Genomic DNA, 57671 nt, shown 5'->3' on the forward strand with positions numbered 1-57671 from the left:
AAAAATTCCAAAAATTCCAAAAATTCCAAAAATTCCAAAAATTCCAAAAATTCCATTCCTCTCAATTCTGCAAGTAAAATTTCAAATCCTTGGCAAAATTTTACCCATAACAAAGCTCGCAAAATCATACTTTAAACTAGCTTTTGTTACAATCGCAAGTTTTTAAATCCAAGGACAATTATGAAAAAGCTTATATTTTTTATCTCCGCCCTACTTTGCTCTTTGAGCCTTTACTCCGCAGATATCAACCCGGATGCACCGCTTAAGCTCGATCCTAGTGTAGTGCACGGCAAGCTGGCAAATGGCGTGAAATTTTATATCCTCAAAAACGATGTGCCGAAAAATAGCGCGCTTTTTTACCTCAACGTAGCCGCAGGTAGTGTTGATGAAAATGATGACGAACAGGGTCTTGCGCATTTCGTCGAGCATATGGCATTCAACGGCAGCGAACATTTTGATAAAAACGAGCTCGTTCATACCTTACAGCGTCTGGGAGTAAAATTCGGCGCCGATCTCAATGCGCAGACTGGCTTTGAAAACACCACATACAACATCCAAGCCCAAGTAAGCGATGAGACGCTAAAGGACATATTTTTGGTGCTGCGCGATTATGCAGGCGGCGTGAAATTTGACGAGAACGAAACGCAAAAGGAAAAAGGCGTCATCTTAGAGGAAGCAAAAAAAGGCTTTGAGAGGCGCTTTTACGAAAAGCGCGCCACATATTTATACCCTAATTCCATATTTTCCAGACGCTTTCCGATCGGACAAAATGAAATCATCAAAGGCGCCACCAGCGAGCAACTAAAAAAATTCTATGCGCGTAACTACCTTCCTAGCGCCATTAGCATCATAGTCGTAGGCGACGTAAACATTGAGCAGATTAAAAACCTAATCAAGCAAAATTTTAGCTCTCTTTCTGCGCACGGCGAAAAAATCCCGCGCGATCTTAGCCTACGCCCATTTGAAGGCGGGCTAGCAAGCACCGTAGAGCCCGAGCTCGGCACTAATGTCGCTAGCGTGCTTTACGCAGGCAAATATGAGCCGTTAAGAAGCTACGGTGCGCTTAAAAATGAGTGGCTGCAAGCCTACGTATCGAGGCTGATGGAGCTTGGATACGACGCGATGAATGTGAATGCTAAAATTCCGCTTAAAGCCTATTTCGGCTCGGACGATCTGTTTAAAAACCGCAGACTATACAGCATAAGCGCAAATATTTTTAATTTCGACGCCAATACCACGCTAAGCAGTCTTTTTAGCGCGATCAAAGGAGTGCGCGAACACGGATTTAACAATGACGATTTTGATAGCGTTAAAGCAGAATTTAAACATCAAGTGCAAGCCGATCTGCTTAAAAACGATACGCAAAGTGCGCAAATAGGAGCACTACTTGATTTCGTACAAAATGGCAATGTAAAGCTTAGTAAGCAAGACGAGCACGATCTAAGCCTCAAGGCCTTAGAAGAAATAACGCTAGCAGATGTTAATAAATTTTTCTCAAAGATAACGGATGGAGCGAGATTTACGGAGATTATCTCGGCAAAGGATTTGGGCATTAGCCAAAAAGATGCGGAGCTGCTCTACGAAAAGGCAGTGCCATTTAATTTCGCTGCTTCGAAGCTTGCTTCCAAGCAACTTGCGGGAGCAAATTTAAAAGAGGCGGAATTTAAAGCGCAAAAAGGCGCTAGCGGCATTGAAATTTTGGAGTTTAAAAACGGCGCGAAGGTAATTTTAAAGCCCCTTAAAAGCGAGAAAAATAAAATCGCCCTCGCAGCCGTTAAAAAAGGCGGCTACGCACATTTTGGCAAGGCTCGTGGCGAAATTTTAACTGCGCTGCTCAACTCGGGCACCATAGGCGAGCTAAACGAATACGAGGCGGGACGTTTGACTTCAAAATTTGATTATAAGCTAAGATTTAGGATGGATGACTCAGACTGCGGTTTTAGAGGCGCAGGGGCGGATCTGGAGGCGATGGCACACGAGCTTTACGCAAGATTTAGCGAGCCGCTAATTCATGCAAGCTCACTTACAAAATACAAAACCGACGCGCTTTCGGCGATTGCGCTACGAGACGAGACGGTGGAATTTAAATTCGGCGAGCAAATTTTAAAATCGCTATATTCAGGAGATACGGCTCGCAAGCAGCCACTTAGTGCAGATGACGTAAAGAGCGCAAATCTTGCCGATTTACAGCGCGATGCGGATGAAATTTTTTCAGGTGTTGGAGATTTTATCTTTGTACTTAGCGGCGATTTTGAGCCTGCGCGCGCAAAACAAATTCTAGCCAAATATATCGGCAATCTAAAGCCCGGCACAAGCAGCGCTACGCCTAAAACTTTGATGCTAAATACTTCTAGCGGCGAGATTGTGCAAGATTACGGTGATAGTGATAAAAGCGAAGTTCGGATGATTTTTTCAAACTATGAGCTGCAAAATTTTGACTTTTCAGACACTTATAAATTTCAAGCGTTAAAAAGTGTGCTAAGCAATCGCATCGTCGAGCAGATCCGCGAGGCGCGCGGACAAATTTACTCGGCGATGGTGCATAGCGCCTATGTGCGTGAGCCACAAATCGCAGCGAGCTTGAATGTATCGTTTTCTACCGAGCCGAAAGACGCCAGTGCGGTTGCAGCAAGCGTGAGTGAAATTTTAAAACAGATCGAAAGCTCCGGCGCAAAAGATAGCGAGCTGGCAAATTTCAAAAAAGCACAAATTCTATCAACCAAAAGAGCTGCGCAGACGAATGATTTTTGGCTTGCTAATATCACTGCGCACGAGCTTTACGGTTATCCGCTCTACGACGAAAAGAGCTACGCGGCAAGCATAAATGCAGTAAAAAGCGCGGATGTGCAAAAAGCCGCACAAATGCTAAGCGATAGGCTATTTACGGCGATTTTAAATCCAAAAAGCTCCGAGAAACGCTAATGTTCGTTTCATTTTTTAAAAGCAAAAAATGGGCGCTTTTAGCATATACAGGGCTAGTATTTTTGATCGCTATCAATTGGTACCAAACTACGCTGAGCGTGCGTTTCAACGAATGGTATCGCGTATTTTATGATTTGTGTCAAAACGTAGATCGTCATACGTTAAACGATTTTTACGCGCAGATGAGGGTCTTTTTATGGATAGCGATGCCTGCCGTAGTAGCTGCTATTTCGGAGCGATACGTGGCGCGAATTTGGGCGTTTAAATGGCGAGAGGCGATGACATTTTCGTATTTTTCATACTGGAAAAAAGTAAGTAAAGATATCGAAGGAAGCTCGCAGCGTATCCAAGAAGACATCTACCGCTTCTCAAAAATCATTGAAGATATCGGCACGCGCGTACTTTCGGCGGCGATGACTCTTTTTGCGTTTATCCCTGTTTTGTGGAGCCTTAGCGAGAAAGTACCTTTTGAGGCGCTCAAAAAAATTCCCGGCTCTCTCGTATGGATCGCACTTGCAGTAAGCATCGGCGGACTGATAATTTCTTGGCTAGTAGGTTGGTTTCTGCCTAGGCTTGAATACAACAATCAAAAGGCGGAAGCTGCGTTTCGCAAAGAGCTGGTTTATGCCGAGGAGAATAAGGCGGAATATGCGAGCGAAGAGACCACAAAGACTCTGTTTGGCAAACTAAAGCACAACTATTACAGGCTATTTTTGCACTACTGCTACTTTGATTTATGGCTAAATTCTTTCTCGCAAATCCTAGTCATCGTGCCCTATCTCATAATGGGACCAGGGCTTTTTACTAAGGCGATTACGCTTGGAGTGATGATTCAAGTGGGTAATGCTTTTAACCAAGTACGCGGCAGCTTTAGCGTTTTTATCAATAACTGGACGACGATCACGGAGCTTCGCTCAATCCATATGCGACTTAAAGAATTCGAAAAAAATATCGACTACAAGGGCTAGATAAAATTTCGCCCGCATCTTGTGGCCCTAGATTTCGCTTTCTAAATTTAAAACAAAATCCCGGGTCGCTAACTTTTAAAATTTCTACCCTTTTACTGCTCGCTTTTTTCGTGATGAGCGATGTTTAGCTTTATAAATTTATAACTTCCTACGAGCAAGATCATCCAAATCGCGATGAAAACTAAAGATTTGATCATTTTTAATCCTTAAAATTTTTTATAAATGCGGCGCATAAAAAGCGCCGCCGGTATGAAATTTAACCAAGCGCAAAAGCACGCAGTGCCGCGCACGCGAGCAGCTTCTCGCCGCCACACGGCGCGCGGAAGCCGTGCTAGAGCAGGGCGCGCCTAATAATGCTCGTTTGAAAGCCCCTCTTTATCGAGCTTTTTAGCATCCATCGCGCGCCAAACATAGCTGATATAACCCAGCACGAAAGGCACTAGAAACGACACATAAAACATCGTCTTAAGCGTATAGAGGCTCGAGCTTGCGCTGCTTATCGAAAGCGAGCTTTGTAGGTCAAAATTTGACGGATAAAACGCCGTGTGATTTAGACCCAGGATCAAAAATACGCTCGTTACCGCGCATACGACGCCCACGCCATAGAAAAATACTCCACGCACGCTGCTTGTAAATGCGCCTTTGAATATCCCCACCAGCACCAGCACTACGCCCAGCAGTAGCAAGATTAGCGCCGCAGGCAGGCTTAGGTAATTGTGCAGATACTTAAAACTCTCGAGACTTACAACGCCGCCGGCGCCTACTGCATAGCCCTGCTTTAGCAAGACCCACGCCAAAAACGCGATGAAAAATACCAAAAACGCGCTAGCGTTAAATTTAAGCGAAGCTTTGAGCTTAGCGATCATTTCGGACTCGGCGATATTATTCATCAAATATAAGCTCGCTCCCGTCCTAGCGCAGAAAAATAGCGCAACTCCCAAGATGTAATTAAACGGATTTGCTAGCGCCTCAAGCCCGCGAGCGGGGTTTTTCCACTGTACGAAATTATTATCGCCCAGCGCAAACTCGCTGCCGCTAAAAAGCGTAGAGACGATGATACCAAGCAGGATCGTACCCAGCGAGCCGTTTATGAAAAGAAAGGTTTCATAGGTCTTAGCGCCCAAGAAATTATCGGGCTTTTTTCTGTATTCGTAAGCGACGGCTTGGATTATGAAGCAAAAAAGCAGAGCCATCCACGCCCAATACGCACCGCCGAAGCTGGTCGCATAAAATAGCGGAAACGCCGCAAAGCACGCTCCGCCGAACATAACGAGCGTAGTAAACGTAAGCTCCCATTTCTTGCCGATGGAATTTATTATAAAATCCTTCTCGGTCTCATTTTTCGCCAGCGTAAAAAGCAGCGTCTGACCGCCCTGCACGAAGAGCATAAAAACCAAAATTCCGCCCAGAAGCGAAACCACGCACCACCAATAAATTTGAAAAATTTCGTGCATCTTAAAATCCTATCTTTATCTGTTTTAGCATGATCTTTATCTCGGCTATGAATAAAACCGTAAATAAAACCGCAAAGAGCGCAAACGAGATCATTATGTTCGTCCCCGCTAGGCTCGTAGCTGCGACGCCCACCGGCATAAGATCTTGTATCGCCCACGGCTGGCGCCCTACTTCGGCCACGATCCAGCCCGCCTCGCACGCGACGTATCCCAAAGGAATGCTAAATACGCAAAGCCATAGAATTTTCTTGTATTCGGCAAGGTTTTTTCGCATCACCAAAAATAGCGTAACGAAAAATAGCAAGATAAAATAGCTTCCCAGAGCCACCATCACGTGGAAGCTATAAAAGGTAAGCGCCACGGGAGGAACGATCTGCTTCGCATCGTCAAGGTAGCCGTAGCCTAGGTTTTGCATATTTTGGTTGCCGAATAAAATTTCGCGCGCTTGCTGCATCGCCGCGGTGTCATTCGCGTCTTTGGCGAGCTTGTAATCCTTTAGCGCTTGCAGGGCGATTTTGCCTTTTTCGATCTTTTTATCCGCGCCTTCGATGCCGAATTTTTCGTTTCCAAATACCAAATCATCGATGCCCGGAATGAAATTATCAAGCCCCCTCGTAGCCATTAGCCCCAGCGCGTAAGGCGCCTTGATCTCAAACAAAAACGGCTCCTTATCGTCTCCGGGAAGTTTGCTCGGATTTAAAACTCCCGCCGCGACGATGCCTGCATTTACTTCGCCCTTATACAGACCCTCCATCGCCGCAAGCTTCATAGGCTGCTTTTGCGCGACCTGATAGGCGCTCTCGTCGCCGCTAAATAGCACGAAAAGCGAGCTTAGCATACCGAAGCTTGCCGCTACGATGAAGCTTTTTTTAGCAAGCGCGAAGTCTTTGTTTTTTAGCATATAAAACGCCGAAATTCCAAGCACGAAAAGCGCCGCGGTAATATAGCCGCCGCCGACGGTATGTAAAAATTTAGCCACTCCGAAGTGAGATAGCGCGATATCTAAAAAATTACTCATCTCATTGCGCATCGTATCGGGATTAAAGCTCGTACCGACGGGATTTTGCATCCAACCGTTCGCGATTAAAATCCAGTACGCGCTTAAATTTGATCCGATCGCCACGAGCCAGGTCGAGAGAAGGTGAAATTTCTTGCTTACGCGCTCCCAGCCGAAGAACATTACGGCAAAAAAGGTAGCCTCCAAGAAAAACGCGAGCAAGCCCTCGATCGCAAGCGGCGCGCCGAAGATGTCGCCCACGAACCAGCTGTAATTCGCCCAGTTGGTGCCGAACTCGAACTCCATTATGATGCCCGTCGCGACGCCGATGGCGAAATTTATACCGAAAAGGCGCAGCCAAAATTTAGTGATCTTGAGCCACTCCTGCTTGCCCGTCGCGACATATAGGCTCTCCATAAACGCCACGATAAAGCTAAGCCCCAGCGTTAGGGGCACGAAAAGAAAGTGATAAAGCGCCGTGAGCGCAAACTGCGCCCTCGACCAATCCACGCTAGCAAGCTCTTGCATTCCTACTCCTTAGTCAAATTTTTATAGATGAAATCGATTTTTTCTTGATCGGTTTTAAATTTAGAATCCAGATTTTCGTCGAAAATGAAAAATTTAAGTAGCACGAAAATTATAAATAGCTTGATCAAAATCACTGCCCATAGCGTTTTGCCAAGCTTCATCGAAGCAAATCCGTGCGCGTAAAATTTTAAAATTTTGCCGAAAAACATCGAATTTTAACCTTTAGCAATTATTAGTTTATATTTTTTATTGTATAATAATTAATTAAAATTTAGCTTTAAATTTTGAAATTTTGGTAGCAATTTTATCTTTTTTAATAAACTGAGTTTTGCGCCGCCACACTTAAATAAAGTTTCTACTGCATAATTCGCAACCGATCACATTTTACTTAAACTGCACAAAATTTTAATTTAGATTTGTCATAAAATTTTAAAATAAAACATATCAAGAAGCAAGTAGAAAAATATGCGAGGTTTTGCCAAGCATCTTTGTGCTTAATTCGTAGCGATTTTTAATAGAATTTTTTACAGGCAAATTAACACGGCTCGGCTGAAAGCAAACGTAAGAATTTTAAAATCAAACGCCCAAAGCTACACGATACGAAATTTAAGAACGTATAATTAACTCGGCGCAAAATTTAAAGCATTTCATTAGACTGGGCGGATAATTGAAAAGCCTAAGAGTCGATTTAGCGTAAATTTGCAGCATGGCTCATCAGCGATACAATCTCTGCTAAGTCGAATTTGCCGCTGAAAAAGAGATTGAAAGCAAGTGCGCCCTGATTTATAAGCATCTCCTTACCGTCTTTTACGGGCAGATTTTTTGCGCGCGCGGTTTGTAAAAACGGAGTCTGTTTGCCGTAGATCGCATCAAAAGCAAATTTTGCGCGGGATAAAATTTCATCTATTACCCCCTCGGGCGCAGGCAGCGCGTTATCTTTGAGCCCCGCGCCAGTGGCATTGACGATCAGATCGTAGTCTTTGGATCTAAAATTTTCATAAGTAAAAAATTCCTCGCAGCCGAAGTCAAAATCCTTTGCACTGCGGTTTAGAATGTCGAATTTCACTCCGTTTTTGCTTAGCGCGTAGCCGATCGCTCGCGTAGTGCCGCCTGCGCCTAAAATAAGCGCATTGCGAATCTTGCCAAAACCCAAGATCGCGCAGAAAAACCCCTGGGCGTCGGTATTGAAACCGTGCAGCGCGCCGCTCTTTAGCACTATCGTATTTACCGAGCCAATCTCCTGCGCCGCTTCGCTTAGAATGTCGCATACTCTAAATGCGTCGAGCTTAAAAGGCACGGTCACGTTCGCGCCCGTAAGCCCTAAAGTTTCAAATTTAGCTCGCAGCTCCTCGCCGCGCTGCAGCAAAACCCGCCCATAGTAGGCGTCCAGCTCCAAAAATTTTATAGCGTAATTATGAAGTAGCGGCGAGAGTGAGTGGGCGATCGGGTTGCCGAAAACCGCGAATCTGTCCACTATTTCACTCGGTAGATATACGCTCCGCTATTGATGCTGCGCATATCGCTAAGTGCCTTTTGTAGCGCCTCTCCCTCAAAAGGTCCAACTAAAATTTTAGTCACGCTCTTGCTTCCGACGTGAGTTTGCAGCGCAATTGGGCTGTAGCCTTTTTTGGTGATTTTTTTGGTGTCAGACCCGTTTGGATCGTAGGCATTGGATGCGAAAACCTGCACATAACTGCCATTTGCCACGCTGGTGCTGGTGCTTTTCGCCGCAACACCAGCTTTTATGCTCTCGCTTTTAGACTCTGGCTTGCTAGCTTCTTTTTTAGGCTCAGGTTTTGCTGGCTCTTTCTTGGTCTCTGCTTTAGCATGTTCCTTTTTAACTTCCGTTTTTGAAGGCTCTTTTTTAACTTCTGTTTTTGCTTGTTTTTCAGGTTCTTTTTTAGGCTCTACTTTCTGCTCGACTTTTCTAATTTCGGTTTTAGAAGGTTCTTTTTTGATCTCGTCTTTTGCAGACTCTTTTTTAGGCTCGGACTTTTTTACATCCGTTTTTTCAGGTTTTTTAGCTTCGTCTTTAGGCTCAATCTTTTTACTTTCTATTTTAACTTCGGATTTTTTTGGCTCTTCTTTGATTTCGGGCTTTTGGATTTCTACTTTCTGTGCTTCAGGCTGAGCGCTTGCAACAACCTTACTTTCGGAATTAGGCTCTTGGGTTTTTATCTCTACTTTGGTTGGAGCTGCAGATGCTGTATTGGGTTCTGATTTCACTTCTACAGGCTCAGGCTGCGAAGGCTCAGGTTTTTGAACTTGCACGGCAGGCTTTTGCTCCGCTTTGGCAAGCTCTTCTTCACTAGGCATAGTAAGACCTGCATTAGTATCAATATCGTCTTTATTAATAGCCTTCATTATGATTAAAATGATTAAGAATAAAACTACGACGCCGGCTGCGACGGTAAGACCCTTTTTTAAATTCGCGTTCTTATCGACATTGCCGCTATTGATCACTATGTCGTCTATGCTGCTCATATCGAAATTTTTGTCGTTCATACTCTCTCCTAAGATTATTATTTACTTTGTAAATTCTACCACGCAAAATTTACGAAATAAATAATTCGGGTAAGCTTACCCGAATTTATTAAATTTAATACATCGCGCGGTCGTAGATGATAAAGCGGTGCGCCAAATCTCGCACCTCCTCTTTGACCTGGGCCTGAAGCTTGGAATTTGAGATGTCGCTTAGCACGTCGGCGATTTTATTTCCGACAAACTCAAATTCTTTCTCTTTCATCCCACGCGCGGTAAGCGCGGGACTGCCGACGCGGATGCCGCTGGTGACGAATGGGCTGCGCGTCTCGCCCGGCACGGTATTTTTATTCGTCGTAATGCCTGCGTTTTCAAGCGCGGCACTAGCGTCCTTGCCGCTAAAATCTCTATTTAAAAAGCTCATTAAAATCAGATGATTATCGGTACCGCCGCTAACGAGATCAAAGCCGCGCCCAACCAGCGTCTCGCCCAAAACTCTAGCGTTTGCCTTGACCTGCTTGGCATAGACCTTCCACTCGGGGCTTAGATTGTGTTTAAAGCCCACCGCCTTTGCGGCGATGACGTGCATTAGCGGGCCACCTTGGATACCCGGAAAGATCGCTGAGTTGATCTTTTTAGCAAATTCCTCGTCGTTGGTCATTATAATGCCACCGCGCGGACCGCGAAGCGTTTTATGCGTTGTCGAGCTTACGACGTGGCAGTGCGGAAACGGATTAGTATGTTCGCCTGCAACGACGAGCCCAGCGACATGCGCTACGTCGGCGAAAAGAAACGCGCCCACGCTATCTGCGATCTGTCTAAATTTAGCAAAATCTATCTCGCGCGTATAGGCGCTCGCACCGCAAACGATCATCTTCGGCTTTACGATCTGAGCGATCTCAAGCACCTTATCGTAGTTTATGCGACCGTCAAGCTCCACGCCGTACTCGAAGCTCTCATACATCTTTCCGCTGCTTGAAACCTTTGCGCCGTGCGTCAAATGCCCGCCGTGGCTAAGTGCCATGCCTAAAATTTTATCGCCAGGTTTCAAAAATGCGGCATAGACGCCTTGGTTGGCTTGGCTGCCGCTGTTTGGCTGGACGTTTGCAAACTCACAGCCGAAGAGCTTTTTGCAGCGATCGATCGCGATCTGCTCGATCTCGTCCACGAACTCGCAGCCGCCGTAGTAGCGCTTGCCGGGATAACCCTCGGCGTATTTGTTCGTTAGCACCGAGCCCATCGCCTCCATTACCTCGGGATAGGTGAAATTTTCGCTCGCGATCATCTCCAAATAATCGCACTGGCGAGCAAGCTCTTTGTTGGTTAAACTAAAAATTTCATTATCGAATTTTTCTAAATTTGACACGTTCACTCCTTCTCTAAATTTAGCGGCCTCATCGCTGGGAACAAAATCACGTCGCGGATCGACTTTTTATTCAGCAGAATCATCGCCAAGCGGTCGATGCCGAGCCCCCAGCCGGTAGTCGGCGGCATCGCATAGCTAAGCGCGCGAACGTAATCCTCGTCCATCTCGTGAGCTTCGTCGTCGCCCGCGTTTTTGGCGTCGATTTGAGCCTTAAATCTAGCGTATTGATCGAGCGGATCGTTCAGCTCGTTAAAGGCGTTGGCTAGCTCCTTGCCCGCGATGTAGAGCTCAAATCTCTCGGCTATCTGCGGATTTTCGTCGCTTCTGCGCGAAAGCGGGCTGATCGAGATCGGAAAATCCACGATGAAGGTCGGATTTATGAGCTTAGCTTCTACATAATTATCAAAAAGTTCGCTCTGCAAGTGGCCTAGATCGAGCTTTTCATTGACTTCAAATTTATCGGCTTTGAGCTTTGTGATGATCTTGTCGCGATCATTTACGATTTGCGGCTCAATGCCGCCTATCTGCGTAAGCGCGTCGAGATACTTTATGCGCGCAAAAGGTTTTGAAAAATCGATCTCGCGCTCATCGTAGGTTAAAATTTCGCCCAGTCCGAGCCTCTTAAATAGCGCTTTAAACAGCTCCTCGGTTAGGTTCATCGCGTCGTTATAATCATGCCACGCCCAGTAAAATTCTATGCTTGTAAATTCCGGATTGTGCGTCAGATCCATACCTTCGTTGCGGAAATTTCGGTTGATCTCAAAGACCGCCTCCATGCCGCCTACGACGAGGCGCTTTAGATACAGCTCCGGCGCGATACGCAGGTAGCGATCGACGTCAAGGGCATTATGATGCGTGATGAAAGGCTTAGCGTTCGCGCCGCCCGCGATAGGGTGCATCATCGGCGTTTCGACTTCCAAAAATCCGTGCTTTTCAAAAAAGCTGCGGATCTCGCTAACGATGATCGAGCGCTTGATAAAATCCGCGCGGATCTCGGGGTTCATTATCATATCGAGGTATCTTTGGCGGTAGCGCATCTCGATATCGACAAGGCCGTGAAATTTCTCCGGAAGCGGGCAGATCGCTTTGGATGCGAGCGTTATTTTGCTGGCATGGATCGAAAACTCGCCCGTTTGGGTGACGAAAGCGTATCCGCGCACTAAAATTATATCGCCCACTTCGAGATTTTTCTTAAATTTAGCGTAATCCTCCTCGCCGATGCTGTCGCGAGAGTAATAAATTTGAATATTGCCGCTTTGATCTTCTATGTTTGCGAAGGTGGATTTGCCCGCAACGCGCTTTAGCTTTAACCTTCCGGCAAGGCTTACCTCCTCGCTCGCTTTTTTATCCTCGGTATCTTTTATGTAGCCGAATTTCTCTTTAAACTCGGCTATGTTCATATCTTTTTTTAGAAAGTGCGGATAGGGATTAGCCCCCAAATTCCGAAGTTCCGACGCCTTGTCTATCCTTTGGATTTCTAACTGGCTATCAAACAATCTACTTCCTTTTTGCCGCGCATTCAGGGCAAATTCCATACAGCTGCATCATGTGCCCCGTAAGCGTAAAACCGTGCTCTTTGGCGACGGCAAGCTGCTTGCGTTCGATAGTAGCATCTTGAAATTCTATGATCTTGTTGCAGCTTTTGCAGATTAGATGGTCGTGGTGAGGCTTGTTGGCAAGCTCAAATTTCTTGCCCTGTGCGCCAAATGAGATCGATGTCGCCATCCCCGAATCCTCTAATAAATTTAAGGTGCGATACACCGTCGCTATGCCTACGTTTAGCTCCGGAAATTTCGCTTTGATCTCGTTATGAAGCGCCTCGGGCGTGAAGTGCTTGTTATTGTTATAAAGCGTGCGGAGCAAAACCTCGCGCTGCTTGGTATATTTTAGACCGCTAGCGGCAAGTGCCTTTTTAAACTCAACAATTAGAGCGTCAAACTCTAAATTTTCGATTTTTGCATTCATAATTTTGTCCTTTCTGTAGAATTTACTTCTGAACTGGCGTTAAAATCGCTAGGTTCAGTGCTTTGATTTTGATCCGAGTTCATACGGGCGGTAGAATTTTGATCTTTTAAGAGTTTATCATCCATCTTAGAACCGATAGAATCCAAGCTTTGTTTGATCTTCGGATCGTCTTTGAGATTTAAAATCCAGTTTCCTATTTTTAAAAAAATCGGCGCAGTTTTGCTGCTTTCAAAATACTTTTTAGTCTGTTCGTTCATCGACATAGGACCGCTTGCAAGCGTAACGATAACGGCAAAAATCAAGAAAATTTTACTTACGCTAAACACAAAGCCGCCGATCTTATCAACAAATCCGAGTCCGCTCCATTTAAAGAATTTTGAAATGATTTCGCCTATAATCAGACATGAGATCCATACGCCAAAAAGCACAGCGATAAAGCCGATGAGAACCTGCGTCGTATCGCCCGAAAGCACGCCGTTTGCATTCTGCAAAGCTGGAATTTTGGCTGCAATCCACTCGCCCGCTATAGTTTTATAGCGCATCGCGGCAAAAAGACCGCCGATGAGACCCAAAATTCCAAAAATTTCTTTAACGATGCCATTAGTGATACCGCGTAGTCCGAAGAGCACTACGAGTACCAAACAGCCGACGTCGAACCAATTAATACCTTCCATCAAGCACCCACCACGCCTATTAGCTCTTGTAGGTTAGTCGAATACCTAAATGCCGTGTCTTTTGAAATTTGATTTGCACGGATCGCTTTAACCATCGCTTGAGTTTGAGTTATCATACCGGTAGATTGCTGATTTAGCTGCATTTGAGAGTAAATTTGATGCACCTTGTTTTCGCGGATTAGATTCGCTACGGCATTGTTATTGAGCAAAATTTCATGGATCGCGATACGTCCGCCGCCAAGCTTTGGCAAAAGTGATTGCGAAATGACCGCGGTAAGTGACACGGAGAGCATATTTCGCACTTGGAGCTGCTCGCCGCCGTCAAAGCTATCAATAATACGGTTGATCGTCTGCATCGCGGAGTTGGTGTGTAGCGTACCAAATACCAAGTGACCGGTCTCTGCAGCGGTAATGGCGATCGAGATAGTCTCTCTATCACGCATCTCGCCCACGAGGATAATGTCCGGGTCCTCACGCAAGGCAAATTTTAACGCATTAGCGTAGGAATGGGTATCGGTGCCGATATTTCTGTGAGAGAAAAGCGCTTTTTTATTGGTATGGACGAACTCGACCGGATCTTCAACGGTGATAATGTGCTTGCGCTCTTTTTCGTTGATCTCGTTTAGCATCGCGGCAAGAGTAGTTGATTTACCACTACCGGTAGGTCCGGTAACCAAAATCATGCCTTTTTCGTGCTTGACTACCTCTTTAAAAATCGTAGGGGCTTTTAAATCGTCCAGGCTAGGAATATCGATAGGAATAATACGAAATGCGGCAGCCAAATCACCGTTCATAGTGTAGTAGTAGTTACCACGGAAGCGTCCAATATTAGGAAGCTCGATCGCAAAGTCAAGCTCTTTATTTTCCTCGAGTGCACTTTTTTGAGCATCGGTAATGAGCGCGTAGCAGATATACTCGATATCCGTGCCCTTAAGCGGATCCATGGCGAGTGGGCGCAATGTTCCGTCGATACGTATTTGAGGCGCCGAGCGCGAAACTAAGTGAAGGTCGCTCGCTTTGTTAAAAACGACGGTTTTTAGTAGGGTTTCGATATCTACTAAATTTCTTTGAACTTCTTCCATAAAATTCCTTTCAATCGATGATTTTCGGTACTACGAAGTAGCCGCCTTCGGACTGTGGAGCATGCTTTAAGACGCTTTCTGCGACATCGCTTTTGCGTGGGATATCTTTGCGAAACGGAGTACCGCCTTTTAGCGTAGTGATAGCCGCCTCGCCGCTTTGTAAATCCAGCTCATTTAGAATTTCCACAAAATCTACAATATTATTTAATTGACCTTTAAATTCTTCTCGCTTAGCATCTGGAATTTTAAGAGCAGATAGCCTCTCCAGCTTACTTAGCAAGGCGTCGTCTATTATCATAACTTTCCTTTTTCTGATAAATGCGACATTATATCATAAAAATTCTTTATCTTAGGCGGTATTTAAAATTTTTTATGCTACAATTACGCCGATTTTCTCAAATAAAGGACTGAATTTTGGCTTTAAAAGACGACATCGAAGGCGTTAAAAAAGAGATTGGTACAGAAGAGCAGTTTCTAGAAAGCGTCATAAAAAGTGAAATTTTCGTAAAAAAATACAAAAAGCCGCTGATATTTTTGGCTGCGGTTTTGATCGTAGCATTTATCGGATATTACGCAAATGAATTTCTAAGCGATCGCCGCATAGCAAGTGCTAATGCGATCTATGACGAGCTGCTTAACAAGCGCGATGACGCTAAGCTAGCCGAGCTTAAGCAAGAAGATATAAATCTATACGCTCTTTATATTTTGCAAAACGGCTCCGCAGACGAGCGAGTGGCGCTAGAAAATACCCAAGGCATCGATGTTGTGCTAAAAGAGATAATAAATCTACAAAACGGAAAGCAAGGCGGAGTGCTACTCGCCGATTACGATTCTTTGCTCAAAGGCTACGACCTACTAAAAGAGGGCAAAATCGAGCAAGCTCACGCAGAGCTAGATAAAATTCCGCTCAACTCGCCAGTTCGTCAAATCGCACTTGCTTTGAAACACTATGGAGGCAATAAATAATGAAAAAAACGCTGATATTTACGCTTTTACTATCGTTTTTATTTTTAGGCTGCTCGACGAAGCGCCAGTATTTTGAACCCAGCGACGAAAACATCACAGGTGATATGAAATTTAACGGCTCACTGCCATCAGAAATCGTAGCGATTAGTAAAGATGGTGCTACGCTAAAAGACGGCGAAGTCATCTCTAAAAACGGCTTTGTGAAAAATTTCAAAGTCTTAAAAAGTGAGAAATTTTTAGGTGAATATGACGGAAATTTCGTCGTAACCGACATCAATGGCACGCTTAAAGTAGTTGGTAGCACAGGTGCCGTAAAATTTGAAAAAGCCCTCGGCAGACAAGCGCTAAGTGCAAATATACGCGGCGATGATTTGGCTTTAGTGATGAGCGATGATTCGATTATGCTTATCAAGCTAAGCTCGGGCGCAGTGGTACTCGATCATAAAGTAGGCGATGCATTCGCAATCGATTCGCGCGTGGCGTCACCGCTATTTATCAACCAACTTATCGCTTATCCTGCGTTAGACGGACTAGTTAGCATCGCAGAAAACGTAGGAGGGCGCTCGGCACGCGATTTCGTCGTGAGCAACCAGCCGTTTTTTAACAACATTATCGCCTTAGAAAACAAGGGCGATAACCTTTATGCCGTAACTGCCACTAGGCTAATGCTGGTAAGTCCTGCGGGCAATAAAAATCATAACGTAGACATCAAAGACGTGATTTTTAGCGGCGATAGAATTTATCTTTTCTTAAAAGACGGCAGAGTCGAGCTACTAGATCGCGGGCTAAATTTGATCAAATCGCGCAAATTCACCTTCGCACAGTTTAGCGGCGCGCTGCTTAGCGGCGGTTATCTGTATATCATCGAGCGTAACGGCTACGTCATCCGCGTGGACGAAAATTTAGAAGGTCAAGCGATCTACGAGTTAAATGGCGAGTTCGAGGATAAGTCTTTTATCGCAGGCAGCTCGTTTTACTATGACGATAAAATTTTAAATTTTGATGCTAGATAAAATTTCAAAACTTTGCGTTCGCGAAGGGCTCTTGCTTCGGAAATTCCAAACGCTAGATATCGCTAGCTTCACGCGCTCGCGCTCATACGGCGCGTATTTCGGCGTGGATCTAAAAAACTACAATGTCCTTTTGTTTATGCGCGACGCAAAATCTCGCTTTGTAATGCGCGACGCGGAATTTCTGCTCTCGCTCGCAAGCGACATTAGCGCAAGCCTAGGTAAGGTCGTGAAAAAGCGCGTGCTGTTTTACAACTCGCAAATGTGCTCTAAAAGCGCGAAATTTTTAAAAGAAAACGGATTTAGCCTCTATGCTTTTGTGTGATGTGGGAAATTCCAGGGTTAAATTTTATAAAGGCGGCGTAACGCAAAGTATGCCCGTAGCGGAGTTTATGCGGTACGAGCCGAGGGAGCAAATTTTTTTCATTAGCGTCAATGATAGCGTGAAAAAAAAGCTGAAAAACCCTCTGTTTGTCGATCTGGCGCCGCACTTTGAACTAAAAACCGCCTACCGCGGGCTCGGGATCGACCGCATAGCGGCATGCTCGGCGGTGGCGACGGGTATCGTCGTCGATGCGGGCAGCGCGATCACCGTGGATTTGATGTTTAGAAGCTCGCACCTAGGCGGATTTATAATGCCCGGCATTAGCACGCTTTTAAAGTCGTTCGCGAGCATCGCGCCGGTGCTAGACGTGACGCTTTCAACCAATATCGATCTGGATCCGCTGCCGCAAAAGACCGTAAGTGCCGTAAACTACGGGATTTTAAAACCGATAGTGCTTACGATCGAAAACATCGCGGGCAATAATAAAATTTACTTCACGGGCGGCGACGGAGCCTATCTGATGCGGTATTTTCGCAACTCGATCTACGAAAAGGATCTGATCTTTAAATCGATGGTAAGCTTGATCGCAAAAAAGGGGCTAGCATGATAACCATAGCGCTACCGAAAGGCCGCATAGCCGACGACACGCTTAAAATTTTCAAAACCATCTTCGGGCTTGATTTCGCCTTTGAGGATCGCAAACTCATAATGCAAGAGGGGGATTTTAAATTCCTCTACGTCCGCAACCAAGATATCCCTACTTACGTTATGGGCGGTGCGGCGGATATCGGCGTAGTGGGGCTTGACGTGCTTGAGGAGCACCGCCCAGACGTACTTACGCTGCTCGATCTTAAAATCGGAAAATGCCGCGTCTGCGTGGGCGTACATGCGGGCACTCAGCTAAACTACGGCGCTCCGAGCCTAAAAATCGCTACGAAAATGCCCAACATCACTCGCGAATACTTCGCTTCCAAGGCCGTCGCCGTAAATATCATCAAACTCTACGGCTCGATCGAGCTAGCCCCGCTCATAGGGCTTGCCGACGCTATCGTCGATGTCGTGGAGACCGGCGCTACGATGAAGCAAAACGGGCTGCAGCCCGCAGAAACCATAATGCAAAGCTCCGCGCACCTCATCGCCAACAAAAACAGCTTCGTGCTAAAACGCGATGAAATTTTAAACCTACGAGATAAACTAGCCCGCGCGATCGCGTAATGCCCGCTTGCCCGCCGCACGGTATTTACGACCGGCTTAGCGTACTTCCGTAAATCATCATTGCTTGCCTTGCCACTGTCGTTTAAAAATCGCTGTTGCAGATAGAATTTTTTGGCAGCAAACGCACCACTTAATTTAGAAATCCTGCGAATTTGATTTATCAAGAGGTGGATGCGCTTTGCCGAGCCGCGCAGCGTAAAATTTTAAAATTTATCGCTACAAAATTCTAAATTTAGCCCTAAATTTACAGCTCGCGAAATTTCAAAGCACAAACCTCCGCGGCGCAGAATTTCAAAATTCTAAAATCCCACTTCACAATTTCACGTCGTAAAATTTAAAATTCTCGCGAACTCTAAATTTGAGCTCAAATTCCAGCGGCTTGGAAACGGCAGAATTTCTGAATTTCAACTCGCTAAATTTCGCCGCTCAAAATCGTGCAAAATTTAATCGGCGCTACTCTTTAAGCATAGGAAGCAGCTTGCGCAAAAATTAAGATGCTAGCCGTCCGCATCGCAGCGACGTAGAACTCCACAAGCCCCGCGTGCAAGACGATCCCTGGCTGCAGCGACATTTGAAAAACTGCTTCATAAGGCTTACAAAGCCCGCACAAGCAGCATTATCACCTATATTTTCGGGCAGGACAAACACGCTTAGCGCGAGCAATATATACAGCGCGAAAAATTTCAAATACAGCCGTTTAACAATTTTGATAAATTTTGGATTTAAGACAGGTTGCGTCCCGACGCCCGGCTCGAGCCCAGTCCGCGCTAGCTTGATTTTTTCGGGCACCGTTTGCTTGGGTCAGCTTTGTTTCGGATTTTTTCTGCACGTCTTAAGTCCGTTTTTGCGTACTTTACTAAATTTGCTCAGCGAAATTTTACTGCGATAAAATTTTACGTAGTAAAGCTATACCTAAAATTTCAAATCCGCTAAAGTTTAAAATTTTAAAGCTGCGCGGGGATTCGCCAAAGTAAGGCTTCGTTCGCAAAAATTTAGCTCGAAATTTAAACGCTCATGCCGTTTGTCGTGCCGCAGGTAGGCTAGTGCGACAATATAATTCAACTCTGTCGAGGTACGGCGAGCTGTTATTGCGGCAACTCAAACGGCATGCTACCAAGCCTCACCGACGCAATAAAGCAGGAAGCGGTCTATGTGCCTGTAAAAATTTGTGGCAGATAAATTTCCGCCGCAATAAACGCAATAAATTTAGATATCGAGAGCGATCCGTGCGGTTTTGGTTTCTGCGCGTAACACAGCAAATTTTGTGCGCGGCAAGCTTTGAGCCAATATTGTCGTCTCTTATCGCAACCGCGCCAAAGTCTAGGCTCTCTGCGCGCTCAAATATCGCTTGCGTGCGGCACAACAAGCAAGAATAAATTTTAACCGACCTAGCGTGGCGATAGAGCGGCTACCCCGCCTACGCCGCGATGATTTCGCGCACCTTTTCGGTGAAATTATCGCTCACGATGTATTCGGTCGGATAAACGAGCACCTCGCTGCCGTTGCGGATCCGTAGAATCAGCCGCTTGGTGTTTTTTAGCGCCGTGTCGCAAAAGGCGAGGTGGTAAATTTTATAAATTTTCTCGCGACTAAGCTCGCCCAAGCTTAGCTCAAACTCGAAATCCTGCGCGTTTTTGCGCTGTGCCTCGCGCTCTTTGCGCGCCTTAAAGGCGGGATCCTCCGCAGTAAACCCGCCCCTTCGCTCCGCAAAATTCCCGCTGCCGTAGCCGCCGCCTCGTTCGCCTCCGAAGTTTCCGCCGAAGCCGGAATTACCGCCGTTAAAGCCTCCGCGCTCCCTACCGCCAAAGCCTCGCACCTTGCTAGGTGCGTAGCCGTCGATATTTTGCGCGGCATCTAGAGTTAAAATTTCATCCAGATAAATTTGAAATTTCCCGCCGTAAGGGGATGTATTTTTGCTAAGCCGCGCCCAAAACGCCATCGGGCGCTCCAGCTGCGCATCCGTTAGCGCAGTGACCGCATCACAAATATCGCCGAATGCGCTCATCTCGAAGCTGCCCGCAAGATCAAGCACCGTAAGATTTGCCATCTGCTTACCCGATTTGGTCGTGCGGGTGTGGACGTTTTCGATCTTGCCGACGCATAAAATTTTAACGCTCGCATCCTCGTCGCCCACCAGTTCGTCGAATTCGTTAGATTTGGTATGTGCAATCGCTCCAAGCTGCGCGGCGTAGGCTTTGAGTGGATTCTCGCTCAAAAATACTCCCGCGCGTGGACGAAAGCTCGCATCGCGGGCGTTTTGCAGGCTCATCATCGAAAGAAACGACAGCTGATACGCCGCGCCGCCGACCGCGCTTTTTGAAATTTTAATCATAAAAGCATACGGACGCTCCCGCTCCTGCGGGCTTAAATTTTCGATCGCCTTTAGCGCGTTATCGAACACCGCGAGCTCGAAGCTGCCGTGCAGATCAAGCACGTTTAAAATCCCCATTTTTTTGCCCGTTTTCGTCATGCGCGTGGATAGATCCTCGATCCGCCCCACGCTAAGCACCTCGGCGCTATCGCCCTCGATCTCGCTAAACGCCGAGGATAGAGCGTAATCGATCCCGTCCATCTCCTCTTTGTAATCATCCAGCGGATGCCCCGAGAGATACACGCCCACGGTCTGCTGCTCAAATTTTAAAATTTCGCCCTGCGGAAATTCCTTGTCGGTATCGACGAAGCTTACGCTCATGCCGCTCGTCATATCCTCATCCTCGCCAAAAAGCGAGCTTGCGGCGTCCTTTTTAATCTCGGTGATCTTCTTCATCACGTCTAGGATATTTTCCATGTTTTGAATCATCGCCAAGCGACTCTTACCCAGACAATCCATCGCGCCCGCATAGATCAACGACTCGATGACCTTTTTATTGACGCGGAAATTATCCACGCGCGCAGCAAAATCGTCGATGCTTTGAAATTTAGCCTCGCTTTGAAGCTCTAAGATATTCTCGATCGCGGCACCGCCTACCCCCTTGATCGCGCCAAGACCGTAGATGATCGAGGTGCCAGATTTGGAATTTTCGTCGTCCACGACGCTAAAGCCTCTTAAGCTTTGATTGATCGACGGCGGCAAAAGCCCGATGCCTAGGCGGCTAGCCTCGTCGATATATTTTGAAATTTTATCGGTGTTGCCCTCTTCTGAAGTAAGCAGCGCCGCCATAAACTCCGCCGGATAGTAGGTCTTAAGATAGGCTGTTTGAAAGGTAATCATCGAATACGCCGCAGCGTGGGATTTGTTAAAGCCGTAGGAGGCAAATTTCATAATCAGATCAAATAGCTCATCCGCCTTAGCTACGTCAAAGCCCAGCTCTTTAGCGCCGTTTAGATACTGCTCGCGCATGTGGGCAAGCTTCTTTTCATCCTTCTTACCCATCGCGCGGCGCACCAGATCGGCATCGCCCAAGCTAAAGCCGCCCACCTTCTGCACGATCTGCATGACCTGCTCTTGATAGACGATGATGCCATATGTTGGCTCTAAAATTTCTTTTATCTCGGGGAAGATATAGCTAGCGCTCAGCTCGCCGTGTTTGATCCTGATAAAATCAGGGATTAGATCCATAGGCCCCGGGCGGTATAGCGAGATCATCGCGATGATATCCTCGAAGCGGTCGGGGCGCAGGTTCATCGCCAGATCCTGCATGCCCGCGCCCTCGATTTGGAAAATCCCCAGCGTGTTGCCGCTTTGAATCGTTTTGTAAGTGCGTGGATCGTTAAAGTCTATCTCCTCCCAAACTATGTCGCGATTATAGCGGCGCTTGACGAGCTTGATGGCATTATCGATCACATCGAGGTTTTTTAGACCCAGGAAGTCAAATTTTATCAGATCGACGTCCTCGAGATAGTTTTTGGTGTATTGCGTTACTAGGCGCGCATCCTCGCCCTTATCCTGCTTAAATAGCGGTGCTTTGTTCCACAGTGGCTCGTTTGAAATCACCACTCCCGCGGCGTGCATACCTGCATTGCGATTTAGCCCTTCAAGGCCCAGCGCAAACTCCCAAACCTGCTGTGCGATCGGATCTGCATCGATAAATTCTTTCAGCTTCGGCTCGGCGTCGTAAGCCTGCGTAAGCGTGATGCCTAGCTTATCGGGGATCAGCTTCGCCATCTTATCGGCTTGCGAAAGCGGCATATCGCAGACGCGAGCCACGTCGCGAATAACGCCGCGCGCGAGCAGCTTACCGAAGGTCGCAACCTGCGCGACATTGTATTTGCCGTACTGATCGATGACGTAGTCGATCACTTCGCCTCTGCGCGCCTGGCAAAAATCCACGTCAATATCGGGCATCGAGATACGCGACGGGTTTAAAAATCGCTCGAAAAGCAGATTATACGGGATCGGATCGAGGTCGGTAATGCGAAGCGCGTACGCGCAAATGCTGCCCGCCGCAGAGCCGCGACCTGGGCCAACCGGAATGTCGTGATCCTTCGCCCAGTTGATGAAATCCTGCACGATGACCATATAGCCCGAAAAATGCATGTTTTTGATGATGGCAAGCTCCTTTTCCAGGCGCTCGCGATAAATTTCATGCTTAGTAGGATCAATAAATTTAAGGCGCTCTTTAAGCCCTTCGCGGCACAGATGATCGAATAAAAAATCGTCGTTTACAAAGCTATAGCGCTCCGAGGGCTGGGGCAGCGAAAGCCCGAGCCTGGCGGCGTATTCGATCGTAAATTTAAAATTCGGCGGCGTCGGCGCATAGTCCTTCTCGTCGAAAGCAAATTTCAGATTGCACTTTTGCACGATCTCGGCGGTATTTTCGATCACTTCGGGGATGTCGGCAAAAAGCCGCCTCATCTCCTCGTCGCTTTTTACGTAAAATTCCGAAACGACGTGTTTTAGGCGGTCGCCGTCGTTGATCGTCTTGCCCATCGAGATGCACTGATAGACGTCATGGGCCTTGGCGCGATCCTTGCGCGAGTAGTGAGCGTCGTTGGTAGCGATGATCTTGACGCCGATTTCGCGTGAGAGGCGGATGAGGTCTTTATCGACGTTTAATTGCTCGCCGATGCCGTGGCGCATGATCTCTAGATAAAAATCCTCGCCGAAAATTTCCTTATATTCAAGCGCCGCTTTTTTCGCCGCTTCGTAGCCGCCCGCGCCACGTTTTAAATTTCGCTCGCTTCTATTTAGATGAAATTCCACCTCGCCCGCTAGGCATGCCGAGGAGCAGATGAGCCCCTCGCTGTGCTCTTTTAAAATTTTTTTGTTGATCCTCGGATAGTAGTAGAAGCCGTCCAAAAATGCGCGCGAGCTAAGATACATTAAATTTTTGTAGCCCGTCTCGTTTTTGGCGAGCAGTATCAAGTGATAGCGCTGGCGGTCGCTTTTATCGCCAATGTCGTCATGGTTGTGCAGGTAGGTCTCGATGCCGATGATCGGCTTGATGCCGTGCTTTTTCATCGTCTGATAGAAGTCTATCGCGCCGAACATATTGCCGTGGTCGGTGATCGCACACGCCTTGGTGCCGCGGCTCTGCAAAAGCTCGGCGAGCTCGCTTACTTTATTCGCGCCGTCTAGCAGCGAATACTCGGTATGAAGGTGCAGGTGGGTGTAGTCGCTCATTTTGATCCTTTTTCTGTTGGAGCGATTATATTAAATTCGGGCTTTAGAAACGGTCAAATTTAATGAAATTTTAGCTTAAATTTCAGCGCGAAATTTTACGATTAAATTTTGTTACGGAATTTTATTTCGGAGGTTTTACATTCTGGGTTTTGCGGATTAAATTTTGACAAAATTTTAAGCTTAAAATGCTGTGATGAAATTCCACTATCATAAAATTTCACCTCGATGGAATTTTGAGCCAACGCAATTCCGCAAAATTCTACGACTTAGATCATCGTAAAATTTTGCGGTTTAAAATTCCGCTTGCAAAGCCTTACGGCTCTACGATCTTGAGAATTCCACGATCGCTTTGGCAAGCTCTCTAGTAGGATCGACGAAAATTTTATCGCTTTTGATTAACGGCAAAAATAGCGGCAGCTCGGTGCAGGCAACGACGTAAATATCAGCATCGATTTTACCTAGCAAATTCTCAAAAGCCCCCACGTATTCGGCAGTCTTGCCCGCCTTAACGCCTTTGTAGATACAATCCATCAAAATCGCTTGATTTTCTTCGCCGAGATCCACGCTGATTAGCCCCGCTTCTTTGAGCGGATCGTCGTAAATTTTAGCTTTTTTTGTACCGATAGTGGCTAGCACAGCGATTTTATGAGCGTTTGGATAATTTTTACGGATCGCTTTTACGGTGATCTCGGCGATATGAATTAGCGGGATTTCCGCCGCAGCTTCTACATCGTCTGCGAAAAAATGCGCCGTGTTGCACGCCATCGCAAACGCCTTGCAGCCTGCATTTTTGAGCCTAACAGCGCTCTCACTTAGGCGCGGAAGCGGATTTTCACCTTTGCCTAAGATAAACGCCGTGCGATCTTCGATCTGCGGATAGCTATCAATTACAAGCGGAATATTTTCTTGATCGCTGCTCGCCGCAGTCTCTTCTATGATCTTCATATACAGATCCGCACTCGCTAAAGGTCCCATTCCACCGATAATCCCAACTCTTTTCATAGCTCGTCCTTTCTAAATTTTACTTGGGTTAATTCTCCCACTTACTCATATCCATTTCGTTTTCGCTCTTTGCGACGTAGATCGACGCGACAACATCGCCCGTTACGTTCATCGAGGTTCGCCCCATATCCAAAATCGCGTCAATGCCCAAAATCATTCCGTAAGCGATCGCTACATTACCGCTTACCTTGACGCCGATAGATTCGAGCACTAAAAGCAGCATCAGCGCACCAGCTCCCGGAACTCCGGCAGTTCCGATCGCAGCAAGCATCGAAGTGATGATGATCGTGAGATAGTGGCTGCTGTTTAGATCGATACCGCAAGCATTAGCGATAAAGAGCGTGCACACGCCCAAATACACGGTCGTGCCGTTCATATTCACCGTAGCGCCCACAGGCAAAACAAAGCCGTAGATCGCCTTTGGAATTCCCATATCTTCGGCGGTTTGCATCGTAATCGGAAGCGTGCCGTTGGAGCTGCGGGTAACAAAAGCCGTAAGCATCGGCGGGCGCACTTTTTTAAGGAATTTAATCGGGCTAACTCCGATAAGCATACAAATAACGCAATAAACCACAAATACTTGAATAGCAAGTCCCACGTATAGGGTAATCGTGACGTTTAGTAGCGAGCTAAAAGCCTCGATACCGCTTTTATTAAACACTACAAACATTAGCGCAAAAACGCCAATTGGTGCGTATTGCATCACCCAATGCACGACCTTAAACATAATTTCGCTCATTCCATCGAAAAAATTATAAACCGTATCAGCGGAATTTTTAATACGAGCATCACTACTGTCGCGGCAAAACGCAAGCCCTACGCCAAGAAATAAGCAAAACGCGATGATCGGCAAAATTTCGCCCTTGGCTATGGAATCAAAAGGATTCGTAGGAATTATATTAAGCAAAATTTTACTCATACTAGGCGCGTTCGCTGCCTTTTCGACAGCCTTGGACGCATCGCTTAGATCAAGCCCGCTACCTGGAGAAAATACAAACGCACACGCTAGGCCGATGACGATCGCAAAAAGCGTAGTTATAGCGTAAAATATGATCGCCTTAACGCCTACTTTGCCCAGGTGCGCGGGCGAGATACTGCTAGTGCCCACGATGAGCGAACAGATAATGATCGGCACCATAATCATCTTTAAAAGCCGCACGAAAAGATCTCCCAAAGGCGTTAAAATCGCCACCCACGTGGTATCACCCACCGGCATATTTTTAGGTAGTAACATACCAATCGCAGAGCCCAACACTAAAGCGATAATGATGCGCCAAAGCAAGCTTGAGTTAAAATAAAAGGCTAAAATTCCGCCTTTTTTCGTTTGATTTTCTGACATGGACATCTCCCTGCACTAAGAATTTTAACGGAATTCTACTGCAACTTGCCATAAAATAAAATTTAATCGGTCGCCAAATGAAAGTTAAATTTGAAAATTCAATCGCGAGCTTAACTAAATTTTAAAGCTGAAATTATGCGGCAAGCTTTGTCTTTTGAAGTTATGAAGCGGAATTTCAAAGGAAAAACGACGCATGAAATTTATAGAATTTTGCGGATTTTGATGTAGTGAAAAGCAAAAAATTTTGTGGTGGTGGGCTCACTAGGACTTGAACCTAGGACCATCCGGTTATGAGCCGGATGCTCTAACCAACTGAGCTATGAGCCCGCCAGCGGTAAAAAAGAAATGTGATTTTACAAAAATAATCTTAAAACGGCGTTAAAATTCTAACCGCAGAATTTTATGTAACTTAGGCCCGCTCAAATCGTGGCTAAATTTCACACCAAAGCACACAACTTTATCTGATTTCCGATCAGATCACTTTCGTGCGCACAAGGCGGCGTAAATTTAAGACAAAATTTATATAAATTCCAGCTCTTAAATCCGCCGCGATAAATCTAATCCGCTCGCAAATCGCGTAAATTAATAGCTTTTTACTTGAATAGGCTCCGATAGCATTTTAGGGACGCCCGGTAATTCATACGCTCCCCGGCAGATATTATTTTCGGCATCGGGACCTTTTGCGATGGTGATCGTTTTATTTTCGCCGTCCACGTTGATTAGGAAGCATTTATCTCCCTTTGTGCTTTTAAGATATGCGGAATTCGCTCCGTTGGGCTCTAGCGGAACATTCGTCATAACCGAAAAATCGGATGCGAATTTGCCTTGGGAGATATAATAAGCGTCTAGATCGTATTTAACGGTAATTAAATTTGTCGCCAACTTAGAGATCTCCGCATCATCTCTAGTAGTCAGCCCCGGTTCCGCAATCGCTACTGCAGGTAAAGCGATCGCTACGATGCATACTATAGCTATTACCTTCGATACGGACACTTTTTGGGGCGCTACGTCATATTCGCAGTTTTGTAGCGGCAATGCGGCGACGGCAAGAGAGCTTTTATTTTTGCGCGTCATATCGCTAGTAAAGGGCAAAAATAGAAATTTGCCGTATTCCATAAGACCCAATCCCGCGGGAGCGGTCCGACTAAAACGGTTAAGGATTGAACCCGACAAATAAGTTAAAATAGCCAAGATCCAACCGCCTAAAAAAACCAAATAATGTTGCCTAAAATACGCATATTTTACCTCTTTATAAATTATGTAAATCAAGCAAGCCGCCCGTTACAGACGTTGCACAGCCTACCATTGCTTTTGCGGCGTATTTGATGCGACCTGCACGCTATGTCGCACAAAACGAGTCTTGTGCGCGCAAAATCTCCCACGCGCAAAACAACTACGGAATGATAAGGGATGGGGTTTAACGATTGGCAACAAACGCTTTTCATCGATAAAATTTTAGCATGCAAATAACTGCGGCAAGGGGTTTAAAAAATTTAAATTTATTTTAAAAAATATTAGAAATTCTAAAATTTCGACGCAGAAATTTAAAAAATTTCATAAATTTTTATGAAATTTACAGATCAAAATTTTAAAATTTTTACGGTACGGCGAAGCGAATTCTTAAAATTTTGCTATGGCTTTTAGCGCAAAATCTTCCCGATAAGGACACAAAACAGAAATTCCAAATCAAATTTTCTCGACGTGAAGCGCTTCCTTAAATTATGAATTTAAAATTTTACATGTGAAATTTCCACTCTACACAGTGCGGCATATTTCTGCCAAGATAAAATTCGCAAGTAAAATTCCAACCTCGCAAACCCAAAAGCATACAACAATTACTCCTTGAAATTCTAGCACCGCTTGTCCGCGGACAAATATCGCGTTACTTTACAAAATTTCAGCCTCATGACGCAAGCTCGCCTCGCGCTCTCGCTAGAACGGCGATCTGTCCGCACGCCGCTATGGCGTCTCGTCGCCGTCTTGGTCTTGAAGCGCGCTCGCTTCGCCCTCTGCCGCGATCGCCTCGAGGCTTAAAATTTCATCGACATCCTCCAACCGCGTTACGCCGCTTCCGGCGATGCTTCTGATGCTTGCGTGCATCGCGATCGCTCCGTCTCGCGCACGCGCGATCTGTTTTTCACGCTGTTTCCAGATGCGCTCCATCGCGTTGCGCTCCTTATTTAGGCTCTCTTGCATGCCGACGAATGCCGAGACGATCGTCTTTATCTGGTTTGCAAACTCGGGCGAGGTCAGATAGTCGTAGAGCATCGCCGTTTTGCTGTCTTGATTTTGACCCGATCTTTTGGCAAACGCAAGCGCCACGACGTGTTCGCGCAAGACGGCGCAAAGCCCCTTAAATTCCTCAAACGAGCAGATCCAGATGCTAGGATCGCTCGGCGCTTGGTGCAGCCTAGGGCTGTGAGGCGGCATCTGCTCGGTGACGATAACGCCGATCTGCGCGCCCTCGCCTATCATATCGTCTTTGAGTTTGTCGATCCATTTGGGCTCGAAGCTTTTCGTGCGCTTGCTCTCGTATAAAATTTTACCGCAGCCCGCAAACTCCCTCGTATGCACCATCTGCACGCAGTCTGCGCCGCGCGCGCCCTTTTTGACCTCATCTATCTCGTCCAAAGGAAAGCTTAGCCGCAGATACTCCTGTAGCGCAAGCTCCTGCACCTCGCCCTGAAGCTGCTGCGAGCCCACCTCCGAGCGGCGCTTGAGCTCGTTTATTTGGCCGATTAGACTTTGGATCTGCTCATCTTTTTGGCGGAATTTCAGCTCGTTTTCCTGTGAAATTTGCTTCGAAAGCCGCTCACGCTCTTGGTTTACGCGGTTGGTTAGCTCGATCTCGGATTTGGCTTTATTCTCGGCTTCAAGCTCGCTAAATTTACGCTTTTGCGCCTCCATTTCGGCCTTTATTAAATTTAGCTCCGAAATTCTTTGCGATTTTTCTTGCAGCTCCTTTTGTAAAATTTCAAATTTCGCCGCGTTTTCGCTCTCGATCTGAGATTTTGCGAGCGCTAAAATTTTCTCCCGCTCGCTGTTTAGCGCGGAATCGGTCGCCGCTTTTACGCGCTGCTCGAATGCGTTTTCCTTCGCTTGCAGTTGCGCCAGATGCTTCGCGTACTCCTCGCGCTTAGCGGCGATCTCGGCTTCAAATTTAAGCGTGGCTTCGTTTTGCTGCTGCTGCCACTTTCGCTTCTGCTGTAAAATTTCATCTTCAAATTTAGCTTTGATATCGCGCTGCAGCGCCTCGTCTATATCGATCAAAGAGCCGCAGTGCGGGCACTTTACGTTAGCCATTTTTACTTCCCAAACTCTGCTCTTTCATCTTTTCAAATTCCTGCGAAATTTGCGCGGCATTGGGCTCGTCCGCCATCTTATCGAGCACGGAGTTGTAGCGATTTACGAGCAGTATCGCAAGCGCCGAAAAGCAAAAGCCCGGCAGCAGCTCGTAAACGAGGGCCGAAAGCCCCGATAAAATCCAGCAAATGACCGTGATACCGCCTACGAGCATACCCACCAAAGCCGAGAGCGCGCTCATCTTTTTAGAATACAGGCTGAAAAGCAGCACCGCGCCAAAGCTCGCGCCAAATCCCGCCCAGGCGTTGCCCACGACGTTTAACACCGTATCGTTTGAGCCAAACGCCAAGATCGCGGCGAGCGCGGCGATGATCACTACGGCGATACGGCTGCTTAGCGTCTGCGTGCGCTCGCTCACCTCTTTTTTATAAAACGCGAAGATAAAATCTTTCGTAACGGCGCTCGCGCTTACCAAAAGCTGGCTTGAGATGGTGCTCATAATCGCCGCCAGTACCGCAGAGATTATCACGCCCAGGATAAATGGATGAAAGAAAATTTTACCGAGCTCTAGGAAAATTTTTTCGGGATCGTCTATGCTAAGACCTTTTTGCGAAAAATACACAAAGCCGATCAGACCGCTAAGCATCGCGCCCGCAAGACCTAGCACCATCCACGAAATCCCGATGCGGCGCGCGCTATCAAGCTCGCGCGAGCTTCTAATCGCCATAAAGCGCACGATGATGTGCGGCTGCCCGAAGTATCCGAGCCCCCAAGCAAGCAGGCCTAAAACGCCCAAGAAGCTTTGATTGTAAAATAGATCTAAGTGGCTCGCGCCGTATAGCCGCACCTGCGCAAAAAAGGAGCTGTCCGCAGGGATCTGCAGCGCGCGGTAAGAAAACAGAGGGATCAAAATAAGCACCGCAAACATCAGCGCCCCTTGAAACGCATCCGTGATCGCGACGGCCTTAAATCCGCCGAAAAAGGTATAAAACACGACGATTAAGATCGTAGCGATCGCGCCGTAGGTGAAATTTAGCCCGAAAAAGCTCTCAAAGGTCTTGCCGCCTGCGATGATGCCACTGCTAACATAGAGCGTAAAAAATATGATGATCAAAAGCCCCGAGATGATGCGAAGCGTCTTGGTATGGTCTTTGAAGCGGTTTTCTAAAAAATCTGGGATCGTGACGCTGTCGCTTGCTACCTCGGTGTAAATTCTAAGCCTTTTAGCAAGAAATTTATAATTGCACCACGCGCCCACGCAAAGTCCTAGGGCGATCCAGATATTGCAAATCCCCGTCGCAAACATCGCACCCGGCACTCCCAAAAGCATCCAGCCGCTCATATCGCTAGCACCTGCGCTAAGCGCCGTTACGAATGGGCCCAGGCGGCGGTTATCGAGCAGATACTCGCTTAAACTCGCATTCTTGTCATAATAATACCTACCTATAAAAATAAGCGCGCCGAAATATATCGCGATTGCGCAATAGGTCCAAAAGCTCATCGTTGCCTCCTTTTAAAAAAGCTAATTTTACTCTATTTCAAATAAAATTTTACTTTCGGAATTTAGCCAGATTTTAACGAAATTTTAGTATTCTTGCCGTTTAAATTTTAAGAAAAAGGCGCCTTGGTTGAACGAGAAAATTTTAAAGGTCGTATTTGTTTTGACTGTAATCGCCGTGGGGCTTTATTTCACCTATCCCGAACTGAGCGAAGCGCAAAAAATTTCATACGCCAAAAGCTATGGCATTACTCTTATTTTGACCTCCGGCGGCATTGTGATCGGTATCGCATTAGGATTTATGCTGGCATTTTTAAAATTTCTAAACAATAAATTTTTAAGCTTCATTATCGACGAATACGTAGATATCATCCGCGGAACTCCAATCGTTATCCAGCTGATGGTGTTCGTGTTTATTATCTTTGCTATGTGGAGCAATAATATCGCAGCTGCGATCTTTGCGCTGGGGCTTAATAGCTCAGCCTACGTCGCAGAGATCGTGCGCAGCGGCATAAACAGCGTCGATCGCGGCCAGATGGAAGCTGCGCGCGCGATGGGTCTAGGCTACGGCACGGCGATGAAAGAGATCGTCTTTCCGCAAGCGATAAAAAACATTTTGCCCGCGCTTGCGAATGAGTTTATAAGCCTTTTTAAAGAAACCTCGGTCGTGGGCCTCGTAGCAATTACCGATCTTACGTTTTTTTCAAAAAGCATGCAGGCTGCGCTTTATACCGTCCAGCCGATACTTTTTGCCGCAGTGCTTTACTACGCAAGCGTGAAATTTTTCTCGTTTTTAGTAAAAATGCTAGAAAGTAGGTTAAACCGCAATGATTGAAATATCAAATTTAACCAAATCCTACGGCAATTTATCGGTGTTAAAAGGAATTTCAAAGACCATAAATAAAGGCGATATCGTAGCTATTATCGGTCCAAGCGGCGGCGGTAAATCAACCTTTTTGCGCTGCTTAAATCTGCTTGAAATTCCAAGCGGCGGCACTATTAAAATAGACGGCGAGGATATTACAGATAAGCACACCGATATTAATAAAATTCGCCGCAAAGTTAGTATGGTGTTTCAGCATTTCAACCTCTTTGCAAATAAAAATGTGCTGGAAAATTTAACTCTAGCGCCCATAAAAGCGGGTATCTATACTAAAGAACAAGCCTACGCAAAAGCAGAGGAGCTGCTGCAAAAGGTCGGTCTTAGCGATAAGGCCTATACTTATCCGCACAAGCTTAGCGGTGGGCAAAAGCAACGCATCGCAATCGCTAGAAGTTTGGCGGTAAATCCGGACGTGATTTTATTCGACGAGCCTACCTCGGCACTAGATCCCGAGATGATAGGCGAGGTGTTAGGTATAATGAAAGAGGTCGCCAAAGAGGGCATTACGATGCTTGTGGTAACTCATGAGATGGGCTTTGCACGCAATGTCGCAAATAGGATTTTTTTTATGGAGGGCGGTAAGATCGCTGTGGACGATACGCCTAAAAACGTATTTGAAAATCCGCAAAATCCGAGATTGAAAGAATTTTTAAATAAAATTTTAAACCACTAAAGGAGAGGGAAATGAAAAAATTTATTAGATTTCTAGTTGCGGGCGCTTTGCTTTGCGGCTCGCTGGTCGCTAAGGACATCACCAAAGATACGCTCATCGTAGGCACGAATGCCGAGTATCCGCCGTTTGAGTTCGTGGATGAAAACTCCAAAGTCACCGGCTTTGATATGGATCTGGTAGCCGAGCTTGCCAAGCGCGCGGGGGTGAAATACGAAATTTTAAATATGAGCTTTGACGGGCTGATCCCTGCGATTAAAAGCGGCAAAATCGATATGATCGCCTCGGGAATGAGCGCGACACCGGCTCGTAAAAAGGCTATCGATTTCACAGCTCCTTACTATAAAGTCGAAAATTTATATGTCAAGCGCAAGGATGATAGCTCGTTAAATTCTAAGGCGGATCTACAGGGTAAGCGTCTTGCCGCGCAGCTAGGTACCATTCAAGAGCTTGCGATCAGAGATATCAAAGGTGCCGAGGTTAGCGCTACGGAAAACGTTTTTGTAGCCGTCATGTCGCTTAAAAACAAAAAGATCGACGCGCTTTGCGTGGATTCATCCGTAGGCTACGAATATCTTAAGAAAAACGACGATCTAACCGCATTTTTTAAAGAATCCGACGGCAGCGAAGGTTTTTCGATCGCATTCGATAAGGGCAAGTATCCCGAGCTGCTCGCTAAATTTAACGCGGCGCTTGAGGAGATGAAAAAGGACGGAAGCTACGAAAAGCTTTTGGAAAAGTATAATTTAAAATAATTCGCAAAATTTAGGCGCAAATTCCTCTCATAGAATTTGCGCCGTCTAAGAGGAATCCTATGAAAAAGATATTTTTGACACTTGCGATTTTGCTCTGCACGCAGAGCTTTGCGGAGCAAAAAGACAGATACGGCATCGCTGCGTTTGCAGGTCTTGGCAATGACGGCAGAAGCTTCGTTTTTACTTTCAGAAAGGCTCAAAAAGATCGCTTCTTTCCATGCGACTTAAAAAATTTAAACATAATCGCCGCGGGCGCTTCTAGGTGCATAACGGACGCCAAAGAGCTAAGGAAATTCGACAAAGAATATAAAAAAGCTCTTGAGTCCGTGATAAAACCTGGCAAGCGCTACTACGTAAATTTAATCGATCGCGGCAATGACGCCTATGTCTGCGATGCAAGCGATCCTAAAAGCAATCTGCGATTGGACCTAGTGGCGGCGGGATTTGCCGTACCGATAACCGACGATAGCGAACTTCTTTTAAAAGCCGCTGAGGAAGCCAAAGAGGCTAAACGCGGAATGTATAGCGCAAAATTTTGGGATGTTACTAACTGCATTCTAAACGGCGTGCCGATGCCGAAAAAGATAGATGAGTGAAATTTACGCGCTTAGCGACGATGCTTTAACGCCGCCGCAAACTATCTTTTCGCAGATAGATGAAATTTTACGCTGCGGCGTAAAGCTCGTGCAGTACCGCAGCAAGCTCGCCGTGAGGGATGAAGCTTTAATCCGCTCTCTCATCGGTCTTTGCGAGGATTACGGCGCCAAACTCATCATCAACGACGATGCGGCGCTTGCCAAAAAGCTTGGCGCACACGGCGTGCATATCGGCAAAGGTGACGGCGAGACGGCGCAGGTGCGCGAGTTTTTAGGCGCGGATGAGATAGTCGGCGTTAGTTGCTATGCTGATCTTGCTCGCGCGCAAAAGGCCGAGGCACAGGGTGCTAGCTATGTAGCCTTCGGCTCGCTAAGGCGCGGCAAGACAAAGCCTAATGCGCCGCTTTGCCCCGATGCGCTCGTGCAAGAGGCGCGAAAATCTTTAAACCTTCCAATCGCCGTAATCGGAGGTATAAATTTAGAAAATTTAAATGAAATTTTAGCCCTAAAGCCTGATTATATCGCAATGGTAGAGGCGATCTACAGGCCCGCTTCGATCACTCAGAATTTAACAAATTTAAAGGAAAAAATGGATGAATATATTTGACGCCGTGATTTTAGGCATCGTCGAAGGGCTGACGGAATTTCTGCCCGTAAGCTCGACCGGGCACATGATCCTAGCTGCGAAACTGATGGGCTTGCAGCAGACCGATACGCTTAAATGCTTCGAAGTCGTTATCCAGCTAGGCTCGATCCTAGCGGTCGTTGCGATATTTTATAAGCGGCTTTTAGTCGATTTTAAGCTCTGGTGTAAGCTCGTCGTAGGCTTCATCCCTACAGCCGCGATCGGATTTTTGCTCTATAAAAGCATCAAATCGCTATTTGTGCCGCAGACCGTCGCCTACGCGCTGATCGGTTGGGGCATTATTTTTATCGCGGTCGAGCTCTTTCGCAAGGCGCGCCCGAGAGAAGGCGAGCTGGAGCATCTGGATCAAATTTCATACGTGCAGGCCTTCATCATCGGGCTTTCGCAATGTTTTGCGATGGTGCCGGGCACTTCGCGCAGCGGCGCCACCATCATCGCAGGGCTTTTGTGCGGGCTAAGCAGAAACCTAGCCGCGCGCTTTAGCTTCCTACTCGCGATCCCTACGATGTTTGCGGCGACTTTTTACGATACCTATAAAAATTTAGACACCTTCGCGCAAAACTCCGACAATATCACGACCTTTCTCATAGGCGGCGTAGTGGCGTTTATAGTGGCACTTGCGGCGATCAAGCTATTTCTAAGCTTCGTTTCGAAGTTTGATTTCATCCCATTTGGAATTTATAGAATTTTAATCGGCGCCATCTTTTTCATCTTCGTTTTTTAAACGCAATCATCAAAGGAATTTCATGAGCCTTGTAAAAAATATCGGCGCATTTTTAAAAGACAGATTCAGCCTTCTATCGGTATTTGATGGTGCGGTGCTAAACACATACGCGCTAGTTTTAGTATTAAATTTAGCCCTAGGGTTGCTTCTTATCGCGCGCGGCGGCGAGCTGCTCTCTGCGCAGGCGCTGTTTTTCGTAGCGTCTGCGATCTGCGGCGTGACGATACTTTTTTTCGCGCTTTACGCGCTTAGTTTTTACAGCGCCAGGCTATATAAAATTCTAGCCTTTATGCTTCTGGCGCTAAACGTGGTCTTTGCGATCGCTCAGATTTTTTTGATCTTTAGCCTGGAGCTTACCTACTCGCACGGCACGCTGGACGCGCTAGTGCAAACGACGCCCAAGGAGGCCTTCGAGTTCGCGCATGCGTTTTTAAATTTTAAGCTTATCGCGGCCTTTTTGGCGCTTTTGATCTTCGTCTTCGCCGCTCTTAGGCTTAGAGTGAGCCAGCGAGCGCGAATGAAGCTATGTCGCGCGATAAAGCTAATCTTTTTGCTTAGCTTGCTTGTTTTTATTGCGCATGCGGCGTTTAAAAGCTACGTAGCCAAAAGCTCGAAAATGCGCGCCAGCATCATAATCGCGCTAAATAAAATTCCGATTTATAACTTTGCTTTCGTTACGAAGGATTATTTCGGCGCCGATTTTAAAAGCGTGCGCGAGCTGCAAGCCGGATACCAAAGCATTTACGCCTCGCACTCGCACAAAACCGCGCCAAACCGCATCTCAAACGTCGTTTTTATTATTGGAGAGAGCCTGCAGCGAAATTTTATGAGCCTATACGGCTACTATCTGCCCACCACACCGAATCTGCAAGCGCTTGAGCAAAGCGGAAATTTAATCGCCTTTAGCGATGTCGTCTCGCCTGGAGCCAAGACCAACGATGTGTTAAAATACGTGCTAAATTTTGGAAATTACGAGAGCGAAAAGCAGCGCCCGTGGAACGCCAACCTCGACATCGTAAATCTCGCGCGGCTCGCAAACTACGAGACCTTTTGGATCAGTAACCAGGAGCGCTACGGGCAGTGGGCGGTCGCAAGCGGCGCGAGCGCGCAGATGACGGATCACTCGGACTTTACGAACCAGATCCCGGTTTACAAATACGCCTACTCGCTCGACGAAGTTATGCTTCCGAGTATAAAAAATTTCAAATCCGGCGCGAAAATATCGCCCCTTGCGCGCAAGGACGAAAGCTCCGCCGCAGAGGCGGGCGGCACGCAGAAAAAGGATAAATTTTTCATCCTTCATCTGATGGGCTCGCACCCGAGCTACGAGTTTCGCTATCCGAAAAACTTTGCTAAATTTAGCGCCGCGGACATCTCGCGTGAGCCGCTTGATGAGGGGCAGAAAAAAGAGCTCGCGCACTACCTAAACACCGTGGCTTACAACGATTTTATAGTAAGCGAAATTTATAAAATTTTCGCAAGCGACAACACGCTGATAGTCTATTTCAGCGACCACGCCCAGAGCCTTTATCAATACCGCGGCAAGCTGATCCACGGCGGCATCAACCGCTTCACGCTCGAAATCCCGCTGATTTTCATGGCGTCGGATAAATTTAAAGAGCAAAACGCTGATCTTTGGGCGCGCATCGCGGCAGCCAAAGACAGGCCGTTTTTAAACGACGATCTCATCCACGCGATCGCAGAAATTTTAGAGATGACCGATCTACCGGAGTACGATCCCGCTCGCTCGGTGATAAACGCGGATTTCAACGCCTCGCGTCCGCGCATCATCGAGGGGGTCGATTACGATAAGGTTTATAAGCTGCAGAAGGAATTCGGCGAGTAAATTCGGTGAAATTTTGCGCCTTTTAGCGGTGCAGATTTCGCTTCTTAAAATTTGCGCTCTTATCGCAAGCGCTCGCGCCTTAATTTAGCTTTCGGACGGGCGCGGGCGCGTCAATTTACGCCGCCACGGGCTCTGCAGTAAAATTTCTCGCCGCGGAAGTCTGCCGAGTAAAATTCGGTTTTGCGGAATTTCAAATTTTACGGCGCAGAATTTTCCATGCGTTCGCGAAATACAAAATTTGCGAAGCTTATTTGAATAGCTAAATTTTGAAATTTAGCTGCGCCGAGATTTACCCATGCGGTACGGAATTCTACCGCTCAAATTTCACGGCACAAAACTCCGCAGCACAAAATTTATCGCTAGAATTCAGCTCTCAATTTAAAATTTCAAAATTCCAAGCCGCGAAATTTTATGCCGAAGAATTTCGCGTTCCAATCGATACGGAGTATCTGCCGCCCGAGCCGTGCATAAAATTCTACGCTTTAAAATTCCAAGCCATAAAATTTTACGTTGCGAAATTTCCCGACAAAATTTTATGTCGCAAAATCCCGCGCCGCGAAATTTAAAAGCGGCTCTTGTTATAAAATTTCGCGAGCTCAATTTACGCTGCCGCAGCGGTATTTGCCCGCTACGAAGGTGATTTTATCGCGGATCTGAGCGATCTGTCTTAGCGCCTCTGCTAAGAAATCCACGTCGCTTTCGTCGTGGATGAACGAGAAGCTAGCCCGCACCCAAGCGGGTTTGCGGGACATTTCGGTATCGGGTTGCAAGCCGAGCAGATCAAAGCCGTATGGCGCAGCACAGTCGCAGCCTGCGCGAGTCTGGATCTCAAATTTCTGCCCGAGCACCCCGGCTAGCGCGTCTGCGCCGAGCCCTTGCATATTAAAAGCAAAGATCGGTACGCGCGGCGCGGTGAGATTACCGTAAATTTCAATCTCGGAGATTTTTGAAATTTCGCTTATGAAGTGCTTGCAAATCGCCTCTTCGCGCGACTTGATCGCCTCTAGCCCCGCGCTTTTGCGAAGCTTTAGAGCAAGATAGGTCCTCACCAGCGCGATGATACCGGGCGTGCCTGCTTCCTCCAAGCGCTCCTTGTCGATTATAAAGCGCTGCGTTAGGGCATCTGCGTATTTGATCGTGCCGCCTCCCGCGAACGTCGGCTCCTCGCCGCGCAAAAGCTCCTTTCGCACCGCCAAAATCCCGCTGGCGCCCACTCCGCCCAAGAGCTTGTGCGCGCCGAAAAACATGCCGTCGCAAAAGCCGAGATCTACGTTTTCGTGCGCGATGAGCGCGCTGGCGTCCACGAACAGCCGCCCGCCGTGCGCTTTTAGCATCAAGTAAGCGCGCTTGTAATCAAGCTTTAGCCCCGTCACGTTCGATGCTGCGGTAAGTACACCGTAAATTTCGCGCCCTTTGTTTGCGGATAAAATTTCGCCCAGCCGCGCAAAGTCCATCAGCCCGCTTGGATCCAGCGGCACGCGTACAACCTCGCAAAGCCCCTGTCTTAGGCTAATTTCAACGGAGTGATGCTCAAAAGGCGAGATAATGAAAAGTGGCAGCTCTTTTATGCTCTCGCGCCGCAAACCGAGCCTATCTCGCGTCGCGGGCGGCAGGTAGATGCCTAAAATTTCCCAAAGCTTCTTAATCGCCGCAGTCGCGCCAAATCCGCACGAGATCAGGTAGTAGCGCTCTTCGCAGCCTAGAAGCTCTTTGATTTTGGCTCTTGCGTTTTCGTAGTAATCGCTCGTGATCTCGGCGTTGGCTCCGCCTGCGGAGTGGACGTTGGCATATGTTGCAAGCACGCGCTCGATCTCCGCTTCTATAGGACAGTACGCGAGTCCCGAGGCGGCGAAATCGAAGTATTTGACCCCCTCTTTTAAGATGATATTTTCTTTGATCGTTTCAAAATCCAAAGCGCAACTCCAAAATTTTTGCAAATTATATCCAAACTCGCTAAAATTACGCCCGCAAGGAGGGCGAAATTTACGAGTTAAAAGACACGGCGCGAAATTTGGGCGATGCTGGTATCGACGCGATTTTGCAGTTTCATTTCGTATTTGACGAGATAGGCTGTATAAGCGGCTACGCGGACGTTTTCGAAGCGATCGAAAATGAAATTTTGCTCTGCTTTGAACATCTCGGCGAGCGCTTTAAATTCGGTGGCGAGTGCGAAGAGCAGGTCAAAAAGGCGCTGATGAAATTCGCTAGAAGCGACCGCAAAAAAATAGGAATTTCAAAAATCTTGCCGCGATTTACGGCGCAAAAAATCACTGCAGACCTCATAAACGCGAAGTTTTTAATCACCGAAAAATCAAGCGAGCAAAGGGCTCAAAAAGAGCGCAAAAACGACCGCCTCCCGCGCGCGCTGCGACGCTACCATATCACGGACAAGGTCCATTTTAGCAGCAACTTTGCGAGGTTTTGGTTTAGATTTATCGAGCCGAACCTGCCCGCGCTGCGCCGCGGCGAGATAGGACGCGTGCTAAGCCTAATCAAAGCGGATTTCAACGCCTACGCGGGGCTCGGGTTTGAAATTTTAAGCAAGGAGCTGCTCGCGAAGTATCTAAATTTAGAGATTTCGCAAATTTCAAGCTTCTGGAACAAAGAGGTTGAGATCGACATCTACGCGAAATTTGAGAGCTTTTGCGTCGCGGGCGAGTGCAAATACAAGGAGCGAAAAATTTCAAAAAACGTGCTAAACGAGCTCATGCTCAAATGCGAAAAAGCGCACCTCGCGCCTGATCTGCTCGCGCTGTTTTCCAAAAGCGGCTTTAGCGGCGAGCTGCATAACCTAAAAAGCGATAAAATTTTACTCTTTTCGCTCGAGGATTTTAAAATTTTGCTTTAAATTGCGCGCTAAAAAAGCCCGATGGTAGCGCAATAATTACAAGCCCAAGCAAATCGCTTGGGCTTGCTTTTAGAAGATGTATCGTTTTAAATTTAGAATTGCCGGGTTACAATCAATATAAAATTTCAGCTCGCGCGGACGACTGCGCTGCGCGCGACTTGCGCTACCGCGAGCAAACTCCCGCTGCTCGCACACAAGCCTCGCGCTATAAATTCCTCAAATTTAGACTATTTTTTCACTTTGATCACGTATGGGACTGATTTGATCACGCCTTTGGAAAATAGAGTCTTAGTATCCGCATACACGGCGTCAAGCTCAGCTTTTGAGACGTCCGCATCGCTTACCTGCACGTCCTTGTTATAGTATTTCTCGATCACGTCGATCGCGCCTTTTTGATCGCTCGGCGAGAGGGCCTTCAGCTGCTTTAAAATCAGCGCCGATTTGATAAACGCGCTCTTGCCGTGCACCGGCGCAAAGATCAATTTTACGTTGCTATTGCGAAGATGCTTCGTGATCCTTTTCATCTCCTCGGCGCAATACGGGCACTCCGGATCGCCCACGATGTAGGTCATATAGGGGTTGTTTTTATCAAACGACTCGATATAGGCAAATCTCGCGGGATCTATGCTCTTTAGCAGCTCAAGCGCGGCGGCGTCCCTGGCGTCCTTTAAAATTTGAGTTCTCGTCTTAAATAGCGCCGCATCTGCCGCATCCGCGAGCTTGGGCTCCTCGGTCACTGCCACTAGACTTTTGCCGTCGTCGCTAGCTAAAAACGCCTCTTTTTTATCGCCCGAGCGGACGATCAGCAAATTTAGCCCGTTTAGCGAGTTTAGTTTGTCGATCGAGATGAGCTGAGCGTTTTTATCATTTAGACTTTGTTTTAGGTTTTTTACGAACTCCGCTTCGTTCGCATTCGCGCCAAGCACAAAAGCTGCACATGCAGCCAAAACGTAGATGAGTTTTTTCATAGCTTCCCTCCCCTTAAAATTTCGCCAATTATATCAATTTAAAATAAAATTTGTTATAATCGCGCCTCATTAATTTAAGGAGAAATTTATGGCTTATTCAATGGGCGATCTAAAAAAAGGTCTAAAAATCGAGGTGGACGGAATTCCGTTTAAAATCATAGAATACCAACACGTAAAACCGGGAAAAGGACCTGCTTTCGTGCGCGTTAAAATAAAATCTTTTATAGATGGCAAGGTGCTTGAAAAGACCTTTCACGCCGGCGATAAATGCGAGGCGCCGAATCTCGAAGAAAAAGAGATGCAGTATCTCTACGACGACGGCGAGGCGTGTCAGTTCATGGATACGGCTAGCTACGAGCAAATCGCGATCAGCGACGAGGATGTGGGCGAGGCGAAAAAATGGATGCTAGATGGCATGATGGTAAATATAATGTTTTACAACGGCAAAGCGATCGGCGTGGATGTGCCGCAGGTGGTGGAGCTTAAGATCGTAGAAACTGCGCCGAATTTCCGCGGCGATACGCAGGGCAGCAACAAAAAGCCCGCCACGCTTGAGACCGGCGCCGTGGTACAGATACCATTTCACGTACTCGAAGGCGAGGTCATCCGCGTTGACACCGTCCGCGGCGAGTATATCGAGCGCGCAAATAAATAATCCCCCCTGTTTTTGCGAAATTTTGATTTCGCAAAAATTCCTCTTTCTTTTAAAATTTATAAACTCCGAGCGATAAAAATTTAAACCGCGATCGTCGCGTAAATTTTAATTAAAATGACTTTTTGGATTCGCCGAAATGCGAGATCATTTAATCTAAATTTTGCGTAGCGCTGATTTGGCAAATTTAGGATGATTTTACGATTAAATTTACGGATATGAAATTTGAGTATAAAAAACGCCCGAAAGCAAATCTTGCGACCCGCTTTCGGGCTTTGAGCTAGGCTGCAACTTTAATTAGATTTAAAATTTCACCTTCACTTGGGAAACGAGGCTTAGCAAAATCTTTATTGAAGAAAAGCTTTCTGCCGTCAACTTCTACTAGAAAGTCTCCGCTGCCACCAGGGACCAACTCGACAACTGCATCCTTATAGACGCCTGTTATTTCATCTCTCACACGGAGAGCTTGCGGTCTATAAGATCAAGAATTACAATAAGTAATTACAACCTTCATCTTTATTCCTTTCTAAAAAAGTGCCACATTCTAGCAGAACTAGCTTAAATTTTAATATAAAGGCTAAAATTTCGCGCGCCTCAGCATTTAAAATTTACGAGCGAAATTTCGACGTTTGCAAAGCTTGGAATCTCGCTGCTGCGGGCTCAAGACTAGTCCTCAAATTTTAAAATTTCATCGTAGCAGAGATAAAAATCGCAGCCCTGCGCGTGGAATTTCTTATCGCCGTGAAAGTGTCCGAAATACCACCGCTCAGGTCTTACGAGCTCAAAGATCCTCTCTAAATACTCAGACGTTTTATCGGGAGTACTTTTGCCACACCAGAGGTATTCTTTTAAAAATTTCATCGCAAACCTCGGCGCCGTGTGGCTCAGCACCGCATCTATTCGCCCGCCCGCGGCGATAAAATCACGCGCATTTTGCACCGCATAGCTAAACTCCTCCTCGCTCGGAATCTCGCGCGCCCACCAGCTAAGCCCCGGTATCCGATGCGCCTTATCGACGCTAAGCGCGCCGCCAAAGCACAAAAAATGTCGCCCTGCAATCTCGTAAATTTCGCCGCGCCGTAGCCAAAAAATATTTTCGCCGCCCACGCCTACGCTGCCGCCGAATTTCCGCTCGCGCGGCAGTTCGTCCAACATATCGAAATTTTCGTGGTTGCCGTCGATAAAAAGAAGCGTGGCGGGGAGGTATCTTTCTATGTTTTTACGCACCATAAACTCATCTATCCGCTCGCTCCAAAACAGCCCAAAATCCCCGAGCACGATGACGAAATCATCGGCGCTAAGCCCGCCTGCAAAGGCCTTGTTCGTTATTTTGCTGATCTCGTTTATTCCGTGCGTATCTCCGCAAAGATATATCATATTCCTCTCCTTTAATCTGGCTCGCCGCGCTTTGTCGCAGACCGTGCAAATGGAATTTTAAGCGCTAAATTTTACGCAGCGCACACTGCACAGACCTTTCGCCCCTAGCCGTAACCACATAAATTTAATCCAAATTAAAAGCGTAAATTTGGGCGACGTATTTTAAAAGCACAGGCATCAAGCCTATCGACGCGTAAATTTAAAGCCGCAGCTTCTGATTTAAATTTCGCGGCGCAGATCTAAGCGGCGAAATCCAAATAGGCGCAGCTTTGCTTACTGCCGCTAAATTTTAAATTTAGCGACCAACTTTGTAAATTTTACGGCGAGCCGCCTAAATTTAAAGATTAAATTTAAAGCCTGCCGCGCAATTTCGTCGCTAGCGCTGCGCCGATTTTTTCGTAGCCCTCTTTTTGCAAGTGGATTTCGTCAGGGCGGATCAGCCCGCGCTCGCGCCAGCCGCGCCAGCCGCCATCCTCGTCCATAAGACCGGCTATGTCGTAAAACATTGCCCCTTCGTCTCGCGCTAGATGCGCTAGCACCTCCGCAGCGCGTGAGGCGTTTGGCACTTTAGGGCTTCGCGGCGGCGCTACGAGCAAGATTTTTGCACCGGGAGCTGCGGAGTGGACGGAGCGAAGCAGCCCACGGACGCTTTGGTAGAATTTTTGCTCGTCAAATTTCGGATCCATCGCGTCGTTTGTGCCATAAGCGATGACTACGAGATCGTATCTAAGTCCCGAAAAATCCCTACCAAAGGCATCTGCACCCCATTTTTCGTAGAGGTTGCTAAACGCGCCGTTGCTCGCACAAGAGTCTGCAAAGCGCGCGTTTTTGCGGTAAATTTTATATCCTCCAAGCTCTGCTCCATCACGCAGCGATCGAATTTCGATCGGAAATCTAAGTCGCAGCTTAGAATACTCCCATTTCTGCGGCACTTCTTGCGAAATATACGCGCTTAGCCCACTTGCGTCGCGCACGCGAAAAATCTCGCCGCTCTGATCCGATTTATGCAAAATTTCGACGTAAAAATCGCCGCTAAGCTGCTTTAGCTCCAGTCGCACATTAGCGCCCTTTTTGCCGGTAGCGATCACTCCGCATAGTGGGAAATCGGGGTCTTGCTCGGTGCGGGATGAGATTACATTAAAGCCGCTTTGCTTAAATTCTATATTTTCGCTTTTGTGATATTTAGGCATCATTGCAGGCACGAAGCCGACGCTGTTTTGCACGAAAAAACCATGTCTGAAAGCATCTATCAGCGCGTCGCTTCCTAAATGCGAATCGCCAAAAAATTTCACTCCAAAGCCCGCAGAGCTTTTTGCGTTTGCGGAATTTATGCCGCGAACGCCTGCGTTTGCCGCGCATCCGCCTAATAATGCGGCAAATAAAATCACTATAAATTTACTCAACTTCAATCCTTGATAAAATTTCTTTCGCTACCGCTTCGCAACCCTCTTTGCTCATATGAATGCCGTCGTCTTGGCGCACGCGCACGAGCTTGGAGCCGCTTTGCAGATAGGTTTTATAGACGCCTTTTTCGCACACCAGCGGAGTTGTTTGCATAAAATACCCGCCAAGCGCCATACTGGCGTCGGCATATATTTGATTTAGCAGCTGCGTTTTCTCCTCAAAATCCGGCTTTTGCATACACGGCATCGCTAGCCACAGCACTCCTGCACCGTGCGAGTGCGCCGTATCGTAGATCTCGCGCACCCTTGAGGCGTAAAACTCCCGCCAGCGCGGCGTTTTGATGCCGTAGGTCTTGCCGCCTGCGCGGTACTCCCAGACGTCGTTCGCACCCAGCAGCACGACTACGAGCTTAACGCCGCCATTCTCTCTAAGCGCAGTATCGAGCGTCTTTTGCCAGTCGAAAGATTTCTTGCTCGCAAGCCCCGTCGATTGCTTGCTAAGATCGATCACTCTCAGGCTTCGCTTCGGGAAAAATTTCTTAGCGTTCATCCCCACGTATTGCATCAGACTATCGCCCATAAAAAGTACCTCATCGCCTGCATTTAGACGGATTTTGCCATCGTCGCTAAGCGAAATTTTAGCATCAATCTCCGCGGAGCTTTGCGTCGTTAAATTCTGCTCCAAAGCCTGCGGAACAGGAAGTTGAGAATCGGAATTTTCGCCGCTTTGCAAGGTTGCGCTTGCCGTGACGGGATTTTGCGGCACAGAGGAGCTGCGCGGCATAGAGCTTGTTGTAGTCTGGCTTTGTGGCACGGAATTTTGCGAAGTAGAATTTTGAGGAGCGGAATTTTGTGCGTAAGGCTCTTGCGCAGAATCGCGCGTCTTTAAATGATGCGCAGAATTATTTAAGGCAGAATTCTTCGCGGCATGGGCTTGCGGCTTGCTACCTTGCGGCTTAACGCTTTGCGAAGTCTCGTGATCTCGCGCCCCCATACTTTGCAAAACTTGATTTTCCGCCATGCGATCTTGCGCAGATTTTTTAAAATTTTCGCTTCCGTCATGCGGACTTGCGTCCTCATCCTTGCTAATATCCTCGCCTTTGATACGCTGCTCAAGCCTATCTGCGACATTTGCAATCTTTTCGTAGATCTCTCCACCTACGCGAAACGGCGAGCGGCGCAGCCATTCTTCTAGCCCAAAGTCATCGTGAAATCGCTGCTCCAAATAATAAAGCAGCGAGCCTTGCATAAAAAATGCCGAGAAAAACAGCGCAAAAAGCAGAGTCGAAACAAACCTAAGCATCTAAAATCCTGCGTAGATGAAATTTGGAATTCCGCTTGGCATCAGTGCGAAAATCAGCGTGAAGATCATGCCGAGCACGAGAGCTTTAGGTAAAAATGGCAGCTCGGCAAAAAGCGCGATCAAAGTATCTTTAAGAGCTGAAATTTTAGGATAAACAAAAATCCCCGCTAAAATCACCGCAAGCACCGCTAGCTCGCTAATATCTCCGAAAGCTCGCGCGCGGGTAAAAGCGCTCAAAATCGCCGCCGCATCTGGCAGGGAATTGGCGAAAAAAATCCAAGCGAAACTTACAAAAATATAGGTGCAAAATAGCGCCAAATGCGGATTTAGCGGCTTTACGCCCACTTTAGCAAGACATTTTAAAAACACAAGCGCCACTCCGTGCAAAAGCCCCCAAATCAAAAAATTTAATCCCGCGCCGTGCCATATGCCCGAGAGCGCAAACGCGATTAGCAAATTTACGCAGGTGCGCGCAAAGCCATTGCGCGAGCCGCCGAGCGGGATATAAATATAATCGCGTATAAACGTGGATAAGCTGATATGCCAGCGATCCCAAAACTCACCTAAATTCTTAGCCGCGTAGGGCATATTAAAATTCTGAGGCAGCTTAAAGCCCATCGCAAGTCCAAGCGCACGCGCCATATCGATAAAACCGCTAAAATTCGTATAAAGCACCACGCCATAAAGCAGCAGTGCGGCTAGAATTTGCGCCGCGGAGGACTCAGGCTCGTCGCCGTAAACGCCCGAAATCACATCGCTATAATACGCGCCCAAATAGCCGCTAATAAGCAGCAGCTTAACTAAGGCAAAAATTATAAGCACATAAATTTCATCGGCATTGCCAAAGTGCTTGAAGCGATCAAACTGCGGCAGTACCGGCTCTACGCCCTTGGCAGCGCTAGCGCGCCCGATAGGACCCATCACGACGCTAGGGAAAAACGCTAAAAAGCACGCCAAGCTCAAAAAGCCCTGCTCGCCGCATTCGCGTCTATAAACCGAGACGAAATAGGTGATCGACATGAAAACATAATATGAAATTCCAAGCGGAAACGCCACGCTATCAACGGCACCTAGGTGCAGCGCAGCAAGCGCAGCATTGAAAAACTCCCTGACGTAGCCGTAATATTTAAAAAACGCAAGAAAAAATAAGCCGCCAGCAACTGCCGCAAGCATCACTGCGCGCGCCTTCGCAGTTGGTAACGGAATCTGCTTCGCTAACCCCGCTTTTTGCACCTGCTTTGCTATGCCAGCTTGTTTTGTTGCGCTCATCTGCTTGGCTGCCGCTTTACGCGAGAGCTTTTTCTTATACGAAGACTGCTTTGCGGGCGGTATGGCTTTTGCGACTACGCGATTAGCGCGAGCGATACACGCACCTGCAAAATACACGAATATGCTATAGGCCGCAAGTACTAGCGCAAAGCGCGGATTTACGGAGCACATAAAGCCATAGCTTGCCAGCAGGATCAGAATTTTTTGCGCAAAAATATGATTTTTGAGCGTCCAATAAACGATTAAAAACGCTAAAAAAGCAAGGACAAACTCGGGCGAAAAAAATGTCATTCAATCTTTCCAATTTAAATTTTTAAAGCTCTTGCGGCTTTTAGACGCTTGCGGCGTGAGATTTATATGAAGCGAAAAAGCTTTTTTAAATCGCTTACAGCGCGATATTTTATGCGCAGGTGCGGCATTGCGCCGCTAAACGCTCTAATAAATCTAGCGTCCAAATCCTTCTTAGATTCACGGACAGCTTGCAGCAAGCCCTTGCCACGTGAGCAAAATTCCGCCACAATGGCAAAATTTGAAACGCAAATGAGAGCTCTACACACGAATAAAATTTTTAAACGCGCTGAGCGGTTTGCCATCAAATTCTTATAAAACCTCGCAAACGCAGTCTCACAAGTTCTACCCGCATGATTTCAAAATAAGCGCTTTTTGGAATCATGCCATATAAATTAGGCGCGCGATGCCGTTAAAATCTTATGAAATAAGATGAGCCGCACTTCATCACAACTATGAGGGCTAAAATTCTACAAAGCAAAATTTTAAAAGCCAAAAATTTTGCAGCGATAATAAAATTCCGCCCGTTAAAATCTATCGCGCGAAATTACTAAGTAGAATCTCACTTTAAGGCGCAATAGAAACCATCTAAAAGCTGTGCCTTATGAGCCAAAATCATGGCTTTAAATTTTTACTGCAAATTGCAAACTTACGCTACCATAAAGTCCCTTTTAATTTTGTGGCAGCGTAAATGCGCCTTGCGCCAGCCTCGCTCTTTCACGCAAAACGCAAGTAAAATCAATAAGCTTCGCATCGTAAAATTTTGGCTCTAGACTTGGTTTTAGCGCAGTGTAAATTCGAGCTCGTTAGGCAAAATTAGCCGTAAATTTCAATACGGCTACATAGATTTGAGTTTGAGCCGAAATTTAACCTAGCAGAGCCGAATCTTGCTTCGCAATCCAGCCATTCTAACGAGATAATGTAAATTTTAATTTGCAATTTAAAATTTCTAGCGCAACGATACCGGCTTTGGCTCGCGCTTTGAAATTCTAATTTAGCGGCGCGAACAGTTCATAAAGCGGCGCGTAAAATTACAAATTTCAGCGTTTTTTATTCGGCTGGCTAGGTTTGTGTGCGCAAGAACTGATTTGCGAAAATTTTAAAATTTTATCGCTTGCCCCAGCCCGCCTTCAGGGCAATCGCGATAAAATTTACGCTCCGCACCTCAAGCAAGCGAGCAGTTGCGATGAAATTCCAAGCTAGTAGTCGAGATGAAATTTTACGTCGCATTTTAAAAAGATCCCGCGCATGCCTAACTGAGAAATCCGTAAATCTCGCGCAAAATTTCACATCGCCGTATTACTTAGCAGCTATCAAATATGCTTGCCAAGCAGACGTGGTGAAATTTCATACTACCTTTTAATACTCGCTCGAAGTAAAATTTCGCGCAGCTGTTTTGGCGGTCCATACTCGAATAAACGCTCTATATAATTCTATCGCAAAACGGCTGCCTGGCGGAATTTTACCCGGCAGCAAAGTCTTTTATGCGCGAAATTTACGCCTCTGCGCGGATGATCCTAACCGCTTCGACCATATTTTTTAAGCTAGGGCGAACTTCTTCCCATTTGCGGGTTTTTAGACCACAGTCCGGGTTGATCCACAGCTGCTCTTTCGGGAGCACCTCAAGCAGCGCGCGGATCTGGCTTACGAGCTCCTGTACGCTAGGAATTCGCGGACTGTGGATATCGTAAACACCTGGACCGACCTCTTGTTTATAACCGACCGATTTGAAAACTCGAAGTAGCTCGTTGCCACTGCGAGCGGTCTCGATGCTGATGACGTCAGCATCCATCGCCTCTATCGTTTTGATTATATCGTTAAACTCTGAATAGCACATATGCGTATGAATCTGCGTATGAGCGCTTGCGGCACTGACGGCGAGTTTAAAGGCACTAACGGCAAATTTTTCGTATGCAGGGATGTTTTCGGATCTAAGCGGATAGCCCTCTTTAAACGCAGCTTCGTCCACCTGAACGATCTTGATACCCGCGTCTTGCAGATCCGAAATTTCATCAAAAATCGCAAGTGCGAGCTGTTTTACTATCTGATCGCGAGGCTTATCGTCGCGCACGAAGCTCCAGTTCATCATCGTAACAGGTCCCGTTAGCATACCTTTCATAATCTTTTTAGTGCGGCTTTGGGCGTATTTGATCCACTCTACGGTCATCGGTTTTGGGCGGCTAACGTCGCCGAAAAGTAGTGGCGGCTTCACGCAGCGGCTGCCGTAGCTCTGCACCCAGCCGTTAGCGCTAAATGCGTATCCGCTCATCTGCTCGCCGAAATACTCGACCATATCGTTGCGCTCTGGCTCGCCGTGAACCAGTACGTCTAGGCCGATCTCATCTTGAAATTTAACGCAGTCGTCGATGTAGGCTTTGATGTCACGCTCGTAGGCTTCGCGGTTGATTAAGCCCTTTTTATAGGCATTTCGGACTTGTCGAAGCTCAGCAGTCTGCGGGAAGGAGCCAATCGTAGTGGTAGGTAAAATTCCATATCCAAGCTCTTTTTTCTGCACCTTGATGCGATCCTCGTAGCGATCGGCGCGCTCGAATTTATTTAAATTTGCGGCGCGGCTTTGCACTCGCTCGTCGTGAATTAGAGGCGAGCTAGCGCGGGTTTTAGCGGATTTTTGATTTTCTTCGTAAGCTTTCATGCCGTGCTCGCACATCGGAATTTCAAAGAAAAGATGGGTTAAAATCGAAATTTCGCTTAGCTTTTCGACAGCGAAGCTTAACCAGGATTTAACCTCGGCGCTTAGCTTGTCCTCGTATTTTAGCGTAAAAGGCACGTGCAAAAGCGAGCAGGAGGTACCCACGTAGATGCGCTCTTTAGGCACGTAGGCCTCGATAGCTTTGAGCTGAGCTAGCTTTTTGTCGATGTCGCTCTTCCAGATATTGCGCCCGTCGATCACGCCCGCAAAGAGCACGGTCTTAGCGTCTTTTAAGGCTTGAAGCTCTTTTTTGATATTCTCTTCGCTTGCGTAAACAAAATCAAGCCCGATCGCCCATACATCGGTTTTTACAATCTCTTTAACAGCCTCGGTCGCATGCTCAAAATAGGTCATAAAGATGATTTTTACGTTGCTTGCGACCTTGCTTAGGCGCTGATAAACGGGCACGATCTTCGGCGCTAGCTCAGCCGCGCGATCCGTCACGAAAATCGGCTCGTCGATCTGAACCACGACCTCGCTATCAAGCTCGCTAAGAAGCTTTAGCAGCTCCTCATATTTCGCGGCAAGAGCGCCCAGGTGCGCGAGCGGATCGCTTTTGTCGCTTGATTTGCTAAGCGCAAGATATGTGATAGGTCCAATTAAATTTATCTTTAACGCGCAGGAATCCTTAAAATCGTTATTCTTCGCAGCCCTATACTCGCTTAAAATTTTACTAGGATTTAGGCTAAATTCCGTATACGCCGAGATCTCAGGCACGATATAGTGGTAGTTTGTGTTAAACCACTTCGTCATCTCCATCGCGACTGCGTCTTTGCTGCCGCGCGCCATCGCAAAATACTGCTCGTGCGCCGAAAGGGCAGCAAAGCGCTGCGGGATAACACCGAAAAGTACGCTGGTATCGAGCATCAGATCATAGTATGAAAAGTCATTTACGCTAATTAGGCCGCTCCAAGCGTCCAGCTGATATTTGATGTGGCGATCTTTTAGCTCTGCGGCGACTCGCTCTAGCGCGTCATAATCGCACTTGCCCGCCCAATAGCTCTCCAAAGCCTTCTTTAACTCGCGCTGCTCTCCGATACGCGGAAAGCCCGTAACGTAACTCTTCATCTCTATCCTTTAAGTAAAATTTTGATATGAAAGTGTTGATTTTATCTAAAATTTCTTTTGACGTCATTAAAATTTTAACCTAATCTCGAAAATGAACGAAATTTCATCCAAAAGCGCAGGGGTGGAATTTCTCGATAAAATCTGAAATGGAATTTTTATCGACGGAATTCCGTAAGTTAAAATTTTAGGATTGAATTTAAAGGCGTTAAATTCATCACAATTTAAACCTCATCGCAAGATTCTACTAAAACTTAGTAAAGCCTTGCGACGAAGCTAGCCTTACCTGACACACCGCAAAGCCACTGAGCATCAAGGCTCTATGAAAGCAGTGCAACGCCTCAAATATGAAAATTCTTAGAATTTATAATTATATCCTGCGTAAACGCCGTATTTTTTACCGTCGTTATCTTCGATATAATCGCCGTCTTTGTACCACGCCTTGCTTGCTTTAAAGCCCATTTCAATCTCGCTATTGGAGCCAAACTCATACGCAGTACCTATCTTGCCGCCCAAAATGAAGCCACCCAGCGTATCGTCCGCTCTAACCCAGCCGCCATTGCTATAGTCTATTTTAACTTCAGTATCTAGCACCGAAAGCCCAGCGTAAGCGCCTAGGACGAGCTTAAATCTACCGAAAAGCTCCGGCGTAAAATCCGCGCCGGCTACGAAATCGTGCGTGCTCCATTTAACCTTTCTTTTCGAATTGGCATTCGAGCTGGAATCCTCGCCCTTAAATCCGTAAAAATACCCGCCGTAAGCTCTAAACGTGCCGAAGTCATATCCGGCTTTAACGCCGATCTGCGGCTGTCCGTCATCAAAACCTGCGGCTTGGTTTTTGAAATTGTATCCGCCCTCGCCGCCTATGAAAAGCCCCTCCGCCATCGCGCTTACTGCAGCTAAAGAGCTAAGAAGCGCCACTTTTGCAACTAAATTTCTCATCTTTACTCCTTTTAAAAAAGTAACGCAATAGTAGCGAGCTAGAGCGAAACCGCGTGTAAATTTAAGGTAAATGCACTGAGATATGAGCATCAAATGAATTTAAAATTATTAGAACGATTTCTCTTTCTAATATATGACAAATTTTACGCAATACAAAACCGCCTCTTAACTTCGCGAATAATTCTTCTTGACTTTTAGATACGAGGCTCAGGCGTAGAATTTTTAGTTTAACTTCATATATAATTTTAGACTACACTATCTTAGTAGCTTATAAATTCGCGCCGAATTGCTTAGATAAATCGGCTCAAACAAGTCTTTGTCGTAATTTTCTAGCACGAAGAGCTGAATGAAAGTCGATTCAAAGACTTTTTCATCTAAAATCAATATTCTTTCGTAGTCCGGTAAGAATATCACATAAAGATCGGAATTCTTATCTAATTGCTTAGATAATTTAACGAGCTTACCGTTTACCTCGCTCACTTGATAATATGTGTTGATCGGTATCTTTTTGCCGTTATGAATCAGATATTCGGGATCGGCACTAGGTAACATATACTCGCCATTTATGTTAGCACTTTTCCCATCCTCACCGATTTCAATATCATAGCCTATAACAGCCAGTGGATTCCAAAACTCTTTACCAGTCGCTATATCTACAGTAGAAAATTTTAAAATATTGGGCAATATATCTATCATGTGCGGTACGAAATAATAATATATATCCCTAGTTTTCCGTGGAAGCTTGAAATTCTTATCGCTTAAAGAACTTAGGAATTTATTGATATCGGCTTCGCCATAATCTTTTTGAATTTGATATAGATTTAGTTTAAATTTATCTTCCAATTTAGGATCAAATTTTTTACCTTGCAACTTTTGTATATATTCTACGTTAAGCCTTGCCATATTAGCAGAGCTTACCTCATCTTTATTAAAGGAAAACGCACTCATAAAAGTGTATTCTCCTGCCTGTCTACCTCCGGGATCAGCTACTACTTTTACATCTGAGTAATATCTGATTAAATATCCGTAATCCCACCACGATAGTACATAATCCTCCCTGCTAGCTTTATTTTTTAGCTCTGCAAGAGGCGTTATGGAGTCTTTCGTAAGCGTAGGCGCAACTCGGAATTTATAAATAAAATCTATGCTAGGCATTAGCGCTAAACAGGTTAAAATAGCTAACAAAGTACTTCTAAGCCAAGTGCGTATTTCAAAGTAATTCAGCGTGAAATATATAAAATAAGCAAATCCAAGCGCTATCATCGGCGTAGCGTACATTGTAAAGCGAGTTCCACCGAAAAGTGCTAAAACTCCAAGCGCTATCATCGGCAAGGTTAAGATGAACGAACGGAATTTTATCAACAATAGAGCCAGTCCCCCTACTGCACATATGAATATAAATAGATGCCCACTAGATTCAAGCACAAATTTTATGAAATTAGCGTTTTCTACCTCATTAACCGTATTTCTAACGCCGTAGAAGTAGAAAATTTCCTCTTTGCTTACATCCTTTAAGATGTATGCTTTAAGCTGTACTGCTATGGGCGTAAGTCCGCCGAATATGACGAACGTAATTGCGACGATCACGCCCAAAATCCGAAGAGCTTTTTTGCTTTTATGGCTTGGAATTTTAATCATTAAAAAATATAAAAACGCAATTAGTGCGATTTTAAACAATAAAATATAGTTTACGATTATTGTCTCACCTTCGTAATACGCGCCAAATTTTATAACCACTGCGACCATAAGAATAATCGCTTTGTAATTTTCCTCATTGCGTCTATTAAAAATCAAAGTATAGATTAAAAATATCACTATAATCGCCATATTAAAAGAATACGAGCTAGGATACCACCAATCATAAAGCGCCATAAAAACGGTAGGTAAAGCAAAGCTGCTCTGCTCGCCTCGTCCTATGAGCCTAATCAAGGCCCATATCGTTAGCAGCGGCAGAGTAACATTTAACATATCGCTATCAAAATATCCGCCCAAGGTCCTCATATAATATCCCGGCAATATGGTGGCAAGTAGCGCCGCGATGATGCCGGCACCCAGGATCTTATACTCTCTTGCTATCAAAATAATCGGCACGGCCACCAGCGGCGCTAAAAACACGCTCATATAGATCGTAATGCTGTTTAAGCTGACAGGTAAAATTTTGCTAATTAAAAATGCTAGAGTTGGGATCGACGCGCCGTACGGGCTAAGATCGCCCGGCTGGTGAAAGCCCGCTATCATATCGCGCGCGCCCTCGGCATTCGCAAAGGCGTCGTTTGTTGTCATAATGAGCTCGCCGTCAAAGGAAAACTGCTCGATCCCGCTAGCCCAATATATCCAAAAAAACCTACACGCTACGCCGAATATATAAACCAGCGTCATGATCAAAAAAATATCCATGCGTGAGTATTCGCCGTTTGTAATTCTAAATTTTTGCATCTTTTTCCTTAATTCGCCGTTTGAAGTACCGAGCGGCAGGGTTAAAATTTGCCTCTACAAATTTTACTCGCTTTATCGCGCCCGCGTTACGTCTTTAACGACATTGTTTAATTTGCGTTTATTATAGCAGAATTTACCTGATTTACGATGCAAGATGTAGAAATTTATACGACAAATTACTGCGGGGGGGGCGCGAGCAAACCGAAATTTAATCCATTTTACTCGCGCTATAAAGTATCAAAATTTACGCGATTTAATACGCGTCGCACATAAATTTACAGACGGTTTTCGTGCGAAGATTAAGTATAATCGAGCTTAGGCATCTGCCGTCCTTATTACCGCTTAGCAGGCGCACGACATCGCCCTCTTTCCACTGCGTGCTGTCGCCCTCGATCGTTCTGTAATGCGCGCCGTTAATGACAAGCGACTCGCCGCCTTTTAGAGTTTTATCGATCTTCAGGTCGCTTGCGATCTGGCTTAGATCGCCTTTTAGGGCATTTGCGATTAGTTTTTCCTCGGCCTGCTCATGCGTCTTCATCGAGCTTTTAGCAAAGTCCGGCACCTGCACAGTTTCGGTCTGAGCCGAAGCAAAAGCGGCTAGCACGCAAGCGGCGTAAATTAGTTTCATATTTTCTCCTCGGTTTTTTCAAAATTGCGGCGATTATAGCAAAGTTTACTTAAAAATTTCAGTCTAAGCCTAGCTAGAGTTTAAATTTAAGAAAGCGCCCGTCTGTTTAAAACAGAGCTGGACTCGATGGCAAATTATAAAATTTCGCCGTAATTTAAAATTTACTTATTGAAATACGCCGCGAGCGCGCTTAGTCAAACAAACAGCGCTATGATCCAAGACATCACTCGCGGCGTACCCGCCCAAAACGCAGCCCTCATATTGCAACATAAGAGCAAGCGAGCATCGAAATTTTTACTGGAAGAATTTACTCGTTATCAAATAGCGCGCCGAGACTTTGCATTACGGCAGCAACGGGCATCCAGACGGGGCTAAACATAGTTAAAACTGCGTCTTGCGTCTCACCGTTTTTACGCACACTTTCCTCGCTCAGCCTGCCGCTATCAATAAATACTACCGCGTTTAAACTTAACGGCTTAGCAAGCGCATATTTTTTTAGGATCCGATCGCGATCTTTTACGCGCGTAGGAACGCCTAAAATTTTGAAGCTAAATTGTAAAATTTCGCGATCTTTAAAGCCCGTAAAATTTGGATGCTTGTAAAGCACAAGCTGATCTGCTAGCGGCAGGCTCTCGCAGTCAAGCCATAGCTCAAAAAGTAGCGCACTTGCGTGAGGTTCATTAAATGCATCCGTAGCGATCGAAATTCTATTTACCTCCACTGCGTGTGGATAGAGCGATTTTAGGTGCTCAAATTCTGCTTTCGCCGCGCGATAATTGCTGCCAAATTCGTAGTCGTAAGCATCACCGATCATTACCGTACGGTTTGCCTCTATTTGGATCGCGCGAATTTGCTCCTTGCCTTCAAGCTCTACGGGCGCGGTTTTACTAGCACAACCCACAACGAGAAATGAAAATGCCATGCTAAAAATCAGCGCTTTTAAAATTCGTTTCATATCTACTCCGATAAAATTTTATGCGATTATAGCTAAATTTAAAGCAGCATTCGACGCACGGTATTGTCCCCGATTGAGACAAATTAAAATTTGAGGACGAGAGCGTATATAAAATACATGACTGAATGAATTTTAATTAGAATTTAAACGTAGCAGAATAAGGCGCAGTATTTTTTGCCTAGCTGAGATGAAATTTGATTTTTAAAAGTAGGCTAGGCAGTTAAACTGCTTAGCTGGATTAAATTTGAATGCGATTAAAGATAGGGCGAAGTATCGTGAGATGAATTTAAATGTTTTCTACGTCGCTATGCTCGTAGCTGAATAGAAGAAGTAAATTTCGTCCCAAGACTCAAGACTAGACATACAATATGTCGTAGAGCGAAAATTTCAAATCTATTTAAATATACCCACCAAAATAAGGCGCAGTATTTTTTCGCTTAGACGAGGCGAAATTTGATTTTTAAGCGGAGCGTATGTATGATACGTGAGCATTAAAAATCAAATTTCAACGAAGTATAAGTAGAAAAAGACAAGCCTAAAAACTAAACTTCATACCTCTCGCCTGGCTTCATTTCGATTATCTCCCACGGCAAGCCCTGCCTGTTTAGCTCATCCATGAAAGGTTTGGCGTCGAAATTTTCCATATTAAAGACGCCTTTTCCACTCCAAATGCCCTTTGCGACCATCATCGAGCCGATCATCGCAGGTACGCCCGTGGTGTAGCTCACCGCCTGCGCGCCCGTCTCGACGTAGCAAGCCTCGTGGTCGCAGACGTTATAGATATAGACTTGACGCTCTTTGCCGTCTTTTAAGCCGCGTATCACGCAGCCGATGTTGGTTTTGCCCTTCGTTCGAGGGCCTAGGCTTGCAGGATCAGGCAGTAGAGTTTTTAGAAACTGGATCGGCACGATCTTTACGCCGTTGTGTTCGACCTCGTCGATGCGTAGCATGCCGACGTTTTCTAGGCATTTCATGTGGGTTAGGTAGCTCTGTCCGAAAGTCATAAAAAAGCGGATTCGCTTCAGCCCTTTGATGTTTTTAACGAGGCTTTCAAGCTCCTCGTGGTAGAGCAGGTAGCTATCTTTGACGCCTACTTTCGGGTAGTCCCATTTGAACATTATTTCCATCGGCTCGGTCTCTTTCCACTCGCCGCGCTCCCAGTAGTGGCCCTTTGCGCTCACTTCGCGCAGGTTGATTTCAGGGTTAAAATTCGTCGCAAACGGATAGCCGTGATCGCCCGCGTTGCAGTCTAGGATGTCGATCTCGCCGATCTCGTCAAAGAGATTTTGCTGTGCGTAGGCGCAAAATACGTTCGTCACGCCCGGATCAAAGCCGCTTCCCAGCAGCGCCATCGTGTTTGCGGCTTTAAACTCGCCGTCCTTCGCCCACTGCAGCTTATACTCAAATTTGGCGGTATCGGGGTGCTCGTAGTTTGCGGTGTCGATGTAGGGGATGCCGGCGCGAGAGCATGCGTCCATGAGGGTTAGGTCCTGATAGGGCAGCGCCACATTTAAAAGCAAATCGGCGCCCGTTTTTTTGATGAGCGCGACCACGGCATCGGTATCGTCCGCGTCGATCTGGGCGGTGTCAATTTGCACGCCTAGGCGGTCTTTTATAAATTTAGCGATCGCGTCGCACTTGCTTTTTGTGCGGCTAGCAAGGGTGATCTTGCTAAAAACGTCCGCGTTCATCGCGCATTTTACGGTCGCGACTTGGCTCACGCCGCCTGCGCCTATGATTAAGATATTTGACATTTGGGCTCCTTTAAATTTTAAATTTTGCTGCAATTTTAGCAAATTTAAGATGAATTTTAAGAGGCTAGGTGTAATTAATCATAAAGTTTGGCTATGGCTAGCACGGCGCACAAACCAGTCATAACAAGAGCGTCGAAAGCGGCACGGCGTTAAAATTTTACGCGGATAGCGGCATGCCGATTGACGGCGGCATGAAATTAAATTTACCGCCTTGCATCGCGCGATAAAATTTTAAGCTTTAAAGGGCTAGTTTAAATTTAACACTCCACAGCGAAGCATGGAAAATTAAAATTTA

The 57671-nt window shown here is 46.4% G+C and carries 47 protein-coding genes and 1 tRNA gene; 17 read left to right on the plus strand and 31 right to left on the minus strand.

Features of this window, described 5'->3' with window-relative positions; translation table 11 throughout:
• Window positions 1-180 precede the first annotated feature (180 nt).
• Both Q0537_RS09880 and Q0537_RS09885 read left to right on the plus strand, forming a co-directional pair.
• Window positions 181-2922 (plus strand): M16 family metallopeptidase, encoded by a 2742-nt coding sequence (locus tag Q0537_RS09880; RefSeq protein ID WP_299227729.1) that lies wholly within the window; start codon window positions 181-183, stop codon window positions 2920-2922.
• A complete protein-coding gene (locus tag Q0537_RS09885; RefSeq protein WP_299227732.1) occupies window positions 2922-3890 on the plus strand; it encodes a putative transporter in 969 nt (322 codons plus the stop codon). Before Q0537_RS09880 ends, Q0537_RS09885 begins: the two co-directional genes overlap by 1 nt.
• A 347-nt stretch (window positions 3891-4237) precedes the next feature.
• Here the strand turns inward: Q0537_RS09885 and Q0537_RS09890 are convergent, their stop codons facing one another.
• From Q0537_RS09890 to gatC, 11 genes are all read right to left on the minus strand, one after another.
• Window positions 4238-5344 (minus strand): cytochrome d ubiquinol oxidase subunit II, encoded by a 1107-nt coding sequence (locus Q0537_RS09890; RefSeq protein ID WP_299227735.1) that lies wholly within the window; start codon window positions 5342-5344, stop codon window positions 4238-4240.
• 1 nt (window position 5345) lies between these two features.
• The gene (locus tag Q0537_RS09895) at window positions 5346-6869 is read right to left on the minus strand and encodes a cytochrome ubiquinol oxidase subunit I (protein ID WP_299227738.1); all 1524 of its coding nucleotides are present in this window, start codon (window positions 6867-6869) and stop codon (window positions 5346-5348) included.
• A gap of 2 nt (window positions 6870-6871) precedes the next feature.
• Complete coding sequence (locus Q0537_RS09900; protein WP_005871229.1) at window positions 6872-7078, minus strand: DUF4492 domain-containing protein; 207 nt, start codon at window positions 7076-7078, stop codon at window positions 6872-6874.
• 479 nt (window positions 7079-7557) lie between these two features.
• The gene (locus Q0537_RS09905) at window positions 7558-8343 is read right to left on the minus strand and encodes a shikimate dehydrogenase (RefSeq protein WP_299227741.1); all 786 of its coding nucleotides are present in this window, start codon (window positions 8341-8343) and stop codon (window positions 7558-7560) included.
• Window positions 8343-9374 carry a hypothetical protein gene (locus tag Q0537_RS09910; protein WP_299227743.1) on the minus strand — a complete coding sequence of 344 codons (1032 nt, stop codon included), beginning with the start codon at window positions 9372-9374 and terminating at the stop codon, window positions 8343-8345. Before Q0537_RS09910 ends, Q0537_RS09905 begins: the two co-directional genes overlap by 1 nt.
• Before the next feature lie 94 nt (window positions 9375-9468).
• Complete coding sequence (locus Q0537_RS09915) at window positions 9469-10716, minus strand: serine hydroxymethyltransferase (RefSeq protein ID WP_299227746.1); 1248 nt, start codon at window positions 10714-10716, stop codon at window positions 9469-9471.
• A 2-nt stretch (window positions 10717-10718) separates the two neighbouring features.
• Window positions 10719-12212: a lysine--tRNA ligase gene (lysS, locus tag Q0537_RS09920; protein WP_299227749.1), complete on the minus strand. Its 1494-nt coding sequence runs from the start codon at window positions 12210-12212 to the stop codon at window positions 10719-10721.
• A gap of 1 nt (window position 12213) precedes the next feature.
• Window positions 12214-12681 (minus strand): Fur family transcriptional regulator, encoded by a 468-nt coding sequence (locus Q0537_RS09925; RefSeq protein WP_005871221.1) that lies wholly within the window; start codon window positions 12679-12681, stop codon window positions 12214-12216.
• A complete protein-coding gene (locus Q0537_RS09930) occupies window positions 12678-13355 on the minus strand; it encodes a CvpA family protein (protein ID WP_299227752.1) in 678 nt (225 codons plus the stop codon). The genes Q0537_RS09925 and Q0537_RS09930 overlap by 4 nt, the downstream gene beginning before the upstream one ends.
• Window positions 13355-14437 (minus strand): type IV pilus twitching motility protein PilT, encoded by a 1083-nt coding sequence (locus Q0537_RS09935; protein ID WP_005871218.1) that lies wholly within the window; start codon window positions 14435-14437, stop codon window positions 13355-13357. The genes Q0537_RS09930 and Q0537_RS09935 overlap by 1 nt, the downstream gene beginning before the upstream one ends.
• 10 nt (window positions 14438-14447) lie before the next feature.
• Window positions 14448-14735 (minus strand): Asp-tRNA(Asn)/Glu-tRNA(Gln) amidotransferase subunit GatC, encoded by a 288-nt coding sequence (gatC, locus tag Q0537_RS09940; RefSeq protein ID WP_291939991.1) that lies wholly within the window; start codon window positions 14733-14735, stop codon window positions 14448-14450.
• 116 nt (window positions 14736-14851) lie between these two features.
• Between gatC and Q0537_RS09945 the strand changes: the two genes are divergently transcribed.
• Genes Q0537_RS09945 through hisG form a run of 5 tightly spaced genes read left to right on the plus strand, consistent with a single transcriptional unit; the run spans window position 14852 to window position 17953 of the window.
• Window positions 14852-15403, plus strand: coding sequence for a hypothetical protein (locus Q0537_RS09945; protein ID WP_299227755.1), 552 nt, complete (start codon window positions 14852-14854; stop codon window positions 15401-15403).
• Window positions 15403-16416 carry an L-seryl-tRNA selenium transferase gene (locus tag Q0537_RS09950; protein ID WP_299227758.1) on the plus strand — a complete coding sequence of 338 codons (1014 nt, stop codon included), beginning with the start codon at window positions 15403-15405 and terminating at the stop codon, window positions 16414-16416. Before Q0537_RS09945 ends, Q0537_RS09950 begins: the two co-directional genes overlap by 1 nt.
• Window positions 16403-16738 carry a hypothetical protein gene (locus Q0537_RS09955; protein WP_299227761.1) on the plus strand — a complete coding sequence of 112 codons (336 nt, stop codon included), beginning with the start codon at window positions 16403-16405 and terminating at the stop codon, window positions 16736-16738. The genes Q0537_RS09950 and Q0537_RS09955 overlap by 14 nt, the downstream gene beginning before the upstream one ends.
• Complete coding sequence (locus Q0537_RS09960; RefSeq protein ID WP_299227764.1) at window positions 16725-17345, plus strand: type III pantothenate kinase; 621 nt, start codon at window positions 16725-16727, stop codon at window positions 17343-17345. The genes Q0537_RS09955 and Q0537_RS09960 overlap by 14 nt, the downstream gene beginning before the upstream one ends.
• Window positions 17342-17953, plus strand: a complete 612-nt coding sequence (hisG, locus tag Q0537_RS09965) for an ATP phosphoribosyltransferase (protein ID WP_177388436.1) — start codon at window positions 17342-17344, stop codon at window positions 17951-17953. The genes Q0537_RS09960 and hisG overlap by 4 nt, the downstream gene beginning before the upstream one ends.
• 1417 nt (window positions 17954-19370) lie before the next feature.
• Here hisG and dnaE read toward each other — a convergent pair.
• The 7 genes from dnaE to putP form a co-directional block, all read right to left on the minus strand.
• Entirely contained in the window at window positions 19371-23516 is a 4146-nt protein-coding gene (gene dnaE, locus Q0537_RS09970; RefSeq protein WP_299227767.1) for a DNA polymerase III subunit alpha, read from the minus strand.
• Window positions 23517-23837: 321 nt separating this feature from the next.
• Entirely contained in the window at window positions 23838-24518 is a 681-nt protein-coding gene (locus tag Q0537_RS09975; RefSeq protein ID WP_299227770.1) for an amino acid racemase, read from the minus strand.
• A 28-nt stretch (window positions 24519-24546) separates the two neighbouring features.
• The gene (locus Q0537_RS09980) at window positions 24547-25857 is read right to left on the minus strand and encodes a dicarboxylate/amino acid:cation symporter (RefSeq protein ID WP_299227773.1); all 1311 of its coding nucleotides are present in this window, start codon (window positions 25855-25857) and stop codon (window positions 24547-24549) included.
• A gap of 250 nt (window positions 25858-26107) precedes the next feature.
• Window positions 26108-26184, minus strand: a tRNA-Ile gene (locus Q0537_RS09985).
• A gap of 255 nt (window positions 26185-26439) precedes the next feature.
• Complete coding sequence (locus tag Q0537_RS09990; RefSeq protein WP_366811488.1) at window positions 26440-26973, minus strand: hypothetical protein; 534 nt, start codon at window positions 26971-26973, stop codon at window positions 26440-26442.
• A gap of 843 nt (window positions 26974-27816) precedes the next feature.
• Window positions 27817-29160 carry a DUF2130 domain-containing protein gene (locus Q0537_RS09995; RefSeq protein WP_299227779.1) on the minus strand — a complete coding sequence of 448 codons (1344 nt, stop codon included), beginning with the start codon at window positions 29158-29160 and terminating at the stop codon, window positions 27817-27819.
• Window positions 29153-30661 (minus strand): sodium/proline symporter PutP, encoded by a 1509-nt coding sequence (putP, locus tag Q0537_RS10000; protein ID WP_299227782.1) that lies wholly within the window; start codon window positions 30659-30661, stop codon window positions 29153-29155. The genes Q0537_RS09995 and putP overlap by 8 nt, the downstream gene beginning before the upstream one ends.
• 169 nt (window positions 30662-30830) lie before the next feature.
• On the opposite strand from putP, the gene Q0537_RS10005 reads away from it, so the two are divergent.
• The 8 genes from Q0537_RS10005 (at window position 30831) to Q0537_RS10040 (ending at window position 37344) form a co-directional block, all read left to right on the plus strand.
• The gene (locus tag Q0537_RS10005) at window positions 30831-31493 is read left to right on the plus strand and encodes an amino acid ABC transporter permease (RefSeq protein ID WP_299227873.1); all 663 of its coding nucleotides are present in this window, start codon (window positions 30831-30833) and stop codon (window positions 31491-31493) included.
• The gene (locus Q0537_RS10010) at window positions 31486-32214 is read left to right on the plus strand and encodes an amino acid ABC transporter ATP-binding protein (RefSeq protein ID WP_297916355.1); all 729 of its coding nucleotides are present in this window, start codon (window positions 31486-31488) and stop codon (window positions 32212-32214) included. Before Q0537_RS10005 ends, Q0537_RS10010 begins: the two co-directional genes overlap by 8 nt.
• An 11-nt stretch (window positions 32215-32225) precedes the next feature.
• Window positions 32226-32966 carry a basic amino acid ABC transporter substrate-binding protein gene (locus Q0537_RS10015; protein ID WP_298961302.1) on the plus strand — a complete coding sequence of 247 codons (741 nt, stop codon included), beginning with the start codon at window positions 32226-32228 and terminating at the stop codon, window positions 32964-32966.
• Window positions 32967-33025: 59 nt separating this feature from the next.
• Window positions 33026-33562 carry a hypothetical protein gene (locus Q0537_RS10020; protein WP_299227785.1) on the plus strand — a complete coding sequence of 179 codons (537 nt, stop codon included), beginning with the start codon at window positions 33026-33028 and terminating at the stop codon, window positions 33560-33562.
• Window positions 33555-34169 carry a thiamine phosphate synthase gene (thiE, locus tag Q0537_RS10025; protein ID WP_299227787.1) on the plus strand — a complete coding sequence of 205 codons (615 nt, stop codon included), beginning with the start codon at window positions 33555-33557 and terminating at the stop codon, window positions 34167-34169. Before Q0537_RS10020 ends, thiE begins: the two co-directional genes overlap by 8 nt.
• On the plus strand, window positions 34156-34932 hold the full coding sequence (locus Q0537_RS10030; protein ID WP_299227789.1) for an undecaprenyl-diphosphate phosphatase: 777 nt from the start codon (window positions 34156-34158) through the stop codon (window positions 34930-34932). Before thiE ends, Q0537_RS10030 begins: the two co-directional genes overlap by 14 nt.
• A gap of 22 nt (window positions 34933-34954) precedes the next feature.
• Complete coding sequence (locus Q0537_RS10035) at window positions 34955-36778, plus strand: phosphoethanolamine transferase (RefSeq protein ID WP_299227791.1); 1824 nt, start codon at window positions 34955-34957, stop codon at window positions 36776-36778.
• A gap of 266 nt (window positions 36779-37044) precedes the next feature.
• Window positions 37045-37344, plus strand: coding sequence for a hypothetical protein (locus Q0537_RS10040; RefSeq protein WP_299227794.1), 300 nt, complete (start codon window positions 37045-37047; stop codon window positions 37342-37344).
• A 30-nt stretch (window positions 37345-37374) separates the two neighbouring features.
• Here the strand turns inward: Q0537_RS10040 and Q0537_RS10045 are convergent, their stop codons facing one another.
• Entirely contained in the window at window positions 37375-38691 is a 1317-nt protein-coding gene (locus tag Q0537_RS10045) for an aminotransferase class V-fold PLP-dependent enzyme (protein WP_299227798.1), read from the minus strand.
• A 98-nt stretch (window positions 38692-38789) separates the two neighbouring features.
• On the opposite strand from Q0537_RS10045, the gene Q0537_RS10050 reads away from it, so the two are divergent.
• A complete protein-coding gene (locus tag Q0537_RS10050; RefSeq protein WP_299227801.1) occupies window positions 38790-39626 on the plus strand; it encodes a DUF234 domain-containing protein in 837 nt (278 codons plus the stop codon).
• Between the two features lie 227 nt (window positions 39627-39853).
• Here the strand turns inward: Q0537_RS10050 and Q0537_RS10055 are convergent, their stop codons facing one another.
• A complete protein-coding gene (locus Q0537_RS10055) occupies window positions 39854-40594 on the minus strand; it encodes a hypothetical protein (RefSeq protein ID WP_299227804.1) in 741 nt (246 codons plus the stop codon).
• Between the two features lie 88 nt (window positions 40595-40682).
• Between Q0537_RS10055 and efp the strand changes: the two genes are divergently transcribed.
• The gene (efp, locus tag Q0537_RS10060; RefSeq protein WP_297924216.1) at window positions 40683-41249 is read left to right on the plus strand and encodes an elongation factor P; all 567 of its coding nucleotides are present in this window, start codon (window positions 40683-40685) and stop codon (window positions 41247-41249) included.
• Between the two features lie 277 nt (window positions 41250-41526).
• Here efp and Q0537_RS10065 read toward each other — a convergent pair whose 3' ends face one another.
• The 11 genes from Q0537_RS10065 to Q0537_RS10115 all read right to left on the minus strand — a co-directional run bounded on the left by Q0537_RS10065 (window position 41527) and on the right by Q0537_RS10115 (window position 57376).
• Window positions 41527-41760, minus strand: a complete 234-nt coding sequence (locus Q0537_RS10065; protein ID WP_255349569.1) for a SelT/SelW/SelH family (seleno)protein — start codon at window positions 41758-41760, stop codon at window positions 41527-41529.
• A 152-nt stretch (window positions 41761-41912) separates the two neighbouring features.
• Entirely contained in the window at window positions 41913-42623 is a 711-nt protein-coding gene (locus tag Q0537_RS10070) for a metallophosphoesterase (RefSeq protein WP_299227808.1), read from the minus strand.
• 350 nt (window positions 42624-42973) lie between these two features.
• Window positions 42974-44026 (minus strand): GDSL-type esterase/lipase family protein, encoded by a 1053-nt coding sequence (locus Q0537_RS10075; RefSeq protein ID WP_299227811.1) that lies wholly within the window; start codon window positions 44024-44026, stop codon window positions 42974-42976.
• Window positions 44019-45329: a DUF459 domain-containing protein gene (locus Q0537_RS10080; RefSeq protein WP_299227814.1), complete on the minus strand. Its 1311-nt coding sequence runs from the start codon at window positions 45327-45329 to the stop codon at window positions 44019-44021. The genes Q0537_RS10075 and Q0537_RS10080 overlap by 8 nt, the downstream gene beginning before the upstream one ends.
• Window positions 45330-46889 carry an MBOAT family O-acyltransferase gene (locus Q0537_RS10085; RefSeq protein WP_299227817.1) on the minus strand — a complete coding sequence of 520 codons (1560 nt, stop codon included), beginning with the start codon at window positions 46887-46889 and terminating at the stop codon, window positions 45330-45332.
• Between the two features lie 1492 nt (window positions 46890-48381).
• The gene (gene metE / locus Q0537_RS10090; RefSeq protein WP_299227819.1) at window positions 48382-50664 is read right to left on the minus strand and encodes a 5-methyltetrahydropteroyltriglutamate--homocysteine S-methyltransferase; all 2283 of its coding nucleotides are present in this window, start codon (window positions 50662-50664) and stop codon (window positions 48382-48384) included.
• Window positions 50665-51018: 354 nt separating this feature from the next.
• Complete coding sequence (locus tag Q0537_RS10095; RefSeq protein WP_297881510.1) at window positions 51019-51603, minus strand: hypothetical protein; 585 nt, start codon at window positions 51601-51603, stop codon at window positions 51019-51021.
• 255 nt (window positions 51604-51858) lie between these two features.
• On the minus strand, window positions 51859-54039 hold the full coding sequence (locus Q0537_RS10100) for an STT3 domain-containing protein (RefSeq protein ID WP_299227822.1): 2181 nt from the start codon (window positions 54037-54039) through the stop codon (window positions 51859-51861).
• 253 nt (window positions 54040-54292) lie between these two features.
• Entirely contained in the window at window positions 54293-54667 is a 375-nt protein-coding gene (locus Q0537_RS10105) for a hypothetical protein (protein ID WP_299227825.1), read from the minus strand.
• A 307-nt stretch (window positions 54668-54974) separates the two neighbouring features.
• Window positions 54975-55622 carry a hypothetical protein gene (locus tag Q0537_RS10110; protein WP_299227828.1) on the minus strand — a complete coding sequence of 216 codons (648 nt, stop codon included), beginning with the start codon at window positions 55620-55622 and terminating at the stop codon, window positions 54975-54977.
• A 542-nt stretch (window positions 55623-56164) separates the two neighbouring features.
• The gene (locus Q0537_RS10115) at window positions 56165-57376 is read right to left on the minus strand and encodes a saccharopine dehydrogenase family protein (protein WP_299227830.1); all 1212 of its coding nucleotides are present in this window, start codon (window positions 57374-57376) and stop codon (window positions 56165-56167) included.
• Window positions 57377-57671: the final 295 nt, after the last annotated feature.

This window comes from uncultured Campylobacter sp. (genome assembly GCF_938017775.1).
Taxonomy (GTDB): Bacteria; Campylobacterota; Campylobacteria; order Campylobacterales; family Campylobacteraceae; genus Campylobacter_B.

Coding starts and splice junctions, on each gene's coding strand:
- Q0537_RS09880 (WP_299227729.1), top strand. CDS start 181: ATGAAAAAGCTTATATTTTTTATCTCCGCCCTACTTTGCTCTTTGAGC.
- Q0537_RS09885 (WP_299227732.1), top strand. CDS start 2,922: ATGTTCGTTTCATTTTTTAAAAGCAAAAAATGGGCGCTTTTAGCATAT.
- Q0537_RS09890 (WP_299227735.1), bottom strand. CDS start 5,344: ATGCACGAAATTTTTCAAATTTATTGGTGGTGCGTGGTTTCGCTTCTG.
- Q0537_RS09895 (WP_299227738.1), bottom strand. CDS start 6,869: ATGCAAGAGCTTGCTAGCGTGGATTGGTCGAGGGCGCAGTTTGCGCTC.
- Q0537_RS09900 (WP_005871229.1), bottom strand. CDS start 7,078: ATGTTTTTCGGCAAAATTTTAAAATTTTACGCGCACGGATTTGCTTCG.
- Q0537_RS09910 (WP_299227743.1), bottom strand. CDS start 9,374: ATGAACGACAAAAATTTCGATATGAGCAGCATAGACGACATAGTGATC.
- Q0537_RS09925 (WP_005871221.1), bottom strand. CDS start 12,681: ATGAATGCAAAAATCGAAAATTTAGAGTTTGACGCTCTAATTGTTGAG.
- Q0537_RS09930 (WP_299227752.1), bottom strand. CDS start 13,355: ATGGAAGGTATTAATTGGTTCGACGTCGGCTGTTTGGTACTCGTAGTG.
- Q0537_RS09935 (WP_005871218.1), bottom strand. CDS start 14,437: ATGGAAGAAGTTCAAAGAAATTTAGTAGATATCGAAACCCTACTAAAA.
- gatC (WP_291939991.1), bottom strand. CDS start 14,735: ATGATAATAGACGACGCCTTGCTAAGTAAGCTGGAGAGGCTATCTGCT.
- Q0537_RS09950 (WP_299227758.1), top strand. CDS start 15,403: ATGAAAAAAACGCTGATATTTACGCTTTTACTATCGTTTTTATTTTTA.
- Q0537_RS09960 (WP_299227764.1), top strand. CDS start 16,725: ATGCTTTTGTGTGATGTGGGAAATTCCAGGGTTAAATTTTATAAAGGC.
- hisG (WP_177388436.1), top strand. CDS start 17,342: ATGATAACCATAGCGCTACCGAAAGGCCGCATAGCCGACGACACGCTT.
- dnaE (WP_299227767.1), bottom strand. CDS start 23,516: ATGAGCGACTACACCCACCTGCACCTTCATACCGAGTATTCGCTGCTA.
- Q0537_RS09975 (WP_299227770.1), bottom strand. CDS start 24,518: ATGAAAAGAGTTGGGATTATCGGTGGAATGGGACCTTTAGCGAGTGCG.
- Q0537_RS09980 (WP_299227773.1), bottom strand. CDS start 25,857: ATGTCAGAAAATCAAACGAAAAAAGGCGGAATTTTAGCCTTTTATTTT.
- Q0537_RS09990 (WP_366811488.1), bottom strand. CDS start 26,973: ATGGAATACGGCAAATTTCTATTTTTGCCCTTTACTAGCGATATGACG.
- Q0537_RS09995 (WP_299227779.1), bottom strand. CDS start 29,160: ATGGCTAACGTAAAGTGCCCGCACTGCGGCTCTTTGATCGATATAGAC.
- putP (WP_299227782.1), bottom strand. CDS start 30,661: ATGAGCTTTTGGACCTATTGCGCAATCGCGATATATTTCGGCGCGCTT.
- Q0537_RS10010 (WP_297916355.1), top strand. CDS start 31,486: ATGATTGAAATATCAAATTTAACCAAATCCTACGGCAATTTATCGGTG.
- Q0537_RS10015 (WP_298961302.1), top strand. CDS start 32,226: ATGAAAAAATTTATTAGATTTCTAGTTGCGGGCGCTTTGCTTTGCGGC.
- Q0537_RS10020 (WP_299227785.1), top strand. CDS start 33,026: ATGAAAAAGATATTTTTGACACTTGCGATTTTGCTCTGCACGCAGAGC.
- thiE (WP_299227787.1), top strand. CDS start 33,555: ATGAGTGAAATTTACGCGCTTAGCGACGATGCTTTAACGCCGCCGCAA.
- Q0537_RS10030 (WP_299227789.1), top strand. CDS start 34,156: ATGAATATATTTGACGCCGTGATTTTAGGCATCGTCGAAGGGCTGACG.
- Q0537_RS10035 (WP_299227791.1), top strand. CDS start 34,955: ATGAGCCTTGTAAAAAATATCGGCGCATTTTTAAAAGACAGATTCAGC.
- Q0537_RS10055 (WP_299227804.1), bottom strand. CDS start 40,594: ATGAAAAAACTCATCTACGTTTTGGCTGCATGTGCAGCTTTTGTGCTT.
- efp (WP_297924216.1), top strand. CDS start 40,683: ATGGCTTATTCAATGGGCGATCTAAAAAAAGGTCTAAAAATCGAGGTG.
- Q0537_RS10070 (WP_299227808.1), bottom strand. CDS start 42,623: ATGATATATCTTTGCGGAGATACGCACGGAATAAACGAGATCAGCAAA.
- Q0537_RS10080 (WP_299227814.1), bottom strand. CDS start 45,329: ATGCTTAGGTTTGTTTCGACTCTGCTTTTTGCGCTGTTTTTCTCGGCA.
- Q0537_RS10085 (WP_299227817.1), bottom strand. CDS start 46,889: ATGACATTTTTTTCGCCCGAGTTTGTCCTTGCTTTTTTAGCGTTTTTA.
- metE (WP_299227819.1), bottom strand. CDS start 50,664: ATGAAGAGTTACGTTACGGGCTTTCCGCGTATCGGAGAGCAGCGCGAG.
- Q0537_RS10095 (WP_297881510.1), bottom strand. CDS start 51,603: ATGAGAAATTTAGTTGCAAAAGTGGCGCTTCTTAGCTCTTTAGCTGCA.
- Q0537_RS10100 (WP_299227822.1), bottom strand. CDS start 54,039: ATGCAAAAATTTAGAATTACAAACGGCGAATACTCACGCATGGATATT.
- Q0537_RS10105 (WP_299227825.1), bottom strand. CDS start 54,667: ATGAAACTAATTTACGCCGCTTGCGTGCTAGCCGCTTTTGCTTCGGCT.
- Q0537_RS10110 (WP_299227828.1), bottom strand. CDS start 55,622: ATGAAACGAATTTTAAAAGCGCTGATTTTTAGCATGGCATTTTCATTT.
- Q0537_RS10115 (WP_299227830.1), bottom strand. CDS start 57,376: ATGTCAAATATCTTAATCATAGGCGCAGGCGGCGTGAGCCAAGTCGCG.